Consider the following 57671-nt stretch of genomic DNA (forward strand, 5'->3'; position numbering starts at 1 on the left):
GACCTCGAACACAGTTGATGGCATACACCATCATCCCACACTGTAAACGAATTAATGACGCGCAACACTAGGGGTCGAGGTGGCGGCCCGCGTCGCCGTCAGGGTCAGCCACCGGCGGAGCGCGCAGCTGTTCTCTGCCTCGCACCAGCTGATCGGTGGACTTACCGGGATACCGCTCGCCGTTGGTGGTGATCTGGTCGTCAGCGTCGACGATACCGGTGCGCAGTGTCGCTTCTTCGGGTTCCGTGGCACCGAAGAGGTCTTCCGAAGCCCGGCTTTCGACTGCGCTGCCGTGACGTTGAACGGCAGCTATCTGATGTTGGCCGAACGGATGTACTTCCAGGCTCGCGGGCATCCCGCCGGTGGCTGGCAACTCGATCTGCGCAACGGGAAACTGCGGCGGACCGGACCGGTCGCAGCCAATCTCGCTGACCTGCGGTCGCGCTCCGATCTGATATACGCCAGCGATGACGTGCTCGCCCGGCAGACCGGCAAGACGATCACCGGGCTGGATCCGGATACCCGCAACCGGTTGTGGAGCTACACCGCTGCCGGCGACGACTTGCCGGAAGTCTCGGTGGCCAATGGTGCTGTCATGATGCTCACCGCGCTCCCGCGCCGGGCAGCAGTGCTGTCCGGGATCGACCCGGAGAGTGGCCCGGAGCTGATGACGGTGCTCGACGGTCGCACCGGAAAGGTCACCGGTCGCCGGGTGATCACCGCCGGGCACCGCATCCCCGACGGCATCTGGAGCGAGTACGGCATCGGCGCTGGTCGGGCGCTGATCATGATGAACAGCGGGGACGTGTTCGCCATCGGGGCGCATTCCTGAGTGAGGCTCGTCGTAAGGCGGATCACCGAAGGTAAGGAATACGAAGGTCTTGGTCCGGCTTCTCGGCTGATCCGAGCAAACCTCAGGCGCCGGCGCCCTCCTGGTGCACACCTGCGGTCGAGGTCGGGTCGTTCAACTCGTACTTCTTGAACGCCACCGCGACCGCCTGCGGATCGTACTTGCCGTCCTTGGCCAGGGCGGCCAGCGTCGCGACCACGATCGACTGGGCGTCGACCAGGAAATAGCGACGGGCACCGGCGCGGGTGTCGGCGATACCGAAGCCGTCGGCGCCCAGCGAGAACCAGGAATTCGGTACCCAGCCCTGGATCTGGTCCTGGACCGCATGCATGTAGTCGCTGACCGCCACAACCGGGCCTTGGGTCCCCTGGAGTGCCTGGGTCACGTACGGCGTCCGGCGGTCCTCGTCCGGATGGGTGAAGTTGTGCCGGTCGACGTCCAGAGCCTCCCGACGCAGTTCGTTCCACGAGGTGACCGACCAGACGTCGGCGGCCACGCCCCACTCCTCAGCGAGGATCTGCTGCGCGTGCAGCGCAGCCGGCATCGCAACACCGGAGGCCAGCAACTGCGCGGTCGGATGATCACCCTCACCCTGGACCTCGGGGGCGTACCGGAACCGGTAGAGGCCCTTCAAGATCGAATCGGCGTCAAGATCATCCGGCGGGCCCGGCTGGTCGACCGGCTCGTTGTAGACGGTGAGGTAGTAGATCAGGTCCTCGCCGCCCGGATGATCTTCATTCTGGTAGCCGTACATCCGGTGCAGACCGTCCTTGACGATCTGGGCGATCTCGAAGCCGAAGGCCGGGTCGTAATGGACGACCGCAGGATTGGTCGAGGCCAGCAGCGGGGAATGCCCGTCCGCATGCTGGGTTCCCTCGCCGGTCAGCGTCGTACGACCTGCGGTGGCGCCGATCAGGAAGCCGCGGGACATCTGGTCGGCCGCACCCCAGATGAAGTCGCCGGTGCGCTGGAACCCGAACATCGAATAGAAGATGTAGAACGGGATCATCGGCTCGCCGTGGGTCGAGTAGGACGACCCCGCTGCCGTGAAGGAGCCCATCGCGCCGGCCTCGGAGATGCCCTCGTGCAGCAGCTGGCCCTTCGGACCCTCCTTCCAGCTCAGCAGCAGCCGGCGGTCGACCGAGTCGTAGTTCTGCTCGTGCGGCGAGTAGATCTTGGCCGTCGGGAACATCGAGTCCATGCCGAAGGTGCGGAATTCGTCCGGCGCGATCGGCACGATCCGCTGGCCGATCTCCGGATCCTTCATCAGATCGCGGAGCAGCCGGACCAGCGCCTGGGTGGTGGCCACCTTGGCGTTGCCGGCCGACTTCATCAGCGGTGTGTAGACATCGTCGCCGGGCAGCTTGACGATCTTCGGCTTCGGCTTGCGCTCCGGCAGGTAACCGCCGAGCTCGGATCGCCGATCATGCAGGTACTTGATCTCCGGCGCGTCCTCACCCGGATGGAAATACGGCGGATCGTACGGATCATTCAGTTGATCATCGGCGATCGGCAGGTAGAGCCGGTCGCGGAAAGCCTTCAGATCGTCGACCGTCAGCTTCTTCATCTGGTGGGTCGCGTTGCGCGCCTCGAGGGCGTCGATCGTCCAGCCCTTGACGGTCTGGGCCAGGATCACGGTCGGCTGCCCGACGTGCTCGGTGGCTGCCTTGAACGCCGCGTACACCTTGCGGTAGTCGTGGCCGCCGCGGCCGAGCTTGCGCAGGTCGTCGTCGGAGTAGTCCTTGACCATCTGCTGCAGCTCGGGGGAGTCGAAGAAGTTCTGCCGGATGTAGTCACCGGTCTCGGTGGAGTAGGTCTGGAACTGGCCGTCCGGCGTGGTGTTCATCTTGGTGACGAGCTTGCCGTCGACGTCGGCGTGCAGCAGCAGGTCCCAGTCCCGGCTCCACAGCACCTTGATCACGTTCCAGCCGGCGCCGAGGAAGACCGACTCCAGCTCCTGGACGATCTTGCCGCTGCCGCGGACCGGGCCGTCGAGCTGCTGCAGGTTGCAGTTGACCACCCAGGTCAGGTTGTCCAGGCCCTCGCGGGCGGCCACGGTGATGCCGCCCAGGGACTCCGGCTCACCCATCTCGCCGTCGCCGAGGAAGGCCCAGACCCGCTGCTGGGAGGTGTCCTTGATGCCGCGGTTGTGCAGATAGCGGTTGAAGCGGGCCTGATAGATCGAGTTCAGGCCGGTCAGGCCCATCGAGACGGTCGGGAACTCCCAGAAGTCCGGCATGATCCGCGGGTGCGGGTAGGAGGTGACCGACCGGCCCGGGCCGCGGGAGGCGTCCTGCCGGAAGCCGTCCAGGTGCTCGGTGGTCAGCCGGCCCTCGAGGAAGGCCCGGGAGTAGATGCCGGGGGAGGCGTGGCCCTGGAAGTAGACCTGGTCGCCGCCGCCCGGATGGGACTTGCCGCGGAAGAAGTGGTTGAAGCCGACCTCGTACAGGCTGGCGACACTCTGGTAGGTGGCGATGTGGCCACCGACCTCGAGACCCTTGCGGTTGGCCTTGGAGACCATGATCGCGGCGTTCCAGCGGATGAAGGCACGGATCCGGCGCTCGATGTCCTCGTCACCGGGGAATTCCGGCTCCATCTCGGTGGAGATGGTGTTGATGTAGTCGCTGCTGCGCAGGGCCGGAACCCCGACCTGGCGCTCGCGGGCGCGGTCCAGCAGCTTCAGCATGATGAAGCGGGCCCGATGTTTGCCGTCGCTGTCCAGCAGTCCGTCTAGGGACTCCAGCCACTCGGCGGTCTCCTCCGGATCGGTGTCCGGGATCTGGCTCGGCAGACCCGCTGCGGAGATGGCGGGTCGTTTGCCGGGACTGGCCATCGAGGCTCCTTACCTGTGCGGCAGCGGGGTGGTGCTGCCGTGAGTCGTGCGCGGGTTGTACGCCCTGTTGTGCGCTGTTTGCACCCTCCATCCTGTCACCTCGGTTCACTGCTGTGTATCTGGTCCCAGCGTTACGAGAAAGCAACAGCCGGGCCGAGACTTTCCACACAGGCGTCTGCTCTGGCAGTCTGGCGCACAGCAGCCCGCTGCGGCGGGAGAAAGAGTGGAGGTGTTGTGAGCTCGACGGCACGGCCCGACGGTTCGGATTCGGCTGTCTCACGACTCGGCTTCAAGGCCGGGCAGATCGTTCAGGAGCTTGGCTGGGACGAAGATGTCGACGAGGACCTGCGGCAGGCGATTGAGGATGCGATCGACGGGGAACTCGTCGAGGAGGCGATGGAGGCGGTCGATGTCGTGCTGCTGTGGTGGCGCGACGAGGACGGTGACATCACCGACGGCCTGGTGGACGCGGTCACTGATCTGAGCGACAGCGGCCACATCTGGCTGCTCACTCCCAAGGTCGGCCGCCCGGGGTTCGTCGACGCGACCGACCTGAGCGAGGCGGCGCTCACTGCCGGCCTGGCGCTGACCAACACCGTCCCGGTCACGGCTGGCTGGACGGCCAACAAGCTGGTTCCGCCGAAGGGCCCGCACCGTTGATCTCGTCCGATTTCGTCGCGCCTGATTTCGCTCTGCGGAACCAGCACGGCGAAATCGTCCGGTTGTCGGATCTCCGTGGTGCGCCGGTGGTCGTCGTCTTCTACCCGTACGCCTTCACCGGTGTCTGCAGCGGCGAGATGACCGCGCTCCAGCAGTCGCTCGGGGATTTCACCGCGGCCGGCGCCCGGGTGCTGGCCGTCTCCACCGACACCATGTACGCGTTGCGGGTGTTCGCAGACCAGCTCGGGCTCGGCTTCGACCTGCTCAGCGACTTCTGGCCGCACGGCGAGATCGCCAGGGCCTACGACGTGTTCGACGACGAGTTGGGTTGCGCGGTCCGCGGTTCATTCGTGCTGGACGCCGAGGGACGACTCACCTGGTCGGTGCGCAACGCGATCGGGGATGCCCGTGATATCGGTGAGCATCTCCGGGCGGTTCAGGCCGGAGCCTGACCCGAACCCTGTTCCTGTTCCTGGCCCTCCGCGGCCGGGGCCGCAGCATCCTGCTGCTCCTTGGCGGCCGCAGCGGTGAGGCTGCTGGTCTCTTCCTTGAACTCCCTGATCGCGCGGCCCGCACCCTTGCCCAGGCCGGCGATCCGGCTGCCGCCGAATAGCACCAGCGCGATCAGAACCACAATGATGATCTCGCTGCCTCCGAGATCGAATGCCATCGGCGTCATGGCTCAACGGTAGGCAGAGATCGCCGGCCTGTGTGCCGGTTGACTCCCAGCCTCAGCGCCGCCTCAGCCGCGTGTCGGCGGTAGTCGGCCGATACTCGGTATATGCTCCCTGGCACATACCCGGTATATGGCCGGTGCGGTGGCGAAGGGACATGCGATGTCGGTGCGCTGGGGGATTCTCGCGCTGTTGACGGAAGGGCCGATGTACGGCGCCCGGATCCGTACCGAATTCGAGCAGCGGACCGGCGGCACCTGGCCGCTGAACGTCGGTCAGGTGTACACGACGCTGGCCCGGCTGGAACGCGACGGACTGGTCGAGGGCCAGGAAGCCGACGACGAGGGCCGGATCGGCTATCGGATCACCCGCGAGGGCCGGCGACAGGTCGAGCTGTGGTGGACCTCGCCGGTGCCGCGCGAGGACTCTCCGCGCTCGGAGTTGGTCATCAAACTCGCGCTGGCGGTGACCGTCCCGGGGGTGGACGTGCAGCAGATCGTGCAGAACCAGCGTTCGGCGTCGCTGAGTCATCTGCAGGACCTGACCAGACTGAAGCGGGGCACCCAGGCGTCTCCCGCCGGTAACGACTCCGGCAGTGATCTTGCCTGGTCGCTGGTCCTTGATCACCTGATCTTCACGGCCGAGGCGGAGTTGCGCTGGCTCGATCACGTCGAGGGTCGTCTGCAGCGTGAGGCCGTCCGGCGCCCGCAGCACGATCAGCGAGCCGATGATCATCAGGCCGATGATCATCAGGCCCGTGATCGCGATCTTCAGGATCGTGAGACCGGGCGGGTGGTGCGGTGATGGCACGCCACGCAGAAGCCGATATCCCCGTCCTGATCCTGGAGAAGCTCAGCCGGATCCACGGATCGGGGGAGTTGACCGTGCATGCGCTGCGCCGGATCAACCTCGCGGTCCGGGCCGGTGAATTGATCGCCGTGATGGGACCGTCGGGCTCCGGCAAGTCCACGCTGCTCAATCTCGCGGGCGCGTTGGACAAGCCGACCTCGGGACGGGTACTGATCGAGGGCGAGGACGTGACCAGCATGCGCCCGTCCGCGCTCGCCGCCGTACGCCGTCGCAAGGTCGGATTCGTCTTCCAGGATTTCAATCTGGTGCCGTCGCTGACCGCCGCGGAGAACGTCTCGCTGCCGTTGGAACTCGACGGCTGGTCGCCCCGCCGGACGCGGCAGCCGGTGGCCGAGGCGCTGGACTCGGTGGGTCTGTCGGGGCAGGTCGCGGACCGTTACCCCAGCGAACTGTCCGGCGGGCAGCAGCAACGTATCGCGATCGCCCGGTCCTTGGTCGGCCCACGACGCTTGGTGCTGGCCGACGAACCGACCGGAGCACTGGACACCGAGACCGGTGACCAGATCATGGCAGTGCTGCGCGAGCGGTGTGACGCCGGCGCGGCAGGACTGCTGGTGACCCACGAGCCGCGCCATGCCGGTTGGGCCGATCGGGTGATCTTCCTGCGCGACGGGGCCGTGATCGACAGCGCGGAGAGCGCTGCGGTCGACGAGCGGCTGATGGGGGGCATCGGGTGACCACCCAGGTCGACCTCGTGGGGCCACGGCGAGCCGATCCGTCCGCCGACCCAGCCGGCGCCTGGCTGAACAGCTGGCTGCTGGCATTGCGGATCGGCTGGCGGGAGATCCGGCGGGCCCGCGGCCGCAGTGCCCTGATCATGATCATGGTCGGCGCTCCGGTTCTGCTGATCATCGCCGGCGTGACGTGGAACAACAGCAGTTCCGACCAGACGCTGGTGCCGGAGAGGTTCGGGAACGCTCAGGCGGTCATCCAGGCCGACAAGGACGGTGCCGGGTGGACCGCCGGCCAGGTCGGCTCGCTGATCAACGGCCAGGTCGTCCGGGTGGCCGGTGGTGAGATAGGGCTGGAGATCGGTGATCAGCTCCGGATCACCGCGGTCGGCCTGCCGGTCGGCGAGATGTCCGGATCCGGGCTCTTCCGGTTGCGGTCCGGGCACTGGCCGACGGCCGATGATCAGATCATGATCACCAAGGATCTGGCTCGTCGCCACAACCTACGGTTGGGCGCGACGGTTCCCGGATTCTCCTGGCACCAGGCGAGTCGGACGGTCGATCTGCACGTCGTCGGCATCGTCGCGCTCCCAGAGGACGACGGCTCGGGCCCCGGCGGAGGTGCCGACGTGGTGACCGGTCGGTCGCAGTTGATCACCACCGACGATCCGAGCCAGGTGTCCTTCCTGGTCTACCGGGCGGCGCCGGTCAGCTATGACGAGGTCCGTCGGCTGGATCTGCACGGCCTGGACGCCACCAGTCGCTATCTGGTGGATCATCCGGAGCTGGTGCCGGGCCAGGACAAGGGCGACGATCAGCAGGATTCCAGCTGGATCGCGTTCTACGTGCTGGTCGGCGGCGGTTTGCTGTTCGAGGCGATGTTGCTGGCCGGTCCCGCCTTCGCGATCTCCGCTGCGCGGCAACGCCACACCATGGGACTGATCGCCAGCAACGGTGCACTCCGCGAGCAGTTGCGCCGACAGTTGCTCGGACAGGCACTGCTGCTCGGGGTGCTCGCCGGTGCGATCGGCGCCGCACTCGGACTGGTCACCGGCCGCTATATCTCGGTGGTCTATGCCTGGCTCACCGGCAGTTGGGCGGCGCCGAACGCGCTGTCCTGGTCGCCGGCGCTGGTCGCCTTCCTGGGGGCCGCCGTGGCGGCGGTCGTCGCCGCGCTGCTCCCGGCCCGCGGCGTCGGGAAGCTGGATCTGGTGGCCGTGCTGCGGCGGCGTACGACCGCCACCAGGACGCGGACGTTCGGGCCGGTGGTCGGATCGATCGTGACGGCAGCGGGCCTGGCTGTCGCGTTGGTGCTGGGGTTCGCGGGTGCGCCTGCGATGCCGCCGCGCTACATCATGGGCGCCTGCACGGCAGCGGCGTTCATCGGCGCGATGCTGATCCTGCCCTGGCTGGTCACCGCGTTGGGTCGCGGAGGACGGTTGCCGCTTTCGATCCGGCTCGCCGGTCGCGACATCGCCCGGCAGGTGGGCCGGAGCGTGCCCGCGATGTCGGCAGTGCTGGTCGCCAGCGGGATGTTCGCCGTGATGGGGATCGCCATCGCCTCCGACGATCATGCGCAGGCCGAGGCCTACACCCCGTTCACGACGATGGGGCAGGGGACGATCCAAGGGCCGGTCGAGGATATGCAGACCGCCGCCAACATCATCCGGGGCCGGCATCCGGACTGGCGGCTGACCCCGCACAGCAGTCTTGGCGACCCGAACTACTCCGGTGCGGAGCCGACCTCGACTGTCGCTCTGGTGCCCAAGGGGTGCACTGCGCAGAAGGCGGTGATCGCCGAGACCCAGGCGGACACGGATCCCGATGCCGACTCCCGATGTGCGTCCGGGCGAAGCGATTACGGCGAGGCGGTGACGGTGGTGCCGGATGCGCAGATCGCCTCGCTCGGTCTGCCGGACGCCGCAGCCCACGTCCTGGCCGGCGGGGGAGTCGTGCTGGTCGACCCGCCGCTGGGACTCGAGTGCGGTCCACAACCGTGTGCGCTGTCGGCACGCCGTGATTACCTGACCGGCAACAAGGTGACGCTGGTCGGTGGCCTGCCGAAGGGCGACGCGTACGTCCCCGGCAAGCCAGTGACGCTGACTGCCGCGGTGATCGGACGAGCTGACCTCAGCGGTCCGCAGCTGGGGTGGGCCGACAGCACCATCGGGTGGATCAGCGCCGACGCGGCGACGAAGGCCGACCTGCCCAACAGCGTCGTGCTGTGGACGGTCGACGCGCCGCACCCGATCACCACCGCCCAGGAGCAGGCCATCAACGAGGTGGTTCCGTCGCACGCACAGCTCCTGGTCGAACGCGGTTTCCAGGGCCAGCTGGCATCGGCCGGTCGGGTGCTGCTCGGTATCGCCGGTGCGCTGGTGATCGTCGCGGCGCTGATCTCCACGGCGCTTTCCCAGGTCGAGGCTCGACCCGACCTTGCCACGCTGACCGCGGTGGGGGCACCGCCGGGTCTGCGCCGGAGGTTCGCCGCAGCCCAAGCGGCGATCCTGGTCCTGGTGGGCATCGTGGCCGGGCAGGTGGTCGGGATCACGGCCGGGATCGCGTTCGCCGCCTCGAACTCCCGGGGAGACTTCGGTGGCGGTTCCGGGCAGCTGACCATCGCCGTGCCGTGGCAGTTGTCGGTTCTGTTGCTCGTCGGTGCCGTCCTGATTGCCGCCCTGCTGGCCGTGCTCGGCGCGTGGAGATCGCCGTCGATGACCCGCCGTCTCGGCTAGATCGGGCCACGACACAATGGCCTCCATGCTGGCTTGTGTCATCAGAGGAGCGGAACAACTCGCGGTCGAGGAACGGGCCGTACCGGAGCCGGGTGCCGGTGAGGTCGGGATCGACATCGTCTACGGCGGCGTCTGCGGTTCCGACCTGCACTACTACCACGACGGGGCAGCCGGGGAGTTCGTGATCCGCGAGCCGTTGGTCGTCGGGCACGAGGTCGTCGGCCGGGTCGCCGTCCTGGGCGACGGCGTGACCGGCGTGGAGGTCGGGCAGCCGGTCGCCGTCCACCCGGCCCAGGTCTGCGGACACTGCCAGGAATGCACCTCCGGTCGCCCGCAGCTGTGCGCGTCCAGCCGCTACCTCGGCTCGGCGGCACATTTCCCGCACATCCAGGGCGGTTTCACCCAGCGCCTGGTCGTCGGTGCGGACCGCGCCGTCCCGCTTCCGGCAGGGATGTCGCTGCGCCGGGCTGCCCTCAGCGAGCCGTTCAGCGTTGCCTACCACGCCGTCAAGCGGGCGGGCGATCTCAGCGGCCGTACGGTCCTGGTCACCGGCGCTGGGCCGATCGGGGCGCTCGCGGTCGCCGCCGCCCGGCAGGCCGGCGCCGGCACCATCTACGTCTCCGATCTGACCGACCATGCGCTGGCCCAGGCCAAACTGATGGGTGCCGATGTGCTGCTGCGCGCCGATCGGCCGGACGACGCCGCCTGGCCCGAGCAGGTGGACGTCGCGATCGAGGCCTCCGGGAGCGGCCCCGGACTCAACAGCTGCATCCGGACCGTCCGCCGCGCCGGTACCGTCGTCCAGGTCGGCATCCTGCCGCGCGGCCTGACGGCGATCCTCGGCAACGCTCTGGTCAACAAGGAGTTGCAGGTCCTGGGCTCGTGGCGTTTCCACACCGAATTCGCCGAGGCGATCGGCCTGCTGGCCGACACCATCGATCCGGAGCCGTTGATCTCCCACGAATTCCCGCTCGAGCAGGCGCAGGCCGCCTTCGACACCGCCAGCGACCGGACGACGGCTTGCAAGGTGCTGCTGCGGATCGGCGACCCCGATGCCGGAGCCGGCGCCTGATGCCGAGACTCCCCGATGTGCCGATCGCAGCCGTCGCCCACCACCGGCCGCACTGGTCTGAGGTCCGTCAGACCGTCCAGCTGCGCCGATCGAGCCTGAGCCTGACCCAGCGGCGGCTGGACAACGCCCTGTCGATCGGCGATCTGCGCACGATCGCCCGGCGTACGACGCCAAGATCGGTCTTCGACTACGTCGACGGCGCCGCCGAGGACGAGATCAGCGCCCGGCGCAACGTCCGGGCCTACGAAGAATTGATCTTCCACCCGCAGGCGCTGCGTCCGGTCGACCATCCCGACACCTCGGTACGGCTCTTCGGCCGGACGATCCCACTGCCACTGGGCTTCGGCGCCACCGGCTACACCCGGATGATGCACCACCACGGCGAGGCCGCGGTCGCCCGGGTCGCTCAACACTTCGGCATCCCGTACGGACTGTCGACGGTCGGCACGACCACAGTGGAGGACGTCCGGGCCGCAGCACCCGAGGTCGACCTGTGGTTCCAGCTCTACGTCACCTCCGATCCACAGATCAACGACGACCTGATCAAGCGGGCGCACAACGCCGGCTGTACGACGCTGGTGTTGACCTGCGACACCGCCGTGTCCGGCAATCGGCGCAAGGACGATCGCAACGGCCTGACGATCCCTCCGACGCTGCGGCCCTCGACGATCATCGACATGGGCCTGCATCCGTACTGGTGGGTCAACAAGCTGACAACTGATCAGATCACCTTCGCCTCGCTCGCAGGCGCCGCCAGCACCTACAACTTCAACCAGATCGCGTCCAAGATCTTCGATCCGTCCGTAGGCCTGGACAGTCTGGGTTGGGTACGGGAGCGCTGGCCCGGACGCCTGCTGGTGAAGGGAATCCTCTCCACCAAATCGGCACGTGAGGCGGTCGACGGGGGAGCGGACGGAGTGATCATCTCCAATCACGGTGGTCGCCAACTCGATCGGACGCCGGCACCGATCACGCTCGTGCCGGCGGTCCGCAAGGAACTCGGACCGGACGTACCGATCCTGGTCGACAGCGGAATCCGCAACGGCCAGGACATCGTCGCTGCGCGGGCCCTCGGTGCCGATGCGGCGTTGGTCGGCCGGGCCTATCTCTACGGGATCATGGCCGGCGGTCAGGACGGTGTGGTCCGGGCGTACGAGATCCTCGCGGCCGAATACCAGCGGGCGATGCAGTTGCTCGGCGTCCGACACAGCGGTGACCTGTCGGACCAGCACGTGACACTTCCGGGTGCTCGACCAGGTGCCTGACCTGATCGCGCGAGCCGCCGGCCCGGTGCGGCTGGCGGACTACCCGCCGGGCGCGGCCTTCGGGCCTCGACGGATGCACGATTACGAGTTCGTCTGGCTACTGCGCGGATCCGCCGTCTGGACCGTCGACGATGATCGACAACTGTTGCGGCCCGGCGTGCTCGCGCTGGCCCGCCCCGACGCGGTCGACGGCTACGCGTGGGATCCGGATCGACCGTCCACGCACGCCTATGTGCACTTCGGGCTGACCGGAGCCGATCGGTTCGAACCGTCCTGGCCGACGGTTCGCAGCCTGGCTGCACTGCCCGTACTGGAGGGCATCTGCCACTACCTGCTGCAGCTGGCAACCGACCCCTCGGCGGAGTCGGCCACCCGCCGTGATCAACTGCTGGCCCTGATGGTGGACATCTTCGTCACGGGCCCGGTGCCACGTAACGATGATCTTGGTCTGCCGTCGATGCTGGTCGCGCTGGCCGCCCGGATCCGCACCGACTGGGACCAGCACGGTATTCGTCCGTTGGGCGTGGATGTATTGGCCCGCTTCGCCGATGTCTCGGTCGGTCACCTGCACCGGGTCTTCCGGCAGCAAGTCGGCATGGCCCCCGGACGGGCGCTGGAGTTGATTCGGCTGGCCCGTGCGGCCACTACATTGCGCCGCAGCAGCGCGACGATCGCCGAGGTCGCGACGCTGACCGGATTTGCGAATCCCTACCACTTCTCCCGCCGTTTCAGCGCCGCCTACCAGACACCACCGGGCCGGTACCGGCAGGCGGAGGACCCGATGGACCCGCTGGCGCCGTTGCAGGACTCGGCGCTGCTGCAGCTGAACTATCTGCTCGGCTGATGATCATGATCGTGAACGACGAGAGGGCGCAGCCGTGACCAGCTGTGAAGGCGTGATGGGGGCGTACTGGGTGGTCGATGTCCGGCGGCCCGGCGAGGAGCAGCGGCTGGATCTGCACGTCGCCGACGGCCGGGTGACCGAGGTCGTCGATCATCAGGAGGCCCGGCCGGGGCGGGTGATCGACGCCGACGGGCGCTGGTTGATCCCCGGACTCTTCGACGGACACGTCCATGCCACCCAGTACGCGATCGACCGCAGCCGGATCGGTCTGGTCGGGGTCTCATCGGCAGCCGAGGCCGTCGAGGTGGTGGCAGCGGCACTGGACAGACCAGGACAGGATGGCGGGGCTCGGCGGGCGGCGGCCCGGGACGGAGTGCCGGTGGTCGGCGCCCGCTTCCGGGACGGTTTGTGGCCCGACGTGCCGACCACCCGGCTGCTCGACGAACGCTTCGGCGATCTTCCGGTGATCATGGTCAGCGGCGACCTGCATTGCGGCTGGGCCAACCGCGCCGGCTGGTCGATGCTGGGCATCACGGAGCCACCGGAGGGTGTGTTGCGCGAGAAGCTCTGGATGGACGCCCTGGGCAGGATTCCGCAGCCACGGTCGGGCAGCACCGACGAACTGCTGGACACCGCATTGCGGGAGGCGGCCGGCCGCGGGCTGGTCGGCCTCCGGGACTTCGAATTCGCCGACAACCTGAGCAGCTGGGAACGCCGGCGTGCTGCCGGTGGGATCGGCATCCGGGTCCAGGCCGGCATCATCGCTGAGTATCTGGCCGCCGGAAACGCCCGCGGACTGCGGACCGGCGACGTGCTGGCCGGCACCGACGGCCTGGTCACCATGGGACCGCTGAAGGTGCTGATCGACGGGTCGCTCAACACCCGGACCGCGTACTGCCACACGCCGTATCCCGACGGTGATCATTATGGCGAACTGGTGGTCGATCACGATTCGTTGGTCGCACAGATGCAACTGGCCCGGCAACACGGCCTGGAGATCGCCGTGCACGCGATCGGCGACCGGGCCAACACGATCGCGCTGGATTGCTTCGAGGAAACGGGAATCCGGGGGAGGATCGAGCATGCCCAGCTGGTGCTGCCGGCGGATCTGCCCCGGTTCGCGCAGCTCGGCGTGACCGCGAGCATGCAGCCGTGGCACGCGATCGACGACTGGGAGATCGCCGGCCACTACTGGGGACGGACGGCGGCGATCAATTTCGGGTTCGCGTCGCTGGCTGCTGCGGGAGCGACGATCGAATTCGGATCCGATGCGCCGGTCGCGCCGCTCGATCCATGGGGGTGGATCGCCGCCGCCGTCGATCGGGAGCCGATCATCGGCCGGCCCTGGCATGCCGAGGAGCAGGTCTCGGTCCGGCAGGCCATCGCCTGGTCGGCACTCGGCCGCGCCGAGGTGCGCGCCGGCGATCCCGGCGACTTCGCGTTGCTCGACCAGGACCCGTACGCGCTGTCGGCCAAGGAATTGACGGCGATCGAGGTGCATGCCACCGCGGTCGCCGGCCGGTGGGTGCACGGGCCCGACGCGGAGTAGCTTGCACCCCATGGTGGAGATCCGGTCCGTCCGTCATGAGGGTCGGACGTACGAGGTGCACGTCCACCACGATGTGGTGCGGTTGCCCGACGGCACGCCGATCACTGCGGTCTCGTTCGACCCGGCCGATCCGTACGCACGCGACCGGGATCCCGACTTCGGGCTCTATCTCGATCCGCGCTGGCGGCCGTCCTGGGACCATGATCATCTCGACTGGCCGGACTTCGGCGTGCCGGCCGACCGAGCGATCGTCCTCAGCGACCTCGGATCGCTGCTGGATCGCGCTCGGCAGGGCCAGTCCGTCGAGATCGGCTGTCTGGGCGGTCACGGCAGGACCGGCACGGCGCTGGCACTGCTCGCCGTCCTCGCGGGACATCCGTCTGACGATGCCGTGGCCTGGGTGCGTACGCACTATTGCCCGAAGGCCGTCGAGACCGACGAGCAGCAGGCGTACGTCACACAGGCACAGTGAACCGACCGGCCGTACCGAGCTGCCAGACGGCATCCGCGAACGCACCGGTGCCGAGATCGCTGGTGCCCGACGGGTCGACAACCAGGGTGCGACCGAACACCGTGCGCCAAAGGAAGATGCCCGGAATCGCTTGCACCACACGGATGTCGCCGAAGGTCTTGAGCCGATGCTCGGCCCGGTTCAGAGGACCGAGACCATGCATCCCGGTTTGGCCCGGTGGACCCTGCGGCGGCGGCCGGTACGGGACCGTGTGGTCGATGTCCATCGTGCGGTAGGTGCTGCTCGAGTGGGGAAACACCGAAGCAGGAGACCTGGCCAGCAGCCCGTCCCGCATGCGATCGGGGATCTCGTAGGAGTCCAGCGGCCGGATGGTCGCGGGATTGAGATGGGGCAGGAGTTTGACGTTGACCCTTCGCCCAGCCGGTCGCGGACGACGTCGAGCAGCGCAGTCCCGAGAGTCTCGATCCGCGCCACCGTGGCATCGGGTCGTCGCCATTGGCCGTCAGGTCGGCGTTGATGATCGCGTAGTCGCTGACGTGCACGTGCAGCACACAGGTCGGCAGGAACCGCCGGGGATCGATCGCCTTGACGAATGCCGCCAGGGCGCGGTGACGCGCCTCATCGCTGACCGGATCTGGCGCTGGTTGCTGGGTGGGCTCGTCGGGTGGTGGTTCGTGGGGTGGTGGCTCGTCGGGTGATGACTCGTCGTGGGGCTGCTCGAAAGCGTTGGCCAGGTCGGAGAACAGATCAAGATCGTGATCTTCGAGCAGGATCCGCGCTGCCAGGAACGGTTTGGCCAGGACGCCGAGCGCAACGGCTTCCCATTCTGCCTTGGACTCGGCGCCGTGGGCTCGGACGCCCTCGGGCAGACGCTTCTGGGCTGCGAGAATCATCAGGGTGTCGGCGAGGCGGCTCACGGTCGCCTGCAGCCAGATCGCATCCGGTGCGTCGAGGGTCGCCCAGACCAGCTTGAGGCCCGCCTCGGTCGACTGGCCGACTTTGAACGAGCGGGCAGGGAGCAACTTCTCGCTGTTCTCCCGGACCCGTTCGGAGTCCACTCGCAGGATCTCGGCGTCGATCAGCCGTTCGAGCCGGATCCGCCCGGCCTTGTTGAGATGGTGGGCCAGCCGGGAGTCGATCTCCGCACATTGTTTCTTGGAGAGATGCCGGGTCTGCCGGGCCACCAGGCGTGCCTTCCAGGCGTGTCTTCCAGGCGTCGACCCAGGCGCGCCCGACCAGCTGCCAGATCCGTGGGAATCGGAACTTCAGATCGAGCACGTCGGCGATCAGACTGACCGCCTGGTGGACATTCAGCCCGATCTCGAGGCCGATGCGTCCGGGCGCGGTCTCGGCCACATCCGGTGTCCCGTCCCCGCCGAACAGCATCGCCCGCTCGGCGGCCAGATCCAGGCGCACGTCCGGCGGGCAGAGCTCGTCGCCGGGATTGATGATCGCGAAGTGGGCGGCATACTCCAACAGTTGGCAGTCAGCCGCCTTCCGGGCGCGGACACAGTCGACGGCGGCGGCAACAGTGCCGCTTTCGTCGAGTTCTTCCAGCCCCGGATGACGAGATTTACTGTAGAGGTGGGGTCTGACAGTCCTTCGGACCTCGCCTATTGCCTGTGGATGAAACCGATCAGAGCGTCGACGGCCTGCTTCGCCGTGCGGTCGGAGCGTAGCGGCTGGGTGTGCCGACCGTGGATGAACTGCAGCCCCGCGACGATCATGCCCGCGGTGATCGTTACCTCATCGAGAGGTGCCGGCAGCCTGGCTCGATAACCCGCGACGACCGCCGTCCTCAGCTCCTCGGGGATTCCGGTGTTTCCGTTGTCCAGAAGGGCGATGAACGCCGCCCGCCCGATGTCGATCCCGAACGGTGCCAGCGAGGCGGTCTCCCAGTCGAGGATGGTGCCGCCGCCTTCATGATCAAGGTAGTTCCCGCTGCCCGGATCGCCATGGGTCAGCGTCGCTCGTCCTGTCGCGATGTGTCGGACCGCAGCAGCCACCCGATCCGCATGATCGTTGATCAAGCTCCGGACCGCCGCGAGGCGCTCCAGATGATCAGTCGCGAACTGTTCTGCACCCACATGGGGGAGCGGGCAGTCATCGATTGGCGCGGCCACCAGCCGGGCAAGATCGAATCCCATCCGTCGCCAGCCGGCGGCTTGGTGGGTGCGAACACCTGCTTCGCGTGTGAGGACGAGGCAGTAGCCACCCTCGGGCGGCCGCCAGGCGTCGATCACCCTGGGCACACGCAGACCGCAGCCGGCGGCGTACGTCAGCGCGATCGCTTCGTGGCGGAGCCTCCCGTGGTTCGCCTGCTGCTTGACCACCACCGGCCGGCCGGCCGGCAGCGTGCCGAAGCGGGTGTGGTTCTTCGAGCCGCCGGACGTTCGCTCGCCGAGCGTGACCCTACGACCGTCGGGAAGGGTGACTGACTGCATCAGGCCGGTCAGCGGCAGGCGGCGAAGACCTCATCGGCGACGGCGGCCAGGTGGGCCATGTCGTCGTCGCGATGGGTCCGCAGGTTTGTCAGATAGGCGAAGGCAAGATCATGATCGGGATCGGCCCAGGCGACACAGCAGTTGCTGCCGTTGTGGCCGAAGGTGTCGGCAGTACTCCGATAGCCGAAGGGCGGAATGCCCCCGGGTCCGCGGCTGCCGCCCAGCTGGAAACCGTACGACCACGGGATCCGGGTATGGCAGAAGCGGTCGCGCTCGCCGGTGCTGGACGGTGTCCTGGCAGCGGCGATCGTCTCGGGTCGGATGAGCTGTCGTCCGCCGACCCGGCCGCCGGCGAGCAGCATCTGGAAGAAGCGGGCGGTGTCATATGCCGTCCCGGACATCCCGGCACTGGGCATGATCGCCTGCCGGGTCCCGGGCCGGTTGATGCCGCCTGCGGCGACCCGGCCGCCGAGGTGCCGGAAGACGACCGGCACCTGCCGCGGCCACTCGTCGGCGCCGATGCCGAGGTGGGTGTCGTGGACGCCGAGTGGGATCAGCAACTCCTGCCGCATCAGGTCGGCGAACGACCGTCCGGTGACCCGCTGGAGCACCTCGCCCAGGATGAATCCGAAGATCAGGAACTGATAGGCCGGATCGCCGCCCGGCTCACGGCGGGGCCGGGTCGCCTCGATCGCCCGGACCGCCTGCTGCCAGTCGACACAGCTCAGCAGGTCACGGATCGGCGAACCGGCGGTGGAGAACCCGGTCCGATGCTGCAACACGTGCCGGAGGGTGATCCGGTCCTTGCCGTGGCGGCCGAATTCCGGCCAGTAGGTGGCGACCCGCTCGTCGAGGTCCACGGTGCCCCGTTCGGCCATCAGATGCACGAGCGTGGTGGTGTAGGGCTTGGTCGTGGAGAACATCCAGAAGAGGCTGTCCGGTGCACAGTCGACGGCCTCGTTCAGGACCACCTCGCCATGGCGCAGCACGCACAACTGGGCCGATGCATTCCGACGCCGCACCAGATCGACCGCGCGGTGCAGCTGCCGGCGATCCATGCCCACCGATGCCGGATCGACAGCGGTCGCCGCGGGTGCAGAGGCAGCGGTCGAGTCAGTCTGGGTGCTCGGGCAAGGCTGGGTGTTCGGGGCGGTGTGGCGGATCGGCGCGAGCAGGCTCGGCAGACGCAGGAGCGGCGGTTGCAGCGATAGGTGCACGAGCAGACCTCGGATCCTGCGGCGCGTTCAACGAGGGTTCACCCGACAGCGGCGGGTGATCACCCAGCATGACACACCGCCGCAAGAGCGATGCAAGACGCAGATCACCTGAGCGTCGCCTTCCTGCCACCCAGGCGAGGTGGCCGGCCGGTCAGTCGGCGGCAGGGGAAACCGCCTCACGCGGCGGGGCCGTCGTCCTCCGGACGACGAGCGTCGTCGCCAGTTCCTCGCGCGGCAGGCTGTGACCGGTGTCGGCCAGCCGCAGCAGCAGTCGCAGCGCCGCGGCACCCATCTCGGCGATCGGCTGCCGTACGGTCGTCAGCCCGGCCCACTGTGCTTCGGGCAGATCATCGAAGCCGACCACGCTGAGGTCGCCGGGGATGGCGATCCCACGATCGGCTGCGACCTGCAGCAGTGACAGCGCCAGGTGGTCGGAGTCGGCGAAGATCGCGGTCGGCGGCTCGGCGGTGTCGAGCAGCAGAGCGGCAGCCTCGGCCTTGTCCGACCGCGAATCCCAGTGCACGATCTGGTCCACATGTCCTCCGGCCAGTTCGACGGTCGACCGGAATCCGTCGATCCGGGCCCGGCTGAAGAGCAGCTTGGCGCTCTCGGCCAACACGCCGAAGCGCCGGTGTCCCAGCCCCAGCAGGTGCTCGGCGACGTCACGTCCCGCCGACCAGTTCGTGGTGCCGATACTGGTGCGGTCGTCCGGCGGCTGGTCGACCGGATCGAGCAGTACGACCGGGACGCCGGCGGCGTCGAGGATGGCCAGCTGCTGGGCCGATGCGTCGACCAGAGCCAGCACGGCGCCGCGGGACTCGCGGGCCAGCATCCGGGTCACCCAGTCCTCGCGGTCGCCGGTCCGGGCGACGGTGACGACAAGATCGAGGCCTGCGTCGGCAGCCGCGCTCTCCACGCCGACCAGTACCTGATTGGCCCAGCCGCCGCCGACGCCGGCCAGCACCAGGTCGATCAGCCTGCGCTCGGGACCCCGGCGGATGCCCGACCGCGGTCCCGGGGTGGGCGTACGGCGCCGGTAGCCGGTTTCGGCGACCAGGTCCATGATTCGTTGCCGGGTGGCCGCCGACACGTCGGAGCGGCCGTTGATGACCTTGGACACGGTCGGGATCGTGGTGCCCGCCCTGGCGGCGATGTCGGCGAGGGTTGGCGGGCGGCCGGTCCGGTCAGTCATGGCTCCATCATCATCCGCGGCACACATTTTGCGCAACATGACGAGCCGTTGACACGCGCCGTTACGAGTGGAAAGCTCGAGGATGGTCATTTGACCAGCGCAAGATTGCGCAACTTCACGAGGAGAACTTCAGCGCTGATGGCGAACCCGAATCCGACCGCCCTGATTGTCCGTGGTGGCTGGGATGGACACGAGCCGGTCCAGACGACCGACTCGTTCATCCCCTTCCTGGAGAAGAACAACTACCAGGTCCGTGTCGAGGACAGTACGGCTGTGTATGCCGACACCGACTATCTCGACACCGTCGACCTGATCGTCCAGGTGGTCACCATGTCGACGATCGAGAACGACGAGCTCAAGGGCCTGTGCGGGGCGGTCGCCAACGGCACCGGCCTGGCCGGCTGGCACGGCGGCATCGCCGATTCCTACCGCAACAGCGCGGACTACCTGCAACTGATCGGCGGCCAGTTCGCCCATCACCAGGCCAAGGCCCGCCCGGAGGAGCTCAAGGGCGACGGGACGGACAACTTTGTCCGCTACACGGTGAACATCCTGCCGGAGCAGAAGGACCATCCGATCGTGGCGGGGATCGAGGACTTCGAGCTGGAGACCGAGCAGTACTGGGTACTCAGCGACGACTACAACGACGTGCTGGCCACCACGACGATCCCGGCCCGGGACTTCGACAACTGGCGCCGGCCGATCACGTGCCCGGCGATCTGGACCCGGCAGTGGGGCAACGGCAAGATCTTCGTCAGCACTCCTGGCCACCAGCTGAGCGTGGTGGACAATCCGTCCGTGCGGACGATCATCGAGCGCGGCATGCTGTGGGTGACTCGATGACCGCGCCGATCAGGATCGGAATCGTCGGGGTCGGCAAGATCAGCGGCCAGTATTTCGCCACCATCGCCCGGCTGCCGATCCTGCAGCTGACCGCTGTCGCCGACCTCAACGCGGGTCTTGCCGCCGAGGTGGCTGCCGAGCAGGGTGTCAGGAACCTGTCGGTCGAGGAGTTGATCAACGACAGCGATGTCGACCTTGTGCTGAATCTGACCATCCCGGCGGCGCATGCCGAGGTCGCGATGCAGGCGATCGCCGCCGGCAAGCACGTGTACGGCGAGAAGCCGCTGGCGGCCACCTTCGCCGACGGGGTCAAGATCATCGACGCTGCGCGGGCCGCCGGTGTGCGGGTCGGCTCGGCACCGGACACCGTGCTCGGCACCGGGACCCAGACTGCGCGCAAGGCGGTCGACGACGGACTGATCGGTACGCCGATCTCGGCCGTTGCGACCATGGTCACGCCGGGACACGAGCGCTGGCATCCGAATCCGGATTTCTACTACCAGCCGGGCGGTGGTCCGCTGCTGGACATGGGGCCGTACTACATCAGCTCCTTGATCACCATGCTCGGTCCGGTGGCGAAGGTGATCGGAGCAGCGAGCCATCAGCGCGATACCCGGACCATCGGGTCGGGTCCGCGGGCGGGAGAGACGATCCCGGTGACCGTCGACACCCATGTCACCGGTGTGCTGGTGCACGAGTCCGGTGTGCTCTCCACGCTGATCATGAGCTTCGACGCGGCCGCCACCAAGGCGTCCAATATCGAGGTGCACGGCTCGGATGCGACCTTGATCTCTCCGGATCCCAACCAGTTCGGCGGCGACGCGCTGATCCATCCGGTCGGTGGCGAGTGGTCGGTGCTGCCGGTGAGCGCCGGTTACCGGGACGCGGGCCGTGGTTACGGCATCGCCGATCTTGCTGCCACACCGGACGGCAGCCAACAGCGTGCCAGCGGTGATCTCGGTCTGCACGTGCTCGACGTGATGCTCTCGCTGCTCCAGTCGGCCGAGCAGGGCACGGCGGTCGACGTCACCACGACGATCGAGCGCCCCGCCCCCGTACCGCTGGGGGATGCGCCGGGCGGCGTACTGCCCGGCTGACCTTCTGCTTGCGTCGCAGTCCGGTTACGGGGCCTCGAGTGCCCCGTCCGGGCGGCGTACGCCGGCGGCCCACGCATCGTGACCGGAGAGTTCGGGGACGAAGCGGGCCGCGGCCTCCTCGTCGATCTCGATACCCCAGCCCGGAGTGTCGTTGGGCCGCAGCCAGCCGTCGACGATCCGCAGGGTCCCGGGGAACACCTCGTGGGTGGCCTCGTTGTAGACGTGACCCTCCTGGATCCCGAACGCCACCGAGCTGATGTCCAGGGCGACGTTGGCCGCGGCACCGATCGGCGAGGTGTCGCCGGGCCCGTGCCAGGCTGTCCTGACGCCGCACACCTCGGCCAGGGCGGCAAGCTTGCGGGCCGCGGTCAGACCGCCGATATCGCTGATATGGCTGCGGATCAGGTCGACTCCGCCGTCGCGGATCAGCTGAATCGCCTCAGTGATCGAGGTGGTCAACTCTCCGACGGCGATCGGGGTGCTGGTTGCCGACCTGATCTCGGGCAACCGGTCCCAGTGCTCGGGAGGCAGGATGTCCTCCAGGAAGAACAGCCGGTACGGCTCCAAAGCCTGCGCCAGCCACAAGGCGTCCTTGGGGGTAAGCCGGGAATGCACGTCGTGCAACAGCTCGATGTGGTCGGGCAGCACGTCCCGGGCCCGCTCGAAGAGCTGTGGCGTCCGGCGCAGATAGTCACGTGCGCTCCAGCCGGTCGGGTAGGGGGCGTTGGGATACTCGCCCTCGACCTGCGGGGCGCCGTAGCCACCGCTGCCCGGGGTCGCCTGCTGCAACCGGATGAAGCGCCAGCCCTGCTCGACAAAGCTCTGGGCCTGTTCCAGCGTCTCCTCGACCGTTGCGCCCGCGGCATGGGTGTAGGTGTCGACCGCTGCTCTGACCTTGCCTCCGAGCAGTTCGTAGACCGGCAGCCCGGCCCGCTTGCCGGCGATGTCCCACAGCGCCTGGTCGATGCCGGAGATCGCGTTGTTGATCACCGGTCCGTTGCGCCAATATCCGGCATAGCCGCAGAGCCGGACGAGATCACCGATGTCGCCGGGGTAGCGACCGATCAGCAGCCGGGCGAGATGATCATCGACCATCGTCCGGACCGCTTTCCACCGCTGGGTGAAGGTCGCGCAGCCCAGGCCGTACAGGCCGTCGACGTCGGTGTCGAGCCGGACCACGACGAGCGGGATTCCCTCCGGCGCGGTGACGATCGTGCGGACACCGGTGATCTTGATGTTTTCCCTGGCGGGCCAGGGATCGGCAAAGGTGGGGATGTTCTCGGCGGCTTCGATGGCCATCGGTGTGCCAGCTCCTTCGTTGGTTCGGCAGGCTCGATCGAGATGGTAGCGAACCAAGATCACCGCCGGCTCAGCGGTTGACGTCTGCGAGCCGGGCCCGCAGTTGCGCGTTCTCCGCTTCCAGTTCGAGGACCCGACCGATGCCGGCCAGGTTGATGCCGTCGCCGAGCAACTCGACGATCCGCTCCACTCGCTCGATGTCGGCGTCGCTGTAGCGCCGGGTGCCGCCCGGTGTCCGGGCCGGCTCGACCAGTCCGATCTGCTCGTAGAGTCGCAGGCTCTGGACACCACTACCGGTCAGTTCGGCGGCAACCGAGATCGCGTACACCGGGTGTGCTGAGGGGCCGGCGGGGGTCTGGGGCATGAGCACTCCTGGGAGCAGGACGACAACCGAAAAACTTCATTGCAGGACTTGACCTTACATGCGGTCTGAGCTATATAAAACCTATGTCAGACGACATAGATAACTGTCGCTGGCGACAATCGATCCTTGCCCATCACCTGTTCTGAAGGAGTGATCAAGATGCTGGTCCGCACCGATCCGTTCCGTGAGCTCGATCGCCTGACCGAGCAGTTGTTCGGCACCGCTGCGCGTCCTGCCCGGATGCCGATGGACGCCTGGCGTGAAGGGGATACCTTCATCGCCGAATTCGACCTGCCGGGCATCGATCCGGATACCGTGGACATCGATATCGAGCGCAATGTGCTCTCGGTCCGTGCCGATCGTCCGGCTCGGGAGGGCGTCAACGAGTTGATCGCCGCCGAGCGGCCGAGGGGTGTCTTCCGCCGGCAGCTCATCCTCGGCGACAACCTCGACGCCGAGCACGTCCAGGCCAGCTACGTGGACGGCGTTCTGAGGGTCACCCTGCCGATCGCGGAGAAGGCCAAGCCGCGCAAGATCGCGGTCACCCGCGGTGAACGCGACGGCGATCTGAAGGGTGACGTCGAGGGTCAGGTCAAGGAGATCAGCGCCTGACCCTGCCGTGCTTGCCGGGGCCCGTGCTGTGAACGCGCTGACGGCACGGGCCCCGGCAACACGGTGGACAGACGACACGGTGGACAGACGACACGTTTGGTCACTGAACCCGAGACAAACGTTTCGCCGGACGGGCATTCTGGACCCGTGATCGGCAGTCGATTCCTCCAGATCGCCTGGCCGGGGCACCCCGATCGGTGGCGGGAGGTCTCCGGCCGGCTGGTGCCGTTTGCCGTGATGCTGCTGCGGCTGAGTCTTGCCGCGGTGGTTTCCTACTTACTCACCCGGGCGCTGTCGTCCGGCGGGCCGGTCGACCTGACCGGGTCGCTGACCGCACTGCTGGTGCTGCAGGCATCGACGCTTTCGACGCTGCGGATGGGCCTGGTGCGGGTGGGTGCTGTGCTGTGTGGCGTCCTGGTCGCGGTCCTGCTCTCGAACTGGATCGGCCTGACCTGGTGGAGTCTTGGCGCCGCGATCATCGCGGCGATCGTCGTCGCCCGGCTGTTCCGGCTCCGCGAGCAGATGTTGGAGGCGCCGATCAGCGCGATGCTCATCCTCGGTGTCGCCCACCACGATGTGGCCGGCTATGTCCGGGTGCTCAATACGCTGATCGGCGCCGGGGTCGGGATCGCCTTCGGCCTGGTCTTTCCGACCGCCTTGGCCGCAGCCTCGGTGGTGCGTTCGGTGCGGAGGGTGGCCGACGCGGCGGCGACACCGCTGGAGTCGGCGGCTCGCACCCTGGAGGAGAAGCCGCCGACCCGTCAGCAGGCCAAGGGTTGGCTCGACCAGGCCCGCGCCGCCGCCGGCGAGGTGGCGGCGGTTGCCGCCTCCGTGTCCAACCTGCGCGAGCGCCGGCGGTGGAATCCCCGGGCACTGGGCACCAGCGATGTCGTACCGGTCCTGGATTCGGGCCTGGACACCTTCGATCGCTGCCTGCTCGCGATACGGGCGTTCTTCACCGCGATGATCACCGAACTGCCCGATCCGCCGGGAGAGGAAGACGCGCGGGAACAGGAGCCGGAAGACCCGTACGGCGAGGACGTCCGCAACATCTTCGCGGTGGTACTCACCCAGACCGCCGGCTGCCTGCGATCCTTCGGGGACCTGGTGGTGGCCGAGGCGGAGGGCCATGAGGAGGACGCCGAGCGATCGCTGGTCGACGGCATGGAGTACGCCGGCGAGACGCGCGCGATGCTGGCGGAGTTGATGTTGGTCGATCCTCCGCCCGGGCATCGGATGCTGCGCGGTTCCCTCGTCGTTGCCCTGGAGCAGGTGCTCGCCGCCCTGCGCCTGGAGAACCGCCGGCGGGCGCGCGAGGCGCGGCAGGTCGCGCGGCTTCCCGTCGTGGTGGAGAGCGTGCTGCTGCACCCCGAGCGGCCATATCCCCGCGGGATCGACATGGTGCTGGACCGCAGCCGTACGGCCCGGTCGGTCCGCGATCGTGCCCGGGCGGTGACCGCCCGCCGCCAGCGACGCGACGACGACGGCGACGGTGGCCAGTCGGCCGGCTGAGAATCGCTGGCGGACGCGAAGTCCACCTGCTGGACATCACCGGGAGGATGAACTGCGGCTGTTAGCCTATTTCCATGGAGGGAAATAGGGGTTTTGTGTTGGCCGTCGAGCCGACCTCGTCGTCACCCGCAGGAGCGGAGAGGTGCTACCGCACCCGGCAACAGGCAACGACCTTTCTGGTCGACCGGCAGCAGGCTTCCGGTGACGAGGTCTTCGCCCAGGTCGCGGCGACTGCTCCGATCCTCGAACTCCTCGTCCGGCCGACCGCCTGATGATCACCCGATCGACAGCGAGCAGGAGTGATCATGACGATCAGTCAGAGTGATGTGCGCCAGGACGCCGGGCGGCCGCGGCTCCCCGGTGTCGCAGCGGGTCCGGACGGCGCCGGCCCGTCCGCGGGTCCGGGCTCGGGTCCGTTCGACCGTGACCGTCGGCTGCGATGGGTGTTGGGCGCGATCGTCCCGCCGGTGCTGCTGGTGGTCATCATGTTGCTGGCCTGGCAGTTGATGGCCGCGAGGATGGCGACGCCACTGGTACCGCGGCTCGGAGAGATCGCCGGGCAGTTCGGCGGACTGTTGCACACCAGCGGGCTGTGGACGCAGGTCGGACTGACCCTGGAACGGGTCGGCATCGGCTTCGTGATCGGCTTTCTGATCTCGGTCGTGGTAGGGATCGCCATGGGGCGGAGCACCCTGTTGCGGCGATTCCTGGAGCCGCTGATGTTGTTGCTGCTGGTTATTCCCGGGCTGGTCAAGGCGCTGTTGTGCGTCATCTGGTTCGGGGTCAGCCTGATCAACCCGGTGCTCTGCGTGGTGCTCGCCGTCGCACCGGTGTTGATCATGAACATCGTGCAGGGCGTGCGTTCGGTCGATGACCAACTCGTCGAGATGGCCGACGTCTACCGGCTGCCGGGTCGGGTCCGGCTCTTCAAGCTCTGGCTCCCGGTACTGGCGCCTTACCTGTTCGCGGCGGCACGGCTGGGCATCTCGAGGGCCTGGCAGGTGATCGTGCTGGTGGAGATCTTCGGCCTGGCCAGTGGGATCGGCTATCAGCTCAATCTCGACTTCTCCAACAACAACGTGGCCGGGGTGCTCGCCTGGACGATCACCTTCGCGTTGATCATGACGATCGTCGAGTACGGCGTGTTCCAGACACTCGAGCGGCTGTCCGGCCGCTGGCGGAAGGAGGCCGGAGCATGAGTGCTGCGCTCGAGATCCGCGGTATGTCCAAGACGTTCGTCCATCGCCAGACCGGCCGGCGTGAGCAGATCTTCGACGGCCTCGACCTGACCGTCGAGCACGGCGAACTGGTCGCCGTCGTCGGCGCCTCCGGTACCGGCAAGACGACCTTGCTGCATCTGATCGCCGGACTGGAATCCCCGGACAGTGGGACCATCGAGCTCGGCGGCCCGGATCGTACGCCGCGGCTCGGCATGGTCTTCCAGCAGCCGCGGCTCTTCGACTGGCTGCCTGCGTTGCAGAATGTCGAGTTGGCCACCGATGCGGCCGGGATCGGCAGACCGGCGGCCCGGGATGCGCTGGAGGCCGTCGGGCTGGCCAAGTACGCCCGCAGTTATCCGTCGGTGCTGTCGGGCGGACAGCGGCAGCGGGTGGGACTTGCGCGCGCCTTTGCGATCGATCCGGACGTGATGCTCTTCGACGAGCCGTTCAGCGCGCTGGATGAACTGACAGCGCGACGGCTGCGGTTGCTGGCACAGGACCTGTGGCTGGAACGTCCCCGGGTCGGACTGCTGGTCACGCACAACCCGTTGGAAGCAACCTTCCTTGCCGACCGGATCATCGTGCTCTCGGGTAGTCCGGCGCGGATCGTCGCCGAACATCGGATCGATGCGCCACGGCCCCGCCAGCCGGAGGATGACGACCTTTTCGCGTTGCACAGAACGATCGTCGGGCAGTTGGTGTAGTCGCAGGCCGGCGACCCGAACAGCAATCCGATCACGGCGCACACGATCACGCATCACGACCAAGATCACGACAATCAGCAAGATCAAGAAAGTCATGGAGGTAGCCAGGTGTCAACACAGCCGGTGACAGGGCGGGCGACGCTCGCTCTGGCCGCAGCGCGGCGGATGGATCGCCGACGCCTTCTCGGCCTCGGCGGCGGGGTGCTGGGAGCAACCCTGCTGGCTGCTTGTGGCCAGGGAACCGCGGCCGGCAGTGACTCCGGTTCGGGCGACCTGTCGATCAAGACTGCGGCCACGACCCCAGGGACCGCAGGAGCCGTCACCGATCGCATCATCGAGGTACGCAAGCTCGCCCAGGCACAGAATCTCACCGTCGACCGTCAGGGCGGCGGTGTCGGGACCGGCCAGCAACAGTTGCTGGCCAAGCTGCTCGACGTGTTCTCCTTCGGCCCGTTGGGCGTCGCCGAGGCCAATGCCGGCGGACACGACGTCGTGATCGCCGGCCCGGCGCTCTACAACCACGGCCGGTGGATCGTGCCCGCACACAGCGACGCGACCAGCATCGCCGATCTCAAGGGAAAGAGGATCGGAGTCCAGCCGTCCAGTTCCGACACCTACAAGGCGGCGGCGCTGGCGGCGGCCGTGAACGGCATCAACTTCGACAAGGAGTATCAGCTCTTTCCCGGGCAGCCGACTGCGAGCCTGGCGCTCTACGACCGCGGCGATCTCGACGCGATCATCGCCATCGAGCCGAATGCCACGCTGCTGGTCGCTGACGGCAACCGCCAGCTCGCGACGGTCGGCGACTTGTGGCAGCAGGGAACCGGAGAGAAGAGTCGGCTCTTCCTCAACGGGTCGGCCTTCCGGAAGGACTGGCTGGCCGACACCGATCAGAAGGAAGCGGCAAAGCGCTTTCTCACGGTGATGAAGGAGGCCACCGAGGCAGTGATCGACGACCCGTCGCTGATGTCGAAGTACGCCGACGCGTACGGAATCAAGCCGACGGAGAAGAAGGCGATCGCGCTGCTGCCGGAACGCCTCAAGGACATCTACGCAGTGGGCTGGAACAAGGAGGTCTTCGACAACATCGACAAGCAGATCGAGGTAGCGGCACAGATCGGCCTGCTCAAGAGCAAGCCGGCCAATCCGGTCTACCAGACCCTTACTTGACAGGGAATCCCGTCCAACGGGCCCTCAATCCACGCCACCACATCGAGCTCAGCACGCCAAGATCATCACATCAAGATCATCACGAAGGGGATACATCATCATGTCGGAGAAGCACACGATCAAGACGGTCCGTTCCGGAGCCATCTTCACGCTGCCGTATCTGGTCGGTCTGGAGAAGGGCTACTTCGCCGAGGAGGCCATCGACCTGCAGTTGGTCGAGCCGGGATCGTACGAGACTGCGATCAAGCCGATCGAAGATCATCATCTGGTCACCTCGATCGGTGCGATCGCCAAGCCGTTCGAGAACGGCGATGTCTCGTTCTACCGGGCCTGCGAGTGGGGCCAGGTCCGCCGGGCCCAGGATTCGGGTCGTGGTCATATCGTCTCCAAGCGGGCTTCGGTCGCCAGTCAGGCGATCTTCGTCCGCCCGGACTCGCCGGCCAACCATCCGCAGGATCTGGCGAACAAGACCGTTGCGGTGAACTTCCACCATGGGTCGCACTATCTGGCGATCCAGACTTTGGAGGGGTTCGTCGAGCCCGAGGAGCTCAAGGTCGTCCACGTCGGTGGTCCGGCCGATCGGATCCGTGCGCTGCGGGACGGTACGGTCGATGCGGTTGCGGTGATGGAGCCGTTCATCACGCTCGCACTGAAGCAGGGTTACCGGCTGATCGCGGAGGCCTTCTACACCGGTTCGGAGATCGCATCACCCGATGTCGAGCCGGAGGTGTACGAGGCCATCGATCGCGCCATCCGCAAGGCGGTGGCCGATATCAGCTCCGACGTTCGCCCGTACCTGCACTACTTCGTGGACGAGGTGCCGGAGGATCTCGGTTCGATCAGCGAGAACGATATCCAGACCTGGCGGTTGCGATACACCGATCCGGCGCCGTACTCCCAGAAGGAGTTCGACCAGACCTATCGCTGGCTGCTGAAGTGGGGCCTGGTCGAGAGCGGGTCCGACTTCGGGTCCCTGGTCACCAATCAACTCCCCGATCAGCTCCCGGCCCAGATCACCAGTCCGATCACGGTCAGCGCGCAGGATTGATTCGATCAGAGTCGACCCAAACCGCTAGTGTTGGCCGCTGTCCGGCTTCGTCGGGCGGCGGCCCGGGTGCATAGCTCAGTTGGTTAGAGCACCTCCCTTACAAGGAGGGGGTCAGGGGTTCGAGTCCCTTTGCACCCACTTTTTGCCCCCAGTCTCGGGCCCGTCGGTCAGCGACGCCACCACGCGCCCGCCGGCCCGAGATCGCCGACATTCGGTCCTCGATCATCTATCTCAGCCGCCGGGCCAGGGTCGTCGAACTCGTTCAACGGATATGAGTCCCACATTCGATGGAAAACAATGACACCCCGCATTGCATTCAGGGTCGTTGTTGTCCCGTACAGATCTATGGGCGGCCTCAGGAAATCCTGATACGCTGATCGTGGTTCCAGGTCGCGGATTGTGCGCAACGAAGCGGAGATCAGCATAATGGCCGAACACACACTCGGTTATGGAGTCATCGGTGCCGGCGGGATTTCACGTTTCGCTCATCTTCCCAATTTGGCCAGAAATCCACGCGCGAGACTCGTGGCTATAGCCGACATCGATCCCGCAAAGGCGCGCCGGGCCGCCGAGGACTTCGATATCCCGTACTGGTACGACGACTACCACGAACTGCTCGCCAATCCCGAGGTCGAGGCCGTTTCCGTGACCACGTGGCCGGCCGCACACGCCGAGCCGGTGATCGCCGCCGCGGCGGCGGGCAAGCATGTCTTGTGCGAGAAGCCGATCGCGACGAGCCTGGAGGACGCCGACGCGATGGTCGAGGCCGCCGACCGGGCCGGTGTGAGATTCACGATGGGATACCAGCATCGATTCGGTACGGGGTTGCCGCTGGTCAAGCAGCTGCTGGGCGAAGGCGTGATCGGCCGGCCGATGGGAATGACCCAGGTCGGTGTCGGGCCGTCAGCGCACGGCGTGCCCTGGTTCCTGCAGAAGCAGTACTCCGGCGGCGGGGTGCTGATCGACTGGGGCATCTACACCGCGCACACGATCCTGTGGCTGATGGGCCCGGTCGCCAGCGTCTACGCGACCAGCGAGATCTTCCGCTCCGAGGTGATGGTGCGCGACCAGTTGGTGACCGGCATCGATGTCGAGGACACCGTGATGGCGACGATGCGCTTCGCCAATGGGGCGATGGGCTCGTGGTACGCCGCCTGGGCCGTCGCCGCCGCACACGGCGGCATGACGCTCGACGGCTCCGACGGCTCGATCATCACCGGGCGCGACAATTCCGGCCTCAGCGTCTTCAGCAACACCTTCTCCGAACCGGCGCACCTGCACGGCTGGCGCCAGCTCAAGACCGTCGAGCCGGTCCTGGCTGACCTGCACTACCGCAAGCTGGCGCACTTGATCGACAGCGTGCTGGACGACCGACCACTGCAGCTGACCGGAGCCGACGGTCGGGATGCGTTGGAGTTGGTGCTGGCCATCTACCGGTCGGCGGAGACGGGCCGGCCCGTCAGCCTGCCGCTCGCGCGGTCCGCAGTTCCGCAATCGGTGTGAGTGAAGGGATCTGTCGACGTGGCTGCACGTATCCGCCTGGCGTTCATCGGTGGCGAACATCTTCATTTCCAGGGACTGCTCGCCGCGGCGTTGGCGAGCCCGACCGCCGACGTCGTGGGTATCTCCATCGCCGACGACGAGCTCCGGGACTTCTTCGTCCGGCGATACCCGGACGTGGCCGCCTTCGCCGACCCGGAGGAGTTGTACGACCGAGCCAGACCCGAGGCCATCGTGACCTGCGCCGACAACCGGCGGGCTGCGGAGGTGGTGGCGGATGCGGCGCGTCGTGGCGTGCACGTGATGAAGGAGAAGCCGATGGCGGCCGATGTCGCCCTCGCCGAGGAGATGGCCACCGTCACCGCCCGGCACGGGGTACGGCTGATGGTCAACTGGCCGACGAACTGGCACGGTGGCATCCACACCGCCAAGCAGTTGGTCGAGGCCGGCGAGATCGGCCGCGTTCTCGGCATCCACAATCGCGCGGGGCACGGTGGGCCGCCCGAGGACTTCGCGAGCACAGGTCCGATCGGCCGGGTCGGCTGGGGCTGGCTGATCGAGCGCTCCGCGAACGGCGGCGGCGCAGCGGTCGACTTCTGCTCCTACGGTGCCGTCATGTCGCGCTGGTTCACGGGCCAGCCGAGCAATGTCACCGCGCACGGCGGCCGGCATTCCAAGGACTTCTTCACCGTCGAGGACAACGGGATCATGATCCTGGGATATCCGCGCGGCCATTCGGTGATCGAAGGGACCTGGACCCAGCCGGCGGTGCCCGTCCGCCAGCCCACCATGATCTACGGAGAAAAGGGCGCGATCGCACTCACCGGGCCCGACGAGGTCGCAGTGGCCAATCTCGGCAGTTCCGGTGAGCTGGTGTCGACCGCATCCCGTACGGTCGCCGCAGACAAACTGCCGGATCATTACCGCTCCGGTCCCGACTACTTCACGCATTGCCTGCGCAACGACGAGCCGTTCGAGGGAATGGTGACGCCGGAGATCTCCCGCGATGCACAGGAAATTCTCGACGCCGGCCTCCGTTCCATGGTCTCGGGACAACGGATCGGATTACCACTTCCCACCTTTTCCTATTGAAACGGAGCACAAATGTTCAATCCTGAGGTCGAACCCGGAGAGTTCACCGACTTGGATCGATTCGTCTTCGAATCCTGGGGATATCTCGTGATTCCCGGCGTCCTGAGCAAGGACGAGGCCGACGAATGCTACGAGGCGTCCCGGCGACTGCATTCCGGACGCGACCGTTCCTGGGGCCAGGTGGGCCGTGGCTACGAGACGGAGCCGTCGCTGGAGCGGCTCATCGATCACCCGGCGGTGCTGCCGAAGGTCCGAGGCCTGTACGGCGACCGGTTCCTGCTGCAGGCCAGCTGGAACACGATGCAGCCGGCCGGCGGCGGGGTCGGCGGCTGGCACCAGGACGGCTCCAGCGCCTTCGACTTCAGCAAGCTCGGATATCCGGTGCCGCTGATCCAGCTCCGGGCCTCCTTCCTGCTGACTGATCAGACCGAGCCCGGGATGGGCAACATGGAGCTGATCCCGGGCAGCCATCGCAGCACCGCTCCGCTGCCCGATGAGATCCGCCGGTCGCAGGGTGAGGTGGAGATCGGGCACGTGATCTGTGCCAATGCCGGTTCGGTGCTGCTCTTCCACAACGGGGTCTGGCATCGTACGTACGCCCACCACGGCGACCAGGACCGCTACACCGCCCACTACGTCTACAGCCCGCCGTGGGTGCGCGCCGCCGATCGCTTCCAGAACTCGCCGGAATTCATACAGCGCACGACGCCGATGCGCCGCGCGCTGATGGGCGAATTCGATCGGCCCGACGCCCCGTTCGGCTCGAGCTACACGCCACTTCCGTTCGACGACTGAGGCAGCTCGGACCAGTGGCCCCGATCCGGTTGGGTGTCGTCGGGTGCGCACGCATCCTGCCTGCGCACCTGCGGGGGATGGCCGCCGCCCAGGCGGTCGGCCTCGACCCGTTCCGGATCACGGCGCTGTGTGCCCGGAGGGTCGCCGACGCGCTCGCATTCCGCAGCCCCGCCGACGGCGTACCGCCCCGGCCACCGGCTTCGGCGAACGAGAACGACCCGCTCGGAGCGCCGCACCGCTACGTCAGCGACCTGCAGACCGCGGTACCGGCGGTGTTCGACGATTGGCACGCGATGCTGGACGCCGATCTCGTCGATGCGGTCCTGATCCTCGCGCCGGTGTCGCTGCACCACCAGATCGCGGTGGCCGCACTCGACGCCGGCAAACACGTGTTGATCGAGAAGCCGCTGGCCATCACCGTCCGAGCCGGGAGGGCGATCGCCGCTGCGGCGGGCCGTCGCGGCCTGGTCGCCGGCGTCGCAGAGAACGTGCGCTATGCGTCGCGTACGAGAGCCCAGTGGCAGGCCATCGACGCGGGCCTGATCGGTCGGCCACAGCTGTGGCTGTCAGGGGGCATCGGTGGTGAGTGGGCGCCGGATCGTGTCGTTGCCGACACGCCGTGGCGACATCGCAAGCTCGATGCGGGTGGCGGCCCTGCCATCGATCACGGTGTGCACCTGATGCACCAGCTCCGTTACCTGATGGGTCCGGTCCGGCAGGTCGGTGCGCTGACTGCGATGCTCGAGCCGTACCGGGTGGGCCGGTCCGGCCGGGTGGCCAACGAGGTCGAGGACATCTACTCCGCGCAGTTGCTCTTCGAGAGCGGTGCCATCGGCACTGTCTTCTCCGGATGGGCCGGTCGCGGCGCCGGCACCAGCCTGGACGCCAGTCCCAGCATCTACGGTAGTTCCGGTTGTATCAAGGCCGACCGCCTGATCCCAGATGGCGGCGCGCCGGTGCAGGTCGAGTCGGTGCTGGGGGAGTCGGGTCCGGGAGATTCAGCGGCGTTCTTCCCGCACGGGATCCGGGACTCGTTCGCCCTGGAGCTGCTGGACTTCGCCACGGCGATCAGCACCGGGAACCCGATGGAGACCAGTGCCGATGAAGCGGTGCTGGATCTGGCGATGGCCTATTCCATCCTCGAGTCGGCATGGGCCGGTGCGCCCGTGCAGGTGGACGATGTCCTCTCGGGTGCGGTCGCCGGCTACCAGGCGGAGATCGACCGGAGCTACGGTCTTCAGGTACCGAACCCCCGGGTCCTGGATCCCTAGGTCTCGATCGGCACGATCCTCGGCACGCCGTCCTTCAACTCGACCCGGGTCTTCCAGCGGTCATTGGGATCCGGGGTCGGGACGGAATCGATCAGCAGCTTGGTGTAGGCGTGGCTGGGATGGGTCATCACCTCTTTGACCGTGCCCTGTTCGACGATCTGGCCCTTGTAGATCGTCATCATGTCGCCTCCGACGTAGGCCACCGTCGAAAGGTCGTGGGTGATGAACAGGGTCGTCATCCCGTACGTCTGCTGAAAGTCGATCATGATGTCCAGAAAGTGCCGGCGGACCTGCGCGTCGAGCATCGAGACCGGCTCGTCGGCGATCACGAACGACGGCTGCAGCATGTGGACCCGAGCCAGCATCAGCCGTTGCCGTTGTCCGCCGGACAGCTGGTGCGCGTAGCGTCCGAGCACTTCGCCCGGGCGGAGCCGCACGGCCTCCAGTGACTCCTCGATCTTGTTCATCCCGGCGGCCCTGCCGTGGGCGAGCTTGAAATTCCTGATCGCCTTCCAGAAGATCCGATCCACCCGGTAGAAGGGGTTGAAGATGGCGTACGGGTCCTGGAAGACCGGCTGTACGTCGCGTCGATAGGTGGTGTATTCCGAGCGGGACAGGCTCCCCACATCCTTGCCCTGGTAGGTGACCTGTCCGCTGGTCGGGCGCTGCAGCCCGAGCAGGATGCGGGCGATCGTGCTCTTTCCGCTGCCGCTGGCACCGACGAGCGAGGCGATCCGCGGGGTGTCGGACTTGAGTTCGAAGGACACGTGATCAACCGCGACGACCTTGGTTCCCAGTCGTCCGGGGAAGACCTGGGTGATGTCGTCCAGCCGGATGGTCTTGGCAACGGCTTCGGCAACGGTTTCGGCAACGGCCATCAGAACGCCTCCTCGCGCACGGTCAGATCCGGGATGGAGTTGATCAATTCCTTGGTGTAGGGGTCAGCCGGTCGTTTGAACACCTGCTCCACCGAGCCGACCTCCACGATCTGACCGGCGTTCATCACCGCGACCCGGTCGACGAGCTGCGCGTGCACGCCCATGTCGTGGGTGATCACCAACATCGTCACCCCGAGCCGGTCGCGGAGATCGGCGAGGTTCTGGATCACCACGCGCTGGATCATCACATCAAGGGCCGTCGTCGGCTCGTCGGCGATCAGCAGCTCCGGCCGCAGGGCCACGGCCATCGCGATGATCACTCGCTGCTTCATGCCTCCGGAGAGCTCGTGGGGATACATCTCCGCAACGGATGCGTCGAGGCCGACCTCGGCGAGCAACTGGGCGACGTGCTCCCGCAGGACCTCCCGTTCGTGCCGATTCGGGCGGCGCCGGATCCCGCCGGAGCCGTTGGCCTCGTCGTTGGAGGACCAGCCGTGTTGCAGCATCACGTCGGCGAACTGGTCCCGGATCCGCATGATCGGATTCAGCGAATTCATCGACCCTTGGGGGAGGTAGGCCAGGTCGCGCCACCGCAGCCGGCGCAATCCGGCATCGTTCTCATCCAGGACATCGACCGGAGCAGCGTCCCGCCGGTTGAAGGTGGCGGCACCACCGGCGACGAAGCCCGGGGGGCGAAGCAGGCCCAGCACAGCTGTCGCCATAGTGCTCTTGCCGCAGCCCGATTGCCCTGCCACGCCGAGGATCTCGCCGCGCTTGACCTGCAGATTGACGCCGTCCACCGCGGTCACGTCGCCGGTCACCGTGCGATAGCGCACGATCAGGTCCCGGATGTCCAGAACTGCCTCCGACTCAGGCACCGGCCACCTTCCTCAAGCGCGGGTTGAATGCTTCGTCGAGTCCGACGTTGATCAGGTTGAGGGCGAAGAAGATCGCGGTGAGCAACACGATCGGCGCGACGAACATCGGCCATGCACCGAGACTGAGCGCTCCGTTCTGGACCGAGGAGTTGATCAACAGACCGAGGTCTTGGATGCCGCTGGGCCCGAGACCGATCAACTCCAGTCCGACCAGGGCGAAGATCGTGTTGATCACTGCCAGCGCCAGCCCCAGCGCGATATAGGGCAGCATGTTCGGCACCAACTCGAAGAGCACGATCTTCACATCGGATTCCTTGGAGATCTTCGCCAGGTCGACGTAGGACCGCGTCCTCAGGCTGAGCACGTGGGACCGGATCGTGCGGGATGCGCCGGCCCAGCTGAAAACGGCGAGGATCACACTCACCTGGAACAGGCTGATATGGCTGGCGAAGCCCGAATAGGCGATCAGCAGCGGCAACGTCGGGATGACCAGGAACAGGTCGGTCGTCGTTGCCAGCAAGGAGTCCAGCCACCCGCCGCGATAGGCCGCGAAGAATGCCACCACGATGCCGATGATCGTCGACAGCGCGCCGCCCAGGGCGCCGATCTTCAACGACGTCCACAATCCGGCGACCACCATCGCCATCACATCACGGCCGACCTGGTCGGTACCGAGCAGATGCTGGGGACTCGGCTGCAGCCAGCGCTGGCCGAAGCCGATCGCCGTCGGGTCCTGGCCCTTGCCGATCGCGTCGATGATGACACCGTGCAGCGCGCCGATCACCACGATGATGAACAGCAACACCAGGCCGACGGTCAGTCGGACGTTGCCCCGGAGCCGGCGTCCGAGTGCGCGGATCGGTTTCATCGCGCCCTCCTCACCGGGTGTACTTGATGCGAGGATCGAGCAACGGCAGGATCAGATCGATCACGAAGACCGCGGTGATCACCACGAAGATCGCAATATCGGTGATTCCCATGACGGTGTTGAGATCCAGCTGCTGGATCGCCGTCACCAACAGGTGCCCGACGCCCGGGTAGTTGAACAGATTCTCCAGCAGGATGTTGCCGTTGAAGATGAACCCGAACGAAATCAGCAGGCCGGTGACCTGGGGGAGATAGCAGTTCGGGACCGCATACCGTCGCAGGATGTGCCAGGGCATCAGGCCCTTGGCCCGGGCGAAGGTCAGGTAATCCTCACCGAGCACGGTGATCATCTGTTGCCGCATGCCCAGCATGTTTCCGAAGACCCCGACGATCACGATCGACAGTGCCGGCAGGATGCCGTGGTAGAGGACGCTGCCGATGAAGGTCAGGTTGAATGCCGGGCTCAGATCGGAACTGTAGGCATACCCGGAAGGGAACCAGGCCAGGCTGAAGGACAGCGCGAAGAGCAGCAGCAGGCCGACGAAGTAGAAGGGGATGTGGGCCGCCGCGATCGCGACGTAGGTCGCCGCCTCGGAGATCGGACTGTTCCGCCGCCAGGCCACGAACGCTCCGGCAGCCACGCCCAGGATCCACCCGATGATCGTGGCCAGCAGCAAGAGTCCGACGGTCCAGGGGAGTGCCCCCGCGATAACCGATTGCGCCGAGTCGGGGTAGGAGATCAGCGACGGGCCGAAGTTGAGATGGAAGACCAGTTGCCTCATGAAGTGCAGGTACTGGGTCAGCAGGTTCCCGTTCAGGCCGAACACTTCTTTGTAGTGGTCGACGACCTTGGCGCTGGCCTGCGCGTTGTAGGCGTAGTTCTGTTGCAGGTTCTGGATGTAGGCACCGATCGGATTGCCGGGGATCAGGCGGAAGAAGAAGAACGTGACCGTGATCGCCGCCCACAACGTCAACACGTAGATCCCGAAACGCCGGATCACATAGGCCGAGTTCGGGTGCGTCGCCCACCAATGCCGGACCGGGCCGGGCGGTGAGACCTCGACCACTGGCTCCTCGTCGAGGACGACAGCAGTCGTAGGACTCACCGTGCCGGCGTCGCCAACACTCACTTGATCGTCGTTCCGGTCGGCTTCAGGGCCCCCACGACGAACATGAACTGTCCCCACCAGTTCGCCGGCCCCTGGTACAGGTTGTCATCTGTCGGCCAGCCGGTCCAGAAAGTCGTGTTGAACTGATGCGTGTAGAGCGTTTGGATGCTCGTCACTGCCGGCAGGTCGGCGAAATAGCGGTCGAGTGCCTTGTCGAAGATCGGAATCGCCTCGGCCGAGGTCGGACTGATCACCGCCAGCTGGTCCATGTACTTGGAGAAGGTGGCGTCCCGCAGCCGCGGATAGTTGTTGACGTTGGCATTCTTCCCGACCGGCACGTAGTACTTGTCGTTGAATTCGTTGTAGACCTGCCAGGGGTCGTAGACCTCGCCGCACAGCCACTCGGACTTGATGTCGAAGTCGCCCTTCATGGTGCGGTTGTTGTAGACCGCCGACGACAGGGTCCGGATGCTGGCGTCGATCCCGACGGCCTTGAGATCCTCGGCCAGCAGCTGGCCGATCAGATACTCCTGGCCCGGGTTGGGGGTCGACGTGATGATCTCGAGACTCAGCTGCTTGCCGTTGTAGATCCGCTTGCCGTTACTGTCGGCCTTGATCCCGATCTCGTCCATGAGGGATTTGGCTTTGGCCGGGTCGTAGGACAGCGAGTACTTGCCCGCGATCTGCTCGTTGTCCCACTTCTTGTTGCCGTCGAAGGCCGCCCACGGATACTTCGCGGTGGTCGATGCCGGATCCCAGATGCTGGTCGCGATCTTCTTGCGGTCGATCAGTGCCGAGATCGCCTGGCGCATTCGCGGGTCGTTCAGCGGCTTGTGCGATTCGTCGCAGTTGATCCAGATCGCCCGCGGGCACGGATCGAGCATCCCGGTGATGGTGCCGTACTGGTAGCCGCCGTCGATCGCAGATTTGACCAGCGAGTACATGTTCGGCGCGCCCGTCACATCGCAGGCGCCGTTCTTGAACTGCTCGATCTCGGCATCGGCGGTCGGCGCGCTCCGGTAGACGACGTACTCGGGTTTCGGATCGAGATTGCTCTTGTTCCAGTAGTTCGGATCCTTCTCCCAGACGAACATCTTCAGGTTCGACTTGGTTTCCTTGAGCTTGTACGGCCCGGTGTAGACCGGCGGGTTGTTCTTGAACGACGTCGGGTCCTGGCTCTTCCAGACGTGCTCGGGCAGCACGAACCAACTGGTCCCGACGATGCCGCAGATCCAGTTGTAGTGGTAGCGGGGATCGGTGACATTGAGCTTGACGACGACCGTGTGGTCATCGGGCGCAGAGATGGACTTCACCTCGTCGGTGATCGGCCCGCCGCCGAGAAGGTTCTTGTTGCCCTTGACCAGGTTGATGCTGAAGACGACGTCCTTGCTCGTGAACGGCTTCCCGTCGTTCCAGTGCGCGTTCTCGTTCAGGTGCACCGTGAAGGTCTTGAAATTATCGGCGTACTCCCATTTCGTGCCGAGCCACGGTGTCGTCTCGCCGGTGGCCATGTTGAAGTACCACAGGTACTCGCGCACCACCTGGCCGAGCCCGCCGTTGTACTGCTCCCCGTTGGGAATGAGCGGGTTGAAGCTGTCGAAGACCGTGAAGACGGCCTGGTCGACAAGCAGGGTCTTCTCCCGCGGCGTCGGCGAGACGCTGGAGGCAGCCTTACCTACCGTCGTCGCATGCGCAGCGGGGGACTGGCCGCCGCTGCCGGGGTTCTTCTTGTTGCCGGAGTACTGCCCGCCGCCGCTGCACGCGGCCAGGCTGCCGAGACCGGCTGCCAGCATCGCACCCGCCGCGCCCTTCAGGGCTCCTCGCCGCGTCAGGCAATGGCGAAGAAAGTCCTGCGGATCGACCTGATTGTCGGGAATTTCCTGGATCGCAGACATCGTTGTCCCCTGTCCGATAAGCCGCTTCGGTGCCGGCTCGGCATGTCGGGACTCCGACGTTCTGCCTTGCAGACAACCAATAACTGACTACTTGTCTCGGAGCGTGACGTACTCCGCGACGATGGTGCGAGAGCCGCGCCGAAAGCGTTAGCAAGCCGTGACCTTCCGGTGGAAACGATTCCACAGGATCAGCTCCGCTTCGGCGCGACGGCAGAGCGCGCCGGCCCCAGGATGCTCAGACGCGGGCTGCGGCTGACCGTTGTTCAGTGGCCCGGCGGCGCGAGAGGCGCACCACCCAGAACCACGCCAGATTGCCGAGCACGACCATCACGCCGGCTGCGATCAGGACCACCAGGGTGGGTGCGCCGAGCATCTTCATCCCGGAGCAGACCAGCAGGATCGCCAAAGCCCGGCGGATGATGCCGCCCGGTGCCCGGGAGGAGATCTGGGCGCCGATCCAGGCGCCGGGGATCGCCCCGATCAGCAGGGAGCCGGCGATGCCGAAATTTGCGTCACCGTTGATCACGTGGGCGGTCGCGGCGGCAGCCACCAGTGGTACGGCCTGGACCAGGTTGGTGCCGACCAGCTGCGAGGCCTTCAGAGTCGGATACATCATCAACAGCACGACCACGATGATCGAGCCCGCACCGACCGAGGTGAGTCCGACGAACAGCCCTGCGATCACGCCGAGAATGATCATCGGCACCCGGCGTACGACGATGTCCGGAGTCTGCGACTGCACCGGCCGGCCCTCGCCCCAGGCGGTCTGGTTGGTGCGCAGCTGTTGCCAGGCCCGATAGATCAGTCCCGCGGCGGCGATCAGCAGGGCGATGCCGAGAATGATCGACAGCACGGTGTTGGTGGCCTCGCCCAGATGCAGTGCCTTCAGGGCGAAGACGCCGCCGAAGGCGGCCGGGACGGCACCGACCGACAGCCACAGCACCAGCGAGTAGTCGACCGTACGACGACGCATGTGCACGATCGCGGCGCTCGGCTTCATGAACAGGCTGGTGACCAGATCGCTGGCGACCGCGACCAGCGGGTCGATCTTGAACAGAAACACCAGCATCGGCGTCATCAGCGCGCCGCCGCCCATACCGGTCAGTCCGACGATCACGCCGACGCAGAGGCCACCGATCAGCATCGCCGGGTTGAAGAAGTCCATCGGTGTCCTTGCCTCGCTCCATGAACCTGGATCAATTCCGATGAGCATACTGGGACATCCTGGGATTATGGTGATTATCTCGTTCTTCGGTTGCAGAACTGTCTGCGACGGTCCCGTCGGCGGTGGTGGCGTACGCCCTTAGGCTGAGCGCGGGATCGCAAGGCTCGCAGGGGCAGGCGATCAGCACAGCATCAGCGGGTGAGAGGAAGACGAGCGATGGGCGTACTGGACAGCTTCTCGTTGGCGGGCAGGATCTCGGTGGTCACCGGGGGTGCGCGGGGGATCGGGCGGGCCTTGGCGTTGGCGCTTGCCGAGGCGGGAAGCGATGTCGCGGTGCTGGTCCGGACGCCGGCGTCGGCCGACGATCTGGTCACCGAGATCGAGCAGCTCGGCGTCCGCGGTCTGTCCGTGACCTGTGACGTGACCCGGCCGGAGCAGGTCGAGGCGGCGCTGGCGACGATCACCGAGGCACTCGGCCCGGTGGATGTGCTGGTCAACAACGCCGGCACCTGCGTGCACCGGCCTGCCCTCGAGGTCACCGCCGAGGAGTGGCGGTCGGTGATGGACATCAACGTCGACGGAGTCTGGAACTGCGCCCGGGCGTTCGGCGCCCGGATGGTCGAACGCGGTCGCGGCACGATCATCAACATCGGCTCGATCTCGGCACTGATCGTCAACCGGCCACAGTGGCAGCCCGGCTACAACGCCTCCAAGGCTGCGGTGCATCAGTTGACCAGATCGCTGGCAGCCGAGTGGGCGCCGCACGGCGTCCGGGTGAACGCGCTGGCGCCCGGATACGTACGGACCGAGATGGCGCCGGTGGACGACCCGCGGTTCAAGCCGCGCTGGATCGACGACGCACCCATGGAGCGTGCCGCCAGCCCGGAGGAGCTGGGCCCGACGATCGTCTACATGGCCTCCGACGCGTCGGCGTTCATGACCGGGTCGGTGCTCGTCCTGGACGGCGGCTACACGGTCTACTGATCCTTCGACAAGCTCAGGAATCGACGGACAGCGCCAGTGCGGCGGCACCGAGCAGGCCGGCGTTCTCCAACTCGGCCGGCCGCACCTCGAGGTCGGCGACGTAGGACATCGTCGCGTAGTCGGCGATGTGCTTGCGCAGCGGCTCGAAGATCACCGCGCCGGCTTTGGAGACGCCGCCGCCGAGCACGAAATGGGTGACGTCCAGCAGGGTCGCGGTGGCGGCGATCCCGGCTGCCAGGGCCCGCATCCCGTCGTCGATCACTGCGATCGCGATCTCGTTGCCGGCCCGGGCGTCGGAGGTCAGCGCCTCGGCGTCGTCACCGCCGGTCCAGCCCTTGGCCTGGGCGGCCTCGACCATCGCGGGGCCGCGGGCGTACATCTCGACGCAGCCGTGACCGCCACAGACACATTCGTCGCCCCAGGCGTTGACGCTGATGTGGCCGAGCAGGACGGCGTTGCCGGTCAGGCCGCCGAAGAGCCGGTCATTGATCACCGCTCCGGCGCCGACGCCGGTGGACAGCACCATGCCGACCATCGAGTGCAGGTCCTTGCCGGCACCGAGCCAGTGCTCACCCAGCGCCATGCAGTGCCCGTCCTGGGCCAGTCCGACGAGCGGCTGGACGCCGCTGACGGTGCGGACGGCCTCGGCCACCTTGGCGACGATCGGATACTCGCGCCAGGCGCCGATGTTGACCGGCGAGATCCAGCCGCCAGGGGAGTCGATCGGGCCGGCCGACCCGATCCCGACCCGCAGTTGGGTGCCCTCCAGACCTGCTTCGGCGATCGTCTCGGCGAGTCCCGCGCCCAGCGGGGCGAAGGTGGCGTCGCCGTCCGCGCGGTGCAGCGTCGGCACCCTGCGCTGGTGGGTGATGGTGCCGTCGGAGGACACCACCGCGATCGCGATCTTGGTACCGCCGATGTCGATCGCCAGCACCGATTCGCCCGACGATCCGTTCGAAACAGTCATGAACTCCGTACGCTCCCGCTCTGCCAACAAGCCCACCGGAGCTTACTGGCTGTGCCGCGAGGCGCTCCGGGGGCTCACCCGGCCCGTGCGGCATGATGATGGGGTAGGTCGAGCAATGTGCAGCGGCAGGAAGCGGACAGCAACAGATGGCTCAAACATCGTCCCGGATCGAGATCCCGGCGAGTCCAGATCGCGTCATGTCCGTGATCGCCGATCTCGACCACTATCCGGAGTGGGTGGATTCGCTCACCACGGTCGAGGTGCTCGAGACCGACGCGCAAGGCCGTCCCGCCACCGTACGGATGGTGTTGCAGCACCGGCTGCTCTCCGACGACTACACGGTCGGCTATGACTGGGCTGAGCACGAGGTCAGCTGGAAACTGATCACAGGCCGTACGCTCACCGCCATGGATGGGTCGTACGCGGTGGAGCCGGCGGGGTCGGGGAGCAGGGTCACCTACACGCTGAGCGTCGATGTGAAGATGCCACTGCCCGGACTCCTCAAACGAACCGCGGAGAAGACGATCATCGATACCGCACTCAAGGGACTCAGAACGCAGGTCGCCCGGGTGGGTGACCGGTAGTGGCGCGGGCCACGGACCGTACCGACGCCGACGTCCGGGCCGTACGACCCAGGGTGCCCAGAGCGGCTGCCAGGGCATCGGCACGGACCTCGGCCCGGCCCACTTCCCGTGGCGCCAGGCTGGGGGCGCAACCGGCGCCGTACAGCATCGGTGTCGACATCGGCGGTACCAAGGTGGCCGCCGGGGTCGTCGATGGCGCCGGCCGGATCGTCGAACGGGTGCTGGCCGCGACTCCCTCGCACAGCCCGCTGGCGGTCGAGGACACGATCACCGCCGTGGTCGGGGACCTGCGCAGCCGGCACCTGGTCGAGACCGTCGGGATCGGTGCGGCCGGCTGGGTGGACACCAATCAGTCGGTGGTCCGCTTCTCACCGCATCTGGCCTGGCGCCAGGAGCCGTTGAAGGCCAAACTCGAGCAACGCATCGACCTGCCGCTGATCGTCGACAATGACGCCAATGCCGCCGCCTGGGCCGAATACCGGTTCGGTGCCGGAGCCGGGGCATCGGTGATGGTCTGCATCACCCTCGGTACCGGGATCGGCGGCGGCCTGGTCCTCAACGGCCAACTCTTCCGGGGCAGCTACGGGATGGCCGGGGAATGGGGCCACATGATCACCGTTCCCGGCGGACACCTGTGCGAGTGCGGCAACCGTGGCTGCTGGGAGCAGTACGCCAGCGGCAACGCTCTGGTCCGCGACGCCAAGGCCCTGATCGCCTCCGGCTCGCCGGTCGTCCAGGGCCTGGTCGAGTCGGTCGGTGGTCCGGACTCGATCACCGGTCCGGCGATCACCGAGGCGGCGGTCGCCGGTGAGCCGCTGGCCCGGGAGCTGCTCGCCGACATCGGCCGTTCCCTCGGCGTCGGGATCGCCAACCTGGCCGCCGCCCTGGATCCGGAGCTGGTGGTCGTCGGCGGCGGAGTCAGCGCGGCCGGCGACCTGTTGCTGACGCCCACCCGGGAGGCGTTCGAGCGGACCCTCACCGGCCGTGGCTTCCGGCCGCAGGCGCGTATCGAGCTGGCCCACTTCCGCAACGACGCCGGTCTGGTGGGCGCGGCCGATCTCGCGCGGCACTCCCTGATCGAGCCTCCGGGCACCGTGATCGGCGGCTTCTGGCCGCGCCGCCGCCGCGTCCGGCGGGAGCGTCCCCGCAAGGATCCCGGCCCGCTCCGTCAGGTGGCCGCCAAGCGCTGGGGCGATTGAGCGAGACCTGGGCCCGGTCCGGCCTAACCCGACTTGCGGCGGTGCATCTTGGGGGCGCCGCCGACGACCTCGGGGCCGTTGGCCTTCAACTTCGCCGCAGGATTGTCGTGGGGTACATCCTTGGCACGGCTGTTCTTGGCCTCCAGCGCGGCCAGCATCCTCGACTTCACGTCCCCCGAATCCTGCGCGGCCGACTTCTTCTGCGGCTTCTTCGCAGCCATGGATTCCTCCGTACGACGTGGGCGGCCGATCGGGACGACCGGATCGGATCCTCAGACTAGCCAACGGTGCCGGGGAGCGCACGGATGAATTCCGCGGACCCGGTGAAGATCTCCTCGGCGTCGTAGTCCAGCGTCGCGACATGGAAGCTCTGCTGCAGCAGCCGTTCGGTGATCGGCGCCTGCGCCCGTTCGTGCAGGATCCGTGCCGAAGCCGGGTCGACGACGTGATCGTGGACCGAGCGGAAGAGCAGGATCGGCTGGCGGACCCGCTGCAGCCGGGCGATGGTGATCTCCCACAGCTCCAGCATCGAGGCCAGCGCCTTCAACGGCGTACGGTCATAGCCGATCTCGTCGCTGAACGGTCGGGCGATGTCGTTGGTGATCCCGGCCACCGACGGCGTCAAGTGCTTCAGCACCGGCAGCACCGCCAGCCGGGCGTCGGTCAGATGCAGCGCCGGGTTGACCAGCACCAGCCCGGCGATCCGGTCGTCGTGCAGTTCGGCCAACCGCAGCGCGAGGGCGCCGCCCATCGACAGACCGCCCACAGCGACGGTGCGGCACTGCGCGGTCAACTCGCCGAGGGCTCGCTCGACGGTCGCATACCAGTCCGGCCAGCCGGTCTGGTTGAGCTCCTGCCAGCTGGTGCCGTGCCCGGGCAGCCGGGGCACGCTGACCCGGAAGCCCCCTCGGACCAGGTGCTCGGCCCAGGGTCGCAAGGAGGCAGGCGAGCCGGTGAAGCCGTGGCAGAGCAGCACGCCGGTCTCACCGTCCCCGCCGACGTACGCCTCCGCACCGGGCCGGACCTCGGTCGTCGGTATCTCCGCGCGCCGGTGCGGCAACAGCCTCATGGCGGCAGCGTAGTGTCCGCCCACCCCAAGTCGCCGCCCGAGCCCACCGGTCACTCCGTCTTGCGGCGTTACGGCTGCGGCACACTAGTGTTAGGCGACCGTTCCGCTCCGGATCGCCCGGCGCGATCACCCGGCCCGATCACCTGGCCCCAGGAGGGGACTTGCTCTACTGGTTGTTGAAGACCCTGGTCGCCCAGCCGTTGTTCTCGGCGTGGTGGCGGCCCTGGGTCCAGGGCGAGGACAACCTCCCCGGCACCGGGGCGGCGATCATGGTCTCCAACCATCTGTCGGAGGGCGAGACCGTGCTGCTGCCGGCGATCCTGAAACGCCGGCTGGTGTTCACCCCGAAGATCGAGCTGTTCACCATGAGCGGCTTCAAGGGCTGGATCTTCCGCTGGTTCCTGAACGCGATCAAGATGCTCCCGTTGGACCGGTCCGGCGGCAAGGCCAGCGCCGACGACATGGCTGCCTTCGCAAAGGTGCTCGGCGACGGCAGCGTGGTGATCATGTTTCCCGAAGGCGGCCGGTCACCCGATGGGCGGCTCTACAAGGGTCGGACCGGTGCGGCCCGGTTGGCGCTGCAGACCGGCGCTCCGATCGTTCCGGTCGCGGTCTTCGACACCCACTTCTCCAGGGGCCGGCTGGGGATCCCGCGACTGGTCCGGCCGGGGATCCGGATCGGCAAGCCGTTGGACTTCTCCCGCTATCGCGGCGCCGGCAACGACCGCGACACCCTGCGCTGGATCACCGACGAGGTGATGAACGCGATCATGGAGCTGTCGGGCCAGACGTACGTCGACAGCTATGTCTCGGCGGTCAAGGCGGAGCTGCGGCGTGGGGTGCCGATCGATCAGGTCACCGCGCCGGTGCTGCCGCGACCCGGCTACGGCCGGCCGGCGCCGTCGGTCCCCGGCACGGAGGCCGAGGCGGCCTGATGGCCTTTCGTGACCGGCTGCCCCGGAGGGTACGCGACCTGCCGCAGGTCAGTGAGGTGCGCGACGTCGTTCGCGACCGGGTCGATTCGATCAGCGTTCCGGACAAGCTGCGCGGGCCCGAGGACGAGGAGTCCACGCCCGGGGCGATGCTCTACTGGATGCTCCGCAATATCGTCGTCGGCCCGCCGGTCGACCGGGTCTTCCGGCCGATGGCCGAGGGCGTGGCGCACGTGCCGGAGCACGGGCCGGCGATCCTGGCCTGTAACCACCTGTCCTACGCCGACTGGTTGTTCCTGCCACTGGTGCTGGACCGCCGGGTCACGTTCGTGGCGAAGTCGGACTACTTCACCGGTTCCGGGATCCGTGGCTGGGCCCAGCGGAAGTTCTTCCGCGGCACCGGCCAGGTGCCCGTCGACCGCAGCGGCGGCCGGGCCAGTGAATCCGCGCTGGCCGCAGGTCTCAAGGTGCTCGAGCGGGGCGAACTGTTCGGCATCTTCCCCGAGGGCACCCGCAGCCACGACGGCCGGCTCTACAAGGGCCGGACCGGCGTCGCACGGCTGGCCCTGGAGGCCGCCCAGAAGCTCGACGGTGGCGTCCCGGTGATCCCGTGCGCGGTGATCGGGACCGATCGGATCGCACCACCCGGACGGGTGCTCGCCCGGGTGGCCAGCCCGACGGTCAGATTCGGCAAACCACTGGACTTCACCCGTTACCGCGGACTGTCGAGCGACCGGTTCATCCTGCGCTCAGTGACCGACGAGATCATGTACGCGATCATGGAGCTGTCCGGGCAGACCTATGTCGACAGCTACGCGACCTCCGCACGCGAGGACGCCCCGGCAGATCAGGGTCGTACGGATGCGGCCCAGCAGCCGGACCGCGATTAGGCTTGGCCCGTGCCCGAGCTGCCGAGTCTGCCCACCCTGAAGGATCTGCACGCGCTGAACCCGCTCCAGCAGCCCACCTATGCCGACCCTGGCGAGGCGACCGATGTCGTACGCCAGCTCCGCCGGCTGCCGCCGCTGGTCTTCGCCGGCGAGTGCGACGAGCTACGGACGAAGCTGGCCGGGGTAGCGGCGGGCAAGGCGTTCCTGTTGCAGGGTGGCGATTGCGCCGAGACGTTCGCCGGCGTGACCGCGGCCAACATCCAGAACAAGCTGCGCACTCTGCTGTCGATGTCCTTGGTGCTGACCTACGCTGCGCAGGTGCCGGTGGTCAAGGTCGGCCGGATGGCCGGCCAGTACACCAAGCCCCGCAGCAGCGATTCCGAAACCCGCGACGGCGTGACGCTGCCGGCCTACCGGGGTGATGCGGTCAACGGCTTCGACTTCACCGAGGAGGCCCGCAAGCACGACCCGCAGCGGCTGCTCGGCGTCTACAACGCCTCGTCGGCCACGCTCAATCTGGTCCGCGCCTTCGTCAAGGGCGGGTTCGCCGACATGCGGACCATGCATTCGTGGAATTCCGATTTCGTCCGCAACAGCCCGGCCGGGGTCCGCTACGAGCAGCTGACCGCCGAGATCGAGCGGGCGCTGGCCTTCATCGAGGCTTGTGGCATCGTCAGCGAGCAGACCCGGACCGTTGACTTCTACTCCAGCCACGAGGGGCTGAGCCTGGAGTACGAGCACGCAATGACCCGGATCGACTCCCGCACCCACCGGCCGTACAACACCTCCGGGCACTTCGTCTGGATCGGCGAGCGGACCCGGCAGCTGGACGGTGCTCACGTGGAGTTGATGCGGCACGTCCGTAACCCGATCGGCGTCAAGCTCGGTCCGACCACCTCGGCCGATACCGCACTGGAGCTCGCGGACCGGATCGATCCCGACGGCGAGCCCGGCCGGATCACCTTCATCACCCGGATGGGCGCGGGCAAGATCCGCGACCTGCTGCCGGACGTCGTGGAGAAAGTGACCGCGAGCGGTCGCCAGGTGGCCTGGGTCTGCGATCCGATGCACGGCAACACCTTCGAGAGTGCCAACGGCTACAAGACCCGGGCGTTCTCCGACGTCATCGACGAGGTCAACGGCTTCTTCGACGTGCACGACGAGCTCGGCACCTGGCCGGGCGGCGTGCACATCGAGCTGACCGGTGACGACGTCACCGAATGTGTCGGTGGCGCCCAGGAGCTGGTCGAGGCCGACCTGTCCAGCCGGTACGAGACGCTGTGCGACCCGCGGCTGAACCGTAACCAGTCGTTGGAGCTGGCCTTCCAGGTCGCCGAGCGGCTGGTGCAGTCCCGCAACAGCCGGGGAGCGGACGCCGCTGTGGCGACCACCGCCCCGGCGTTGTGGGCCTGAGGGTCCCGCTGACGGGCCACGCCGGCTGACGCTCCTGGCCGGCATCGAGTCTCAGGCGGCGACCCGGCCACCGTCCACGTGGATCACCGTGCCGTGGGTGAAGCTCGCGGCATCGGAGGCCAGGTAGCTGATCGCGGAGGCGATCTCCTCCGGAGTACCGGGCCGACCGGCCGGCGCCATGGCCGCCAACTGGTCGAGTGCATCGCCCATCACCGCGGTGCCCTCGGTCCGCGTCGGCCCCGGGCTGACGGCGTTGACGCGTACGCCCGCCGGCCCGAACTCGGCCGCCCAGGACTTGGTCAGCAACCGCAGTGCCGCCTTGCTCGCGCCGTAGAGCGCCATGTTGGCCGCACCGAATTCGGCCACCATCGTGGTGACGTTGATGATCGAGCCCGAGCCCTGTGCGGCCATCAACGGTGCGAGTTCGGCGACCAGGAAGAACGGCGCCTTGACGTTGACGGCGAACACCGAATCGAAGTCGGCCTCGGTAGCTGCCTCGGTCGGACCGAACGGGAAGATGCCGGCGTTGTTGACCAGGATGTCGACGGTCCCGTCAGCCAGGGCAGTGGCCTGCCTGGCCAGCTGCCGGGCCGATGCCTCGTCGCCCAGGTCGGCGGAGATGAACTCGGCCCTGCCGCCGGATTCGTGGATCGCGGCGACGGTCTGTTCGCCGCGTCCGGCGTCGCGTCCGGAGATGACCACCTGGAGGCCCTGGGCGGCCAGGGCAACGGCAGTCGCACGACCGATGCCGCTGTTCCCGCCGGTGATCAGAGCGGTCTTGTGCTGGATGCTCATGGAGATTCTGGTCCTTTCACGGAATGGCATGACCAGGCCAGAATCATCGAACAAAAATGGAATAGCAATGCCAAAACACGTAGAGTGGGCGCATGACCAGATCACGGACCTCGGACCCGGCCGGACTGACGCCGAAGGGTCAGCGCACCCGGGCGCACATCGTGGCCGTGGCGGCGGATCTGATGTTCGAGAACAGTGTGGCCCAGACGACGATCGAGGACGTCCGGATCGCAGCCGGGGTCAGCAACAGCCAGATCTACCACTACTTCTCCGACAAGTCGGAGCTGATCCGGGCCGTCATCGACCACCAGACCGATGCCGTGCTCGAACCGCAGCAACCGATCTTCTCCCGGTTGGACACCTGGGAGGGACTGCGGGACTGGCGGGACTACGCGGTCAATCACCAGAAGGAGCTCAACTGCCGCGGCGGCTGTCCGATCGCCTCATTGAGCGGGCAGCTGGCCGAGACCGACGATGCCGCCCGGCTGCAGCTCGCCCTCAGCTTCCGGCGCTGGTCGGCCGGATTGCGCTCGGGTCTGCTGGCGATGGCCGAGCGCGGCGTTCTGGCGGCCGACGCCGACCCCGAGCAGTTGGCCGTGGTGTTGCTCACCTCGCTGCAGGGCGGCCTGTTGCTGACCCAGCTGGAGCGCGACGTCACGCCGCTGGAGACCGCGCTGGACGCGGCTCTGGAGCATGTCCGCCGCCGGATGACCACTGTCCCTGCCTAAGGGCCGTCCGGGCCCGGGCACTATCCTGTTGGCGTGATCGAGGTCGGCGCGGACCATGATCAACATGCCCTCGTCCTCACCGTCGGATTCCCGGCGATCGATCGGAGTGCCCGTGCCTGCTATTGATCTTCGCAGTGACACCCTGACCCGGCCGACGCCGGGCATGCTGGAGGCGATGACGACGGCGCCGGTCGGCGACGACGTCTACGACGAGGACCCGACGGTCCATGAGTTGGAGTCCCGGGCCGCGGAGCTCTTCGGCCACGAGGCAGCGCTGTTCTGCGCGACCGGGTCGCTGTCCAACCAGCTGGGCGTGCGGATGCTGGTCGAGCCGGGGACCGAGGTGCTCTGCGACGTCCAGGCCCACATCGTCCGAGCCGAGATGGGCGCGCACGCGGCGGTCGGACAGGTGACGACCCGGACCTTCTCATCCCCGAGCGGGCTGGCCGATGCCGACCGGATCGCGGAGCTGATCTCGGTCGGCGGCGGGCCGTACCACGTCAGCACTGCCGCGGTCGCGATCGAGAACACCCTCAACTACGCCGGCGGCAAGATCCAGCCCTATCAGAATCTCGTCGAGATCTCCGAGCTGTGCCAGCAGTACGGGATCAAGCGCCATCTCGACGGCGCCCGGTTGTGGAACGCCCACATCGCCACCGGAGTGCCGCTGGAGTCCTACGGTGCTTTGTACGACACCATCAGCGTCTGCTTCTCCAAGGGTCTCGGGGCGCCGATCGGATCGGTGCTGGTGTCCTCGGCTGACAACATCGCCCGGGCCCGGATCGTCCGCAAGCGGATGGGCGCCGGATGGCGGCAGGCCGGTGTGCTGGCGGCTGCCGCGCTGTACGCGTTGGACAACCAGCTCGCCCGGCTCGCCGATGATCATGTCGCGGCCAGGGCATTCGCCGATGAGCTGGCAGCACTGGCTCCGGCGGCGATCACGCCCGACGACGTGCAGACCAACATCGTGGTCTTCGACACCGGGGACCACGATGCCGGTGCCGTCGCAGAATCAGCCGCTGAACAGGGGATCCGCGTCTCCCAGCTCGGGCCGCGGACGCTGCGGGCCGTGGCGCACCTGGACGTCGACGAGGGGGACTGCCGGACGGCGGGCAAGGTCCTCGGGTCGCTGCTCGCCTGACGTCCCCGATCTTGAGCCTGTCGAAGGGCCCCTGACCAGTGCGTACCGGGCGCTGGTTAGTCTGCCGTTGTGAACATCACGCATCTGGGACACGCTGCCGTGCTGGTCGAGACCGGCGACGCACGGATCCTGATCGATCCGGGCAACATGGAGGCCGGTTGGCAGGATCTTGTTGATCTTGACGCCATCCTGGTGACCCATCAGCACGCTGATCATCTCGACCCGGAGCAGGTGCCGGCGTTGATCAAGGCCAATCCGGGGGCGGCGCTCGTCGTCGAGCCGTCGATCCTGGACCTGGCCGGTACGGAGGTCGCCGGCGTCGGCCGGGTCCCGGAGCTGCCGGGTGCCCGGGTGCTGGCGCCGGACGACAAGATCGCCATCGGATCGGTGACGATCACCGCCGCCGGGGGACAGCATGCGATCATCCACCGGGACATCCCGAGGGTGGGAAACGTCGGCTTCCTGCTCAGTGCCGAGGGCGAACCGACGCTGTTTCACCCGGGTGACTCCTACGAGTACGCACCGCAGGGTGTTGACATCCTCGCCTACCCGTCCTTCGGGCCGTGGGGTGCGCTGAAGGAGGGCATCGACTTCGCCCGCGCGGTCGGCGCCGGCCGGGGATTCCCGATCCACGACGCGCTGCTCAGCGAGACCGGCAGGGCGATGATGGTCGGGCGGATCTCGGCCATGACGCCGACCCAGCTGACCGATCTCCGCGGTGCCGGCGCGACCAGCTACTGATCTCGTACTGATCACCTACTGATCGGAGAAACACTCGTGCAGCAACGCATTCTCGGGCGTACCGGCCGGCCGGTGTCGGTGGTCGGACTCGGCACCTGGCAATTGGGCACCGACTGGGGTGACGTCAGCGAGAGCGACGGCCTGGCCCTGCTGGAAGCCTCCGTCGAGGCAGGCGTGACGTTCTTCGACACCGCCGATGTGTACGGCGACGGGCGTAGCGAGACGATCATCGGCAAGTTCCTGGGATCCAACCCCGGTGGCGAGTTGCTGGTGGCGACCAAGATCGGCCGGCGGGTCGACCAGGTGCCCGAGAATTACACACTGCAGAATTTCCGCAGCTGGCTGGACCGGTCGCGTACGAACCTGGGGGTCGACGTCATCGACCTGGTGCAGCTGCACTGCCCGCCGGCGCCGGTCTACTCCGACGACCGGGTCTTCGACGCGCTTGATCGACTGGTCGACGAGCAGGTGATCAAGAACTACGGCGTCAGCGTCGAGACCGCGGCCGAGGCCCTGGCCGCGATCGCCCGGCCTCATGTGGCCAGTGTCCAGATCATCCTCAACCTCTTCCGTCAGAAGCCGCTGGACGCGGTTCTGCCCGCAGCCGAGGCTGCCGGGGTCGGCATCATCGCCCGGGTGCCGCTGGCCAGTGGGTTGCTGTCCGGCCGCTACACGACCTCGACCACTTTCGCCCCGACCGATCATCGCAGTTACAACCGGCACGGGGAGGCGTTCGACGTCGGTGAGACCTTCTCCGGCGTGGACTATGCGGTGGGCGTTGCCGCGGCCCAGGAATTCACCGAGGAGGTCGCGGAGTTCGCCGCCGAGCCCCCGTTCGACGAGTTGGAGCTCACGCCTGCCAAGGCGGCACTGGCCTGGATCATCCAGCAGCCCGGCGTGACCACGGTGATCCCCGGCGCCCGGGATGTGTCCCAGGCACGAGCCAATGCGTCGGTCGCCGATGTGCCCGAGCTCGGCCCGCTCTTCGAGCGCGGTGTCCGCCAGCTCTACGACCTGTACTTCCGCGAGGCCGTGCACTCGCGTTGGTGATCCCGATAGTCGATCGCCCGGACCTTCGGCTAGACCAGGTTGAGCGTGATCGTCGATCCCTTGGGTGCTGACGTTCCCGCCTTCGGATCAGTCGAGGCGACGTAGCCCAGTCCGAGCCAGAGGATGCTGGAGTGCGACGTGGCGACCTTGAATCCCTTCTGCTGAAGGACTTGTTTGGCAGCCTGGACGCCCATCGACTTGACGTTGGGGACCTCGACCATCTCCGGGCCGAGGGACTTGATCAACTTGATGTGATCATGCCGGAAACCGGTTCCATCCTTGGGTGACTGGCTGATCACCGATCCGGCCGGCACCGAGTCCGAGTACTGGGAGCTGACGGCGACACTGAAACCGGCCTTCTTCAGGGCGGCGGCCGCTGAGTCGGCGTCCTTGCCGGTGTAGTCGGTGATCGCGATCGGCTGCCGGCCAGCCGACACCACGAAATTGATCTTGGTATCGCGCTTGAGTTCGGTGCCCGGATCGTCGGAGGCACTGAGCACTTTGCCCTTGTCGACCGACTCGCTGTATTTCTTGCCGATCGATCCGACGTCGAAATGGCCCTTGCCGAGCGCGGCCTTGGCGTCGTCCTCGGACAGGCCGACGATCTTGGGCATCGGATAGCGCTCGGGGCCCCTGGACACGATCAGCTGGATCTTCGCCCCGCGCAGGATCTGGCCGCCTGGCCGCGGTTTTGTCTGGATCACCTCGCCCTTGGGAACCGTCTCGGAATAGCTCTGGCTACTGGAGACGGTGAAGCCGGACTCCTTGGCGATCGACGACGCCTTGGTCTGCGGCAGCGAGGTGAGTCCGGGAGTGGTGGTGAAGCGGCCCTTGGTGTAATACCAGACGCCGACCCCCGCGAGGGCGGCGAGGACCAGGACGATGATCAGCGCGACCCAGCCGCGGGCCCGGTGCCGGGACGGGTGCCGTGGCCGGTTCGGCGGCACCGGCCTGACCTGCGCGGGGAGTTGGCCGGGCAGTTGCGAGGTCCGGGACGGTGCCGACGGCCGGCTGAGGAAGCGGATGTCGGTCGGCGTGTGCTCGGGCTCGTCGACGGTCGGCGGCTCGTCGTCGACATACTCGTCGTCGACATAGGTGACCCTCGAGGGGCGACCGGTCCCCGAGGACGCTGCCGAATCCGCGGCATCCCCGGTGACCGGGTCCCCGGAGTCCTCGCTGATCGCCGCCTCGATGTCGGCGGCGATCGCCGTCGTCGGCGCCCAGCCGTCCTCCAACTCGGCTGCATCGGCCGGCCGGCCCGCGGCCTCGGCATGCAGCCGCAGGGTCCGCAGCGGGACGGTCAGGTCCTCGGTCAGCTCAGGATCGGCCGGGATCCCGGCTTGGAGCGCGGATTTCACCCGCCGGACCTGGGTCAGCATCACTCGGGCGTCATGCGGCCGGGCGTCGGCGTTGCGGGCGGTGGCGCGGGCGATCAGTCCGTCCAGGTAGTCCGGGATCGGACCGGCGGTGGGCAGGCTCGAGGGTGCCGGTACGTCGTTGTGGACGTGGGCGTAGGCAACCTGGATCGGCGTCTCGCCGGTGTGCGGCTTGCGGCCGGTCAACAGCTCGAAGAGCACCACGCCGGCGCTGTAGACGTCGGAGCGGGCATCCGCCTTGCCGGTCAGCACCAGCTCAGGGGGCAGATAGGAGACCGTCCCGATCAGCAGGCCCGCCGTCGCCGTCGAGGTCTGGCCTGTGACCGCGCGGGCCAGGCCGAAGTCGCCCACCTTGAGCTGGCCACGGTCGGAGATCAGGACGTTCTCGGGCTTGACGTCACGGTGCACCAGACCGGCGTCGTGGGCAGCCGCGAGCGCGCTGAGCACCGGCTCGATGAGGGCCAGGGCGCGGAGCGGATTGAGCGGTGCCTCGCGGGCGATCACGCTGCGCAGCGTGCGTCCTTCGACCAGCTCCATCACGATGTACGGCCGGCCGAGGTCGTTGCCCTGGTCGAAGACCGAGACGACGTTGGGGTGGGAGAGCCGGGCGGCAGCACGCGCCTCGCGGTCGAACTTGCGGGTGAAGTCTTCGTCGTCACCCAGTCCGACGTGCATCACCTTGCAGGCGACGATCCGGTCCAGCCGGGTGTCGTTGGCCCGATAGACGGTGGCCATGCCGCCGCGGGCGACCCGCTCGATGATCTGGTAGCGGCGGTCGAGAACACGGCCGACCAGGGGGTCGCTCGTGCTCATCGTCATCGTCACGCCTGCTCCAGGTGCGTGTGGGGAAGGGGCGGGTCTTCGCGGGACCCAGGCCTGAGTGTATGGCGGCAATTCAACGATTCCCGGCTCAACGCGCCGCCCAGGACGTTTCCAGGCGCAGTCGAAGTCCGAACTCAGACTTGCTCTGAGGAGTGCCCACTCCTGGCTATCACCCCTCAACAGACACCGCAGGAGGTGCACCAACTACCATCACTGCGTTGGTCGCGAAGGGCAGCACGGCGGTGACGCCGATATCGCGAACCGGCTCCGGCACTTACCAGGGGGACAGGCACGATGGCAGCCCAACCGCACGGCGGGGACTCCCCGGCCGACGCGGATCAGGCCCGGAGCCCGGATCCGGCGACGGAGAACCAGGTGACGGCGGACGCGTTCAAGCAGATCTTCCGCCGGCACCCCGCTGGTGTTTCGGTGATCACCCTGAACAACGCCGACGGCGAGCCCGTCGGATTCACCGCGACTTCGGTGATCTCCGTCTCGGCAGCGCCGCCATCGGTCGCATTCTCCCTGGCGGCGACCTCCCGCTCATGGCCGGCAATCGCTCGCTGCGAATCACTGGTGATCAACTTTCTGACTGTTGATCAGGCTGACATATCGCTGCGGTTCGCGGCGACCGACATCGACCGGTTCGCTGCCGGCGGCTGGAGCCGGCTGGAGACGGGCGAGCCGGTGCTGGACGATTCGCACGCTTGGCTGCGGGCCAGGGTCGCCCGGCGGATCCCCGTTGGCTCGAGCTTCCTCATCATCCTGGACGTGCTGCAGACCGAGGTGCGGTCTGACGATCTTCCGCTGATCTACCACGACCGCGGCCATCACACCTTGCACGGCACCCGTGAGCACCGTCCCGGCAGCCCCGGCACCACGCGGTGATCGACCGGCGGCTCGGCCGGAGCTGAAGCGCTGATCCTGCCCGTTCACGGGCGGACTACCTGTCAGTAAGGTGTGCGGGTGAACGTCCTCATCGGTGTCGGGGCCCAGGTGAAACTCGCCCGGCTACTGCTGAGGACCGACGCGCGCACTCGGAGCGGTGACCTCCGCCAATTCCTGGAGGCGGCGGTGACCGGCGGGGTCGACATCGTGCAGATCCACGAGCCCGGCCTGGAGCACGAGGCCGAACTGGCGGCGCTGCGGACAGCCTGGGACGTTGCCGCCCGGCACCGGCACCTGGTGATGGTCAGCGACTCGGCCGCTCTCGCGGCCGATTTCGGGGCCGATACGGTCTGGCTGTCGCAGGCACCCGACACCGCCGGGCTCGCGGACTTCCGCGCCGGACTGGGGCGCTTCACCCGGCTTGGCAGTACGGCCCGGGACGCCGAGGATCTGCACCGCCTGCTCGGGGATCCCAGCATCGACTTCCTGCTGGTCGCCGCTGGATCAGATCTCGACCTGGTCACCACCGCCGCCGAGGTCGCGCCGGTCGACGCGCTCGATTCCAAGCCCTGGTACGCCGCGGGCGAATTCGACGCCGACCGCTTGGAGCAGGCCATCGCCGCCGGCGCCCGGCGGATCGCCGTCGGCGAGACGCTGACCCTTGCCGAGGATCCGCACCGGATGGCGCTGCGGCTTTCCCAGCGACTCCGGGAGGTCTGGGCCACCGACCCCGAGCTGACCCGGCTTACCTTCGCCGCGCTTGCCGACCAGAGCTGATCAGCCCCCGAGCATCCCGACGATATCGTCGTGGCCGGCGGCGGCAGCCAGTTCGGCCGCCGACCGATCGCCGTAGATCGGGTGGTAGCCGCGGGTATCGGGATCGACCCCGTGGTCCAGCAGCAACCGGACCCGGTCGGTGAAACCGTGGTCGGCCGCCCAGCTCAGCTGCTCGCCGAGCATCTCCTCATTGGTCGGATACCCCGGCCCGAGCCGGTCCCGCCAGACGCTCGGCCGGTCGGTGCCCAGGCCGTAGCGGAAGAGCAACTCCAGATGATCGCTGTTCGGGGAGAACCAGCGGTTGTAGAGGGCCTGGTTGTCGTTGGGATCCGCACCGGCCTCCAACAGCAGCCGGGCGATCTCGATCGCTGCCGGATGCGGCGGCTGGCCCTGCTCGCCGCCACCGAGCACGCAGGTCAGCGCGGTGAAGGCTGACGTCATGCCGTGCCACAGGTATCCGGCATCCGGGTCGGCGCCGGCGGCCAGCAGCACCCGGGTGGTCGCGACAGCCGACGGGCCGTTGCTGATGCGGCCGGAGGTGAGATAGAGCAGCGGCGGCCAGTCGTACGGCCCGCCGGTCCGGTTCGCTGCTGCAGGATCGTCGGCCAGCGCCGTACGCAGCCGGCCGGCCGCTCCGGTCACGGCCAT

Annotated in this window: 57 protein-coding genes and 1 tRNA gene (1 of these 58 running past the window's edge); 38 read left to right on the forward strand and 20 right to left on the reverse strand. The window is 67.4% G+C overall.

The features are described from left to right. Positions 1–79: 79 nt before the first annotated feature. The gene (locus tag IEY07_RS18425; protein ID WP_188896881.1) at positions 80–832 is read left to right on the forward strand and encodes an outer membrane protein assembly factor BamB family protein; all 753 of its coding nucleotides are present in this window, start codon (positions 80–82) and stop codon (positions 830–832) included. Between the two features lie 82 nt (positions 833–914). Here IEY07_RS18425 and aceE read toward each other — a convergent pair whose 3' ends face one another. Beyond that, positions 915–3683, reverse strand: a complete 2769-nt coding sequence (aceE, locus tag IEY07_RS18430; RefSeq protein ID WP_188896882.1) for a pyruvate dehydrogenase (acetyl-transferring), homodimeric type — start codon at positions 3681–3683, stop codon at positions 915–917. Between the two features lie 234 nt (positions 3684–3917). Here aceE and IEY07_RS18435 point away from each other — a divergent pair, with 234 nt between their 5' ends. Further along, positions 3918–4343, forward strand: coding sequence for a DUF3052 domain-containing protein (locus tag IEY07_RS18435; protein ID WP_188896883.1), 426 nt, complete (start codon positions 3918–3920; stop codon positions 4341–4343). Further along, complete coding sequence (locus IEY07_RS18440; RefSeq protein ID WP_188896884.1) at positions 4340–4795, forward strand: peroxiredoxin; 456 nt, start codon at positions 4340–4342, stop codon at positions 4793–4795. Before IEY07_RS18435 ends, IEY07_RS18440 begins: the two co-directional genes overlap by 4 nt. Here the strand turns inward: IEY07_RS18440 and IEY07_RS24505 are convergent. Further along, the gene (locus tag IEY07_RS24505; RefSeq protein WP_188897014.1) at positions 4780–5013 is read right to left on the reverse strand and encodes a Sec-independent protein translocase subunit TatA/TatB; all 234 of its coding nucleotides are present in this window, start codon (positions 5011–5013) and stop codon (positions 4780–4782) included. The genes IEY07_RS18440 and IEY07_RS24505 overlap by 16 nt on opposite strands. A gap of 136 nt (positions 5014–5149) precedes the next feature. On the opposite strand from IEY07_RS24505, the gene IEY07_RS18450 reads away from it, so the two are divergent. The 8 genes from IEY07_RS18450 to IEY07_RS18485 are packed head-to-tail and all read left to right on the forward strand — an operon-like array spanning position 5150 to position 14495. Then, a complete protein-coding gene (locus tag IEY07_RS18450; RefSeq protein WP_229670307.1) occupies positions 5150–5821 on the forward strand; it encodes a PadR family transcriptional regulator in 672 nt (223 codons plus the stop codon). After that, positions 5821–6564: an ABC transporter ATP-binding protein gene (locus tag IEY07_RS18455; protein WP_188896885.1), complete on the forward strand. Its 744-nt coding sequence runs from the start codon at positions 5821–5823 to the stop codon at positions 6562–6564. The genes IEY07_RS18450 and IEY07_RS18455 overlap by 1 nt, the downstream gene beginning before the upstream one ends. Further along, the gene (locus IEY07_RS18460; RefSeq protein ID WP_188896886.1) at positions 6561–9293 is read left to right on the forward strand and encodes an FtsX-like permease family protein; all 2733 of its coding nucleotides are present in this window, start codon (positions 6561–6563) and stop codon (positions 9291–9293) included. Before IEY07_RS18455 ends, IEY07_RS18460 begins: the two co-directional genes overlap by 4 nt. A 25-nt stretch (positions 9294–9318) precedes the next feature. Next, the gene (locus IEY07_RS18465) at positions 9319–10365 is read left to right on the forward strand and encodes an L-idonate 5-dehydrogenase (protein ID WP_188896887.1); all 1047 of its coding nucleotides are present in this window, start codon (positions 9319–9321) and stop codon (positions 10363–10365) included. Between the two features lie 17 nt (positions 10366–10382). Further along, positions 10383–11630, forward strand: a complete 1248-nt coding sequence (locus IEY07_RS18470) for an alpha-hydroxy acid oxidase (RefSeq protein WP_229670308.1) — start codon at positions 10383–10385, stop codon at positions 11628–11630. Next, a complete protein-coding gene (locus IEY07_RS18475; protein WP_229670309.1) occupies positions 11611–12474 on the forward strand; it encodes an AraC family transcriptional regulator in 864 nt (287 codons plus the stop codon). Before IEY07_RS18470 ends, IEY07_RS18475 begins: the two co-directional genes overlap by 20 nt. 34 nt (positions 12475–12508) lie before the next feature. After that, on the forward strand, positions 12509–14023 hold the full coding sequence (locus IEY07_RS18480) for an amidohydrolase (RefSeq protein ID WP_188896890.1): 1515 nt from the start codon (positions 12509–12511) through the stop codon (positions 14021–14023). 10 nt (positions 14024–14033) lie between these two features. Further along, positions 14034–14495 (forward strand): protein-tyrosine phosphatase family protein, encoded by a 462-nt coding sequence (locus IEY07_RS18485; protein ID WP_188896891.1) that lies wholly within the window; start codon positions 14034–14036, stop codon positions 14493–14495. On the opposite strand, the gene IEY07_RS18490 is transcribed toward IEY07_RS18485, so the two are convergent. Continuing rightward, positions 14479–14829 (reverse strand): hypothetical protein, encoded by a 351-nt coding sequence (locus tag IEY07_RS18490; protein WP_188896892.1) that lies wholly within the window; start codon positions 14827–14829, stop codon positions 14479–14481. The genes IEY07_RS18485 and IEY07_RS18490 overlap by 17 nt on opposite strands. Before the next feature lie 373 nt (positions 14830–15202). On the opposite strand from IEY07_RS18490, the gene IEY07_RS18495 reads away from it, so the two are divergent. Next, positions 15203–15790: a hypothetical protein gene (locus tag IEY07_RS18495; protein WP_188896893.1), complete on the forward strand. Its 588-nt coding sequence runs from the start codon at positions 15203–15205 to the stop codon at positions 15788–15790. A gap of 318 nt (positions 15791–16108) precedes the next feature. Here IEY07_RS18495 and IEY07_RS18500 read toward each other — a convergent pair whose 3' ends face one another. From IEY07_RS18500 to IEY07_RS18510, 3 genes are all read right to left on the reverse strand, one after another. Further along, complete coding sequence (locus IEY07_RS18500) at positions 16109–16939, reverse strand: phosphotransferase family protein (protein WP_188896894.1); 831 nt, start codon at positions 16937–16939, stop codon at positions 16109–16111. 8 nt (positions 16940–16947) lie between these two features. Continuing rightward, positions 16948–18156 carry a serine hydrolase domain-containing protein gene (locus IEY07_RS18505; protein ID WP_188896895.1) on the reverse strand — a complete coding sequence of 403 codons (1209 nt, stop codon included), beginning with the start codon at positions 18154–18156 and terminating at the stop codon, positions 16948–16950. A 151-nt stretch (positions 18157–18307) separates the two neighbouring features. Next, positions 18308–19348, reverse strand: a complete 1041-nt coding sequence (locus IEY07_RS18510) for a LacI family DNA-binding transcriptional regulator (RefSeq protein WP_229670310.1) — start codon at positions 19346–19348, stop codon at positions 18308–18310. A gap of 138 nt (positions 19349–19486) precedes the next feature. On the opposite strand from IEY07_RS18510, the gene IEY07_RS18515 reads away from it, so the two are divergent. Next, the gene (locus IEY07_RS18515; RefSeq protein WP_188896896.1) at positions 19487–20191 is read left to right on the forward strand and encodes a ThuA domain-containing protein; all 705 of its coding nucleotides are present in this window, start codon (positions 19487–19489) and stop codon (positions 20189–20191) included. Continuing rightward, a complete protein-coding gene (locus IEY07_RS18520; protein WP_188896897.1) occupies positions 20188–21288 on the forward strand; it encodes a Gfo/Idh/MocA family protein in 1101 nt (366 codons plus the stop codon). Before IEY07_RS18515 ends, IEY07_RS18520 begins: the two co-directional genes overlap by 4 nt. A 24-nt stretch (positions 21289–21312) precedes the next feature. Here the strand turns inward: IEY07_RS18520 and IEY07_RS18525 are convergent, their stop codons facing one another. After that, positions 21313–22587, reverse strand: coding sequence for an enolase C-terminal domain-like protein (locus IEY07_RS18525; RefSeq protein ID WP_188896898.1), 1275 nt, complete (start codon positions 22585–22587; stop codon positions 21313–21315). A gap of 70 nt (positions 22588–22657) precedes the next feature. Next, complete coding sequence (locus IEY07_RS18530; RefSeq protein ID WP_188896899.1) at positions 22658–22951, reverse strand: MerR family transcriptional regulator; 294 nt, start codon at positions 22949–22951, stop codon at positions 22658–22660. A gap of 159 nt (positions 22952–23110) precedes the next feature. On the opposite strand from IEY07_RS18530, the gene IEY07_RS18535 reads away from it, so the two are divergent. The 12 genes from IEY07_RS18535 (at position 23111) to IEY07_RS18590 (ending at position 33875) form a co-directional block, all read left to right on the forward strand. Continuing rightward, entirely contained in the window at positions 23111–23563 is a 453-nt protein-coding gene (locus IEY07_RS18535; protein ID WP_188896900.1) for an Hsp20/alpha crystallin family protein, read from the forward strand. A gap of 147 nt (positions 23564–23710) precedes the next feature. Next, complete coding sequence (locus IEY07_RS18540) at positions 23711–25075, forward strand: FUSC family protein (RefSeq protein ID WP_188896901.1); 1365 nt, start codon at positions 23711–23713, stop codon at positions 25073–25075. A gap of 74 nt (positions 25076–25149) precedes the next feature. Further along, positions 25150–25347, forward strand: a complete 198-nt coding sequence (locus tag IEY07_RS18545; RefSeq protein ID WP_188896902.1) for a hypothetical protein — start codon at positions 25150–25152, stop codon at positions 25345–25347. A gap of 33 nt (positions 25348–25380) precedes the next feature. Further along, positions 25381–26274, forward strand: coding sequence for an ABC transporter permease (locus IEY07_RS18550; protein WP_188896903.1), 894 nt, complete (start codon positions 25381–25383; stop codon positions 26272–26274). Then, positions 26271–26999 (forward strand): ABC transporter ATP-binding protein, encoded by a 729-nt coding sequence (locus IEY07_RS18555; protein WP_188896904.1) that lies wholly within the window; start codon positions 26271–26273, stop codon positions 26997–26999. Before IEY07_RS18550 ends, IEY07_RS18555 begins: the two co-directional genes overlap by 4 nt. Before the next feature lie 108 nt (positions 27000–27107). Beyond that, positions 27108–28169 (forward strand): ABC transporter substrate-binding protein, encoded by a 1062-nt coding sequence (locus IEY07_RS18560; protein WP_188896905.1) that lies wholly within the window; start codon positions 27108–27110, stop codon positions 28167–28169. Positions 28170–28269: 100 nt separating this feature from the next. Continuing rightward, positions 28270–29217 carry an ABC transporter substrate-binding protein gene (locus IEY07_RS18565; protein ID WP_188896906.1) on the forward strand — a complete coding sequence of 316 codons (948 nt, stop codon included), beginning with the start codon at positions 28270–28272 and terminating at the stop codon, positions 29215–29217. 64 nt (positions 29218–29281) lie between these two features. Beyond that, positions 29282–29355: transfer RNA gene (locus tag IEY07_RS18570), tRNA-Val, on the forward strand. A gap of 288 nt (positions 29356–29643) precedes the next feature. Then, on the forward strand, positions 29644–30720 hold the full coding sequence (locus IEY07_RS18575; protein WP_188896907.1) for a Gfo/Idh/MocA family protein: 1077 nt from the start codon (positions 29644–29646) through the stop codon (positions 30718–30720). Positions 30721–30738: 18 nt separating this feature from the next. Then, positions 30739–31809, forward strand: coding sequence for a Gfo/Idh/MocA family protein (locus tag IEY07_RS18580; protein WP_188896908.1), 1071 nt, complete (start codon positions 30739–30741; stop codon positions 31807–31809). A gap of 12 nt (positions 31810–31821) precedes the next feature. Next, positions 31822–32604 (forward strand): phytanoyl-CoA dioxygenase family protein, encoded by a 783-nt coding sequence (locus IEY07_RS18585; protein ID WP_188896909.1) that lies wholly within the window; start codon positions 31822–31824, stop codon positions 32602–32604. Between the two features lie 14 nt (positions 32605–32618). Continuing rightward, positions 32619–33875, forward strand: coding sequence for a Gfo/Idh/MocA family protein (locus IEY07_RS18590; protein ID WP_188896910.1), 1257 nt, complete (start codon positions 32619–32621; stop codon positions 33873–33875). Here IEY07_RS18590 and IEY07_RS18595 read toward each other — a convergent pair. The 6 genes from IEY07_RS18595 to IEY07_RS18620 all read right to left on the reverse strand — a co-directional run bounded on the left by IEY07_RS18595 (position 33872) and on the right by IEY07_RS18620 (position 40667). Beyond that, the gene (locus tag IEY07_RS18595; protein ID WP_188896911.1) at positions 33872–34753 is read right to left on the reverse strand and encodes an ABC transporter ATP-binding protein; all 882 of its coding nucleotides are present in this window, start codon (positions 34751–34753) and stop codon (positions 33872–33874) included. The genes IEY07_RS18590 and IEY07_RS18595 overlap by 4 nt on opposite strands. Further along, positions 34753–35631 carry an ABC transporter ATP-binding protein gene (locus IEY07_RS18600; RefSeq protein WP_188896912.1) on the reverse strand — a complete coding sequence of 293 codons (879 nt, stop codon included), beginning with the start codon at positions 35629–35631 and terminating at the stop codon, positions 34753–34755. Before IEY07_RS18600 ends, IEY07_RS18595 begins: the two co-directional genes overlap by 1 nt. After that, positions 35624–36499, reverse strand: coding sequence for an ABC transporter permease (locus IEY07_RS18605; RefSeq protein WP_188896913.1), 876 nt, complete (start codon positions 36497–36499; stop codon positions 35624–35626). The genes IEY07_RS18600 and IEY07_RS18605 overlap by 8 nt, the downstream gene beginning before the upstream one ends. Positions 36500–36509: 10 nt before the next feature. Beyond that, positions 36510–37628 (reverse strand): ABC transporter permease, encoded by a 1119-nt coding sequence (locus IEY07_RS18610; protein WP_229670312.1) that lies wholly within the window; start codon positions 37626–37628, stop codon positions 36510–36512. After that, on the reverse strand, positions 37625–39502 hold the full coding sequence (locus IEY07_RS18615; protein ID WP_188896914.1) for an ABC transporter substrate-binding protein: 1878 nt from the start codon (positions 39500–39502) through the stop codon (positions 37625–37627). The genes IEY07_RS18610 and IEY07_RS18615 overlap by 4 nt, the downstream gene beginning before the upstream one ends. 235 nt (positions 39503–39737) lie before the next feature. After that, positions 39738–40667 (reverse strand): sulfite exporter TauE/SafE family protein, encoded by a 930-nt coding sequence (locus tag IEY07_RS18620; protein ID WP_229670314.1) that lies wholly within the window; start codon positions 40665–40667, stop codon positions 39738–39740. A 198-nt stretch (positions 40668–40865) separates the two neighbouring features. Between IEY07_RS18620 and IEY07_RS18625 the strand changes: the two genes are divergently transcribed. Further along, on the forward strand, positions 40866–41651 hold the full coding sequence (locus IEY07_RS18625) for an SDR family oxidoreductase (RefSeq protein WP_229670316.1): 786 nt from the start codon (positions 40866–40868) through the stop codon (positions 41649–41651). Positions 41652–41664: 13 nt separating this feature from the next. On the opposite strand, the gene IEY07_RS18630 is transcribed toward IEY07_RS18625, so the two are convergent. Continuing rightward, on the reverse strand, positions 41665–42618 hold the full coding sequence (locus tag IEY07_RS18630) for an ROK family protein (RefSeq protein WP_188896915.1): 954 nt from the start codon (positions 42616–42618) through the stop codon (positions 41665–41667). A 146-nt stretch (positions 42619–42764) separates the two neighbouring features. Between IEY07_RS18630 and IEY07_RS18635 the strand changes: the two genes are divergently transcribed. Next, positions 42765–43202: an SRPBCC family protein gene (locus IEY07_RS18635; RefSeq protein ID WP_188896916.1), complete on the forward strand. Its 438-nt coding sequence runs from the start codon at positions 42765–42767 to the stop codon at positions 43200–43202. A gap of 119 nt (positions 43203–43321) precedes the next feature. Then, a complete protein-coding gene (locus IEY07_RS18640) occupies positions 43322–44401 on the forward strand; it encodes an ROK family glucokinase (protein ID WP_188897020.1) in 1080 nt (359 codons plus the stop codon). Between the two features lie 23 nt (positions 44402–44424). Here the strand turns inward: IEY07_RS18640 and IEY07_RS18645 are convergent, their stop codons facing one another. Both IEY07_RS18645 and IEY07_RS18650 read right to left on the reverse strand, forming a co-directional pair. Next, the gene (locus tag IEY07_RS18645) at positions 44425–44622 is read right to left on the reverse strand and encodes a DUF5302 family protein (protein WP_188896917.1); all 198 of its coding nucleotides are present in this window, start codon (positions 44620–44622) and stop codon (positions 44425–44427) included. Positions 44623–44678: 56 nt separating this feature from the next. Then, positions 44679–45470 (reverse strand): alpha/beta hydrolase, encoded by a 792-nt coding sequence (locus tag IEY07_RS18650; protein ID WP_188896918.1) that lies wholly within the window; start codon positions 45468–45470, stop codon positions 44679–44681. 161 nt (positions 45471–45631) lie between these two features. On the opposite strand from IEY07_RS18650, the gene IEY07_RS18655 reads away from it, so the two are divergent. Genes IEY07_RS18655 through IEY07_RS18665 form a run of 3 tightly spaced genes read left to right on the forward strand, consistent with a single transcriptional unit; the run spans position 45632 to position 48705 of the window. After that, on the forward strand, positions 45632–46405 hold the full coding sequence (locus IEY07_RS18655; protein ID WP_188896919.1) for a lysophospholipid acyltransferase family protein: 774 nt from the start codon (positions 45632–45634) through the stop codon (positions 46403–46405). Continuing rightward, a complete protein-coding gene (locus IEY07_RS18660; RefSeq protein WP_373288888.1) occupies positions 46405–47292 on the forward strand; it encodes a lysophospholipid acyltransferase family protein in 888 nt (295 codons plus the stop codon). Before IEY07_RS18655 ends, IEY07_RS18660 begins: the two co-directional genes overlap by 1 nt. 9 nt (positions 47293–47301) lie before the next feature. Then, positions 47302–48705 (forward strand): class II 3-deoxy-7-phosphoheptulonate synthase, encoded by a 1404-nt coding sequence (locus IEY07_RS18665; protein WP_188896920.1) that lies wholly within the window; start codon positions 47302–47304, stop codon positions 48703–48705. A gap of 51 nt (positions 48706–48756) precedes the next feature. Here IEY07_RS18665 and IEY07_RS18670 read toward each other — a convergent pair whose 3' ends face one another. After that, positions 48757–49500, reverse strand: a complete 744-nt coding sequence (locus IEY07_RS18670; protein WP_188896921.1) for an SDR family NAD(P)-dependent oxidoreductase — start codon at positions 49498–49500, stop codon at positions 48757–48759. A gap of 92 nt (positions 49501–49592) precedes the next feature. Between IEY07_RS18670 and IEY07_RS18675 the strand changes: the two genes are divergently transcribed. The 4 genes from IEY07_RS18675 to IEY07_RS18690 all read left to right on the forward strand — a co-directional run bounded on the left by IEY07_RS18675 (position 49593) and on the right by IEY07_RS18690 (position 53160). Continuing rightward, on the forward strand, positions 49593–50228 hold the full coding sequence (locus tag IEY07_RS18675; protein WP_188896922.1) for a TetR/AcrR family transcriptional regulator: 636 nt from the start codon (positions 49593–49595) through the stop codon (positions 50226–50228). Positions 50229–50340: 112 nt separating this feature from the next. Next, positions 50341–51369 carry a threonine aldolase family protein gene (locus IEY07_RS18680; RefSeq protein ID WP_229670320.1) on the forward strand — a complete coding sequence of 343 codons (1029 nt, stop codon included), beginning with the start codon at positions 50341–50343 and terminating at the stop codon, positions 51367–51369. Between the two features lie 69 nt (positions 51370–51438). Next, on the forward strand, positions 51439–52110 hold the full coding sequence (locus IEY07_RS18685; RefSeq protein ID WP_188896924.1) for an MBL fold metallo-hydrolase: 672 nt from the start codon (positions 51439–51441) through the stop codon (positions 52108–52110). A 36-nt stretch (positions 52111–52146) separates the two neighbouring features. Next, complete coding sequence (locus IEY07_RS18690; RefSeq protein WP_188896925.1) at positions 52147–53160, forward strand: aldo/keto reductase; 1014 nt, start codon at positions 52147–52149, stop codon at positions 53158–53160. Between the two features lie 29 nt (positions 53161–53189). On the opposite strand, the gene pknB is transcribed toward IEY07_RS18690, so the two are convergent. Further along, the gene (gene pknB, locus IEY07_RS18695; RefSeq protein WP_229670321.1) at positions 53190–55349 is read right to left on the reverse strand and encodes a Stk1 family PASTA domain-containing Ser/Thr kinase; all 2160 of its coding nucleotides are present in this window, start codon (positions 55347–55349) and stop codon (positions 53190–53192) included. Between the two features lie 303 nt (positions 55350–55652). On the opposite strand from pknB, the gene IEY07_RS18700 reads away from it, so the two are divergent. Further along, entirely contained in the window at positions 55653–56246 is a 594-nt protein-coding gene (locus IEY07_RS18700; RefSeq protein WP_188896927.1) for a flavin reductase family protein, read from the forward strand. A gap of 78 nt (positions 56247–56324) precedes the next feature. Then, complete coding sequence (locus IEY07_RS18705; protein ID WP_188896928.1) at positions 56325–57023, forward strand: thiamine phosphate synthase; 699 nt, start codon at positions 56325–56327, stop codon at positions 57021–57023. On the opposite strand, the gene IEY07_RS18710 is transcribed toward IEY07_RS18705, so the two are convergent. Further along, positions 57024–57671, reverse strand: partial view of an ankyrin repeat domain-containing protein gene (locus IEY07_RS18710; RefSeq protein WP_188896929.1) — the 3' portion only. Its footprint extends 468 nt past the window's final position; the window shows 648 of its 1116 coding nt (coding positions 469–1116); its start codon lies off the right edge, out of view; its stop codon occupies positions 57024–57026.

It is taken from the genome of Microlunatus endophyticus (assembly GCF_014646195.1).
GTDB lineage: Bacteria > Actinomycetota > Actinomycetes > Propionibacteriales > Propionibacteriaceae > Microlunatus > Microlunatus endophyticus.

Coding starts and splice junctions, on each gene's coding strand:
- IEY07_RS18645 (WP_188896917.1), bottom strand. CDS start 44,622: ATGGCTGCGAAGAAGCCGCAGAAGAAGTCGGCCGCGCAGGATTCGGGG.
- IEY07_RS18465 (WP_188896887.1), top strand. CDS start 9,319: ATGCTGGCTTGTGTCATCAGAGGAGCGGAACAACTCGCGGTCGAGGAA.
- IEY07_RS18500 (WP_188896894.1), bottom strand. CDS start 16,939: ATGCAGTCAGTCACCCTTCCCGACGGTCGTAGGGTCACGCTCGGCGAG.
- IEY07_RS18490 (WP_188896892.1), bottom strand. CDS start 14,829: ATGCGGGACGGGCTGCTGGCCAGGTCTCCTGCTTCGGTGTTTCCCCAC.
- IEY07_RS18605 (WP_188896913.1), bottom strand. CDS start 36,499: ATGAAACCGATCCGCGCACTCGGACGCCGGCTCCGGGGCAACGTCCGA.
- IEY07_RS18525 (WP_188896898.1), bottom strand. CDS start 22,587: ATGGCCATCGAAGCCGCCGAGAACATCCCCACCTTTGCCGATCCCTGG.
- IEY07_RS18545 (WP_188896902.1), top strand. CDS start 25,150: ATGGAGGGAAATAGGGGTTTTGTGTTGGCCGTCGAGCCGACCTCGTCG.
- IEY07_RS18455 (WP_188896885.1), top strand. CDS start 5,821: ATGGCACGCCACGCAGAAGCCGATATCCCCGTCCTGATCCTGGAGAAG.
- IEY07_RS18520 (WP_188896897.1), top strand. CDS start 20,188: ATGACCGCGCCGATCAGGATCGGAATCGTCGGGGTCGGCAAGATCAGC.
- IEY07_RS18660 (WP_373288888.1), top strand. CDS start 46,405: ATGGCCTTTCGTGACCGGCTGCCCCGGAGGGTACGCGACCTGCCGCAG.
- IEY07_RS18585 (WP_188896909.1), top strand. CDS start 31,822: ATGTTCAATCCTGAGGTCGAACCCGGAGAGTTCACCGACTTGGATCGA.
- IEY07_RS18515 (WP_188896896.1), top strand. CDS start 19,487: ATGGCGAACCCGAATCCGACCGCCCTGATTGTCCGTGGTGGCTGGGAT.
- IEY07_RS18615 (WP_188896914.1), bottom strand. CDS start 39,502: ATGTCTGCGATCCAGGAAATTCCCGACAATCAGGTCGATCCGCAGGAC.
- IEY07_RS18530 (WP_188896899.1), bottom strand. CDS start 22,951: ATGCCCCAGACCCCCGCCGGCCCCTCAGCACACCCGGTGTACGCGATC.
- IEY07_RS18630 (WP_188896915.1), bottom strand. CDS start 42,618: ATGACTGTTTCGAACGGATCGTCGGGCGAATCGGTGCTGGCGATCGAC.
- IEY07_RS18535 (WP_188896900.1), top strand. CDS start 23,111: ATGCTGGTCCGCACCGATCCGTTCCGTGAGCTCGATCGCCTGACCGAG.
- IEY07_RS18550 (WP_188896903.1), top strand. CDS start 25,381: ATGACGATCAGTCAGAGTGATGTGCGCCAGGACGCCGGGCGGCCGCGG.
- pknB (WP_229670321.1), bottom strand. CDS start 55,349: ATGAGCACGAGCGACCCCCTGGTCGGCCGTGTTCTCGACCGCCGCTAC.
- IEY07_RS18595 (WP_188896911.1), bottom strand. CDS start 34,753: ATGGCCGTTGCCGAAACCGTTGCCGAAGCCGTTGCCAAGACCATCCGG.
- aceE (WP_188896882.1), bottom strand. CDS start 3,683: ATGGCCAGTCCCGGCAAACGACCCGCCATCTCCGCAGCGGGTCTGCCG.
- IEY07_RS18700 (WP_188896927.1), top strand. CDS start 55,653: ATGGCAGCCCAACCGCACGGCGGGGACTCCCCGGCCGACGCGGATCAG.
- IEY07_RS18510 (WP_229670310.1), bottom strand. CDS start 19,348: ATGACTGACCGGACCGGCCGCCCGCCAACCCTCGCCGACATCGCCGCC.
- IEY07_RS18575 (WP_188896907.1), top strand. CDS start 29,644: ATGGCCGAACACACACTCGGTTATGGAGTCATCGGTGCCGGCGGGATT.
- IEY07_RS18635 (WP_188896916.1), top strand. CDS start 42,765: ATGGCTCAAACATCGTCCCGGATCGAGATCCCGGCGAGTCCAGATCGC.
- IEY07_RS18555 (WP_188896904.1), top strand. CDS start 26,271: ATGAGTGCTGCGCTCGAGATCCGCGGTATGTCCAAGACGTTCGTCCAT.
- IEY07_RS18670 (WP_188896921.1), bottom strand. CDS start 49,500: ATGAGCATCCAGCACAAGACCGCTCTGATCACCGGCGGGAACAGCGGC.
- IEY07_RS18675 (WP_188896922.1), top strand. CDS start 49,593: ATGACCAGATCACGGACCTCGGACCCGGCCGGACTGACGCCGAAGGGT.
- IEY07_RS18565 (WP_188896906.1), top strand. CDS start 28,270: ATGTCGGAGAAGCACACGATCAAGACGGTCCGTTCCGGAGCCATCTTC.
- IEY07_RS18650 (WP_188896918.1), bottom strand. CDS start 45,470: ATGAGGCTGTTGCCGCACCGGCGCGCGGAGATACCGACGACCGAGGTC.
- IEY07_RS18485 (WP_188896891.1), top strand. CDS start 14,034: ATGGTGGAGATCCGGTCCGTCCGTCATGAGGGTCGGACGTACGAGGTG.
- IEY07_RS18620 (WP_229670314.1), bottom strand. CDS start 40,667: ATGGACTTCTTCAACCCGGCGATGCTGATCGGTGGCCTCTGCGTCGGC.
- IEY07_RS18450 (WP_229670307.1), top strand. CDS start 5,150: ATGGCCGGTGCGGTGGCGAAGGGACATGCGATGTCGGTGCGCTGGGGG.
- IEY07_RS24505 (WP_188897014.1), bottom strand. CDS start 5,013: ATGGCATTCGATCTCGGAGGCAGCGAGATCATCATTGTGGTTCTGATC.